The sequence below is a fragment of the Ferdinandcohnia sp. Marseille-Q9671 genome (assembly GCF_976954385.1).
This window is the reverse complement of record NZ_CDRJTA010000004.1, coordinates 115343-173013: the sequence shown is the minus strand read 5'-3', so window position 1 is coordinate 173013 and position 57671 is coordinate 115343. Positions and strand designations below refer to the sequence as shown.

At 36.4% G+C, this 57671-nt stretch carries 58 protein-coding genes and 1 riboswitch (1 of these 59 cut by a window edge); of the genes, 23 read left to right on the top strand and 35 right to left on the bottom strand.

The window, feature by feature from the left end; genetic code table 11:
- Window positions 1–78 precede the first annotated feature (78 nt).
- Window positions 79–432, bottom strand: a complete 354-nt coding sequence (locus ACWNMY_RS16150) for a YlbF family regulator (RefSeq protein WP_449539289.1) — start codon at window positions 430–432, stop codon at window positions 79–81.
- A gap of 265 nt (window positions 433–697) precedes the next feature.
- The gene (locus tag ACWNMY_RS16145) at window positions 698–1834 is read right to left on the bottom strand and encodes a DUF445 domain-containing protein (RefSeq protein ID WP_449539288.1); all 1137 of its coding nucleotides are present in this window, start codon (window positions 1832–1834) and stop codon (window positions 698–700) included.
- Between the two features lie 241 nt (window positions 1835–2075).
- Between ACWNMY_RS16145 and ACWNMY_RS16140 the strand changes: the two genes are divergently transcribed.
- The 8 genes from ACWNMY_RS16140 to ACWNMY_RS16105 all read left to right on the top strand — a co-directional run bounded on the left by ACWNMY_RS16140 (window position 2076) and on the right by ACWNMY_RS16105 (window position 10412).
- Window positions 2076–3434 (top strand): YheC/YheD family endospore coat-associated protein, encoded by a 1359-nt coding sequence (locus ACWNMY_RS16140; protein WP_449539287.1) that lies wholly within the window; start codon window positions 2076–2078, stop codon window positions 3432–3434.
- Between the two features lie 37 nt (window positions 3435–3471).
- Window positions 3472–4542 (top strand): YheC/YheD family endospore coat-associated protein, encoded by a 1071-nt coding sequence (locus tag ACWNMY_RS16135; RefSeq protein WP_449539286.1) that lies wholly within the window; start codon window positions 3472–3474, stop codon window positions 4540–4542.
- Between the two features lie 128 nt (window positions 4543–4670).
- Window positions 4671–6029, top strand: coding sequence for a YheC/YheD family endospore coat-associated protein (locus tag ACWNMY_RS16130; protein ID WP_449539285.1), 1359 nt, complete (start codon window positions 4671–4673; stop codon window positions 6027–6029).
- Entirely contained in the window at window positions 6026–7210 is a 1185-nt protein-coding gene (locus ACWNMY_RS16125; protein WP_449539284.1) for a YheC/YheD family endospore coat-associated protein, read from the top strand. The genes ACWNMY_RS16130 and ACWNMY_RS16125 overlap by 4 nt, the downstream gene beginning before the upstream one ends.
- Before the next feature lie 305 nt (window positions 7211–7515).
- Window positions 7516–7725 carry a YheE family protein gene (locus ACWNMY_RS16120; RefSeq protein ID WP_449539283.1) on the top strand — a complete coding sequence of 70 codons (210 nt, stop codon included), beginning with the start codon at window positions 7516–7518 and terminating at the stop codon, window positions 7723–7725.
- Between the two features lie 271 nt (window positions 7726–7996).
- Window positions 7997–8182, top strand: coding sequence for a hypothetical protein (locus ACWNMY_RS16115; protein ID WP_449539282.1), 186 nt, complete (start codon window positions 7997–7999; stop codon window positions 8180–8182).
- Window positions 8183–8295: 113 nt separating this feature from the next.
- Window positions 8296–9204, top strand: a complete 909-nt coding sequence (locus ACWNMY_RS16110; RefSeq protein ID WP_449539281.1) for a PucR family transcriptional regulator — start codon at window positions 8296–8298, stop codon at window positions 9202–9204.
- A gap of 110 nt (window positions 9205–9314) precedes the next feature.
- Window positions 9315–10412, top strand: coding sequence for an ABC transporter ATP-binding protein (locus ACWNMY_RS16105; protein ID WP_449539280.1), 1098 nt, complete (start codon window positions 9315–9317; stop codon window positions 10410–10412).
- Between the two features lie 36 nt (window positions 10413–10448).
- Here the strand turns inward: ACWNMY_RS16105 and ACWNMY_RS16100 are convergent, their stop codons facing one another.
- Window positions 10449–10691, bottom strand: coding sequence for a hypothetical protein (locus ACWNMY_RS16100; RefSeq protein WP_449539279.1), 243 nt, complete (start codon window positions 10689–10691; stop codon window positions 10449–10451).
- A 282-nt stretch (window positions 10692–10973) separates the two neighbouring features.
- On the opposite strand from ACWNMY_RS16100, the gene ACWNMY_RS16095 reads away from it, so the two are divergent.
- The 3 genes from ACWNMY_RS16095 to ACWNMY_RS16085 all read left to right on the top strand — a co-directional run bounded on the left by ACWNMY_RS16095 (window position 10974) and on the right by ACWNMY_RS16085 (window position 12682).
- Window positions 10974–11183, top strand: a complete 210-nt coding sequence (locus ACWNMY_RS16095) for a small, acid-soluble spore protein, alpha/beta type (RefSeq protein ID WP_449539278.1) — start codon at window positions 10974–10976, stop codon at window positions 11181–11183.
- A gap of 866 nt (window positions 11184–12049) precedes the next feature.
- On the top strand, window positions 12050–12259 hold the full coding sequence (locus ACWNMY_RS16090) for a YozQ family protein (RefSeq protein ID WP_449539277.1): 210 nt from the start codon (window positions 12050–12052) through the stop codon (window positions 12257–12259).
- 33 nt (window positions 12260–12292) lie between these two features.
- The gene (locus ACWNMY_RS16085) at window positions 12293–12682 is read left to right on the top strand and encodes a hypothetical protein (protein WP_449539276.1); all 390 of its coding nucleotides are present in this window, start codon (window positions 12293–12295) and stop codon (window positions 12680–12682) included.
- A 39-nt stretch (window positions 12683–12721) separates the two neighbouring features.
- Here ACWNMY_RS16085 and ACWNMY_RS16080 read toward each other — a convergent pair whose 3' ends face one another.
- Window positions 12722–13990 carry a hemolysin family protein gene (locus tag ACWNMY_RS16080; protein ID WP_449539275.1) on the bottom strand — a complete coding sequence of 423 codons (1269 nt, stop codon included), beginning with the start codon at window positions 13988–13990 and terminating at the stop codon, window positions 12722–12724.
- Window positions 13991–14199: 209 nt separating this feature from the next.
- On the opposite strand from ACWNMY_RS16080, the gene ACWNMY_RS16075 reads away from it, so the two are divergent.
- Entirely contained in the window at window positions 14200–14586 is a 387-nt protein-coding gene (locus ACWNMY_RS16075; RefSeq protein ID WP_449539274.1) for a globin domain-containing protein, read from the top strand.
- A 281-nt stretch (window positions 14587–14867) separates the two neighbouring features.
- Here ACWNMY_RS16075 and ACWNMY_RS16070 read toward each other — a convergent pair whose 3' ends face one another.
- From ACWNMY_RS16070 to ACWNMY_RS15985, 18 genes are all read right to left on the bottom strand, one after another.
- Window positions 14868–15887 carry a thiazole biosynthesis adenylyltransferase ThiF gene (locus ACWNMY_RS16070; RefSeq protein ID WP_449539273.1) on the bottom strand — a complete coding sequence of 340 codons (1020 nt, stop codon included), beginning with the start codon at window positions 15885–15887 and terminating at the stop codon, window positions 14868–14870.
- A 146-nt stretch (window positions 15888–16033) separates the two neighbouring features.
- Window positions 16034–16810, bottom strand: a complete 777-nt coding sequence (locus ACWNMY_RS16065) for an energy-coupling factor transporter transmembrane component T family protein (protein WP_449539272.1) — start codon at window positions 16808–16810, stop codon at window positions 16034–16036.
- Window positions 16811–16825: 15 nt separating this feature from the next.
- Entirely contained in the window at window positions 16826–18298 is a 1473-nt protein-coding gene (locus tag ACWNMY_RS16060; protein ID WP_449539271.1) for an ABC transporter ATP-binding protein, read from the bottom strand.
- A 13-nt stretch (window positions 18299–18311) separates the two neighbouring features.
- The gene (locus ACWNMY_RS16055) at window positions 18312–18896 is read right to left on the bottom strand and encodes an ECF transporter S component (protein WP_449539270.1); all 585 of its coding nucleotides are present in this window, start codon (window positions 18894–18896) and stop codon (window positions 18312–18314) included.
- Window positions 18893–19603, bottom strand: a complete 711-nt coding sequence (tenA, locus tag ACWNMY_RS16050) for a thiaminase II (RefSeq protein ID WP_449539269.1) — start codon at window positions 19601–19603, stop codon at window positions 18893–18895. The genes ACWNMY_RS16055 and tenA overlap by 4 nt, the downstream gene beginning before the upstream one ends.
- A 94-nt stretch (window positions 19604–19697) precedes the next feature.
- Window positions 19698–19877: riboswitch (TPP riboswitch) on the bottom strand.
- A gap of 90 nt (window positions 19878–19967) precedes the next feature.
- Entirely contained in the window at window positions 19968–20282 is a 315-nt protein-coding gene (locus tag ACWNMY_RS16045; RefSeq protein ID WP_449539268.1) for a YbjQ family protein, read from the bottom strand.
- On the bottom strand, window positions 20263–20469 hold the full coding sequence (locus ACWNMY_RS16040; protein ID WP_449539267.1) for a hypothetical protein: 207 nt from the start codon (window positions 20467–20469) through the stop codon (window positions 20263–20265). The genes ACWNMY_RS16045 and ACWNMY_RS16040 overlap by 20 nt, the downstream gene beginning before the upstream one ends.
- Complete coding sequence (locus ACWNMY_RS16035) at window positions 20469–20672, bottom strand: sigmaY antisigma factor component (protein WP_449539266.1); 204 nt, start codon at window positions 20670–20672, stop codon at window positions 20469–20471. The genes ACWNMY_RS16040 and ACWNMY_RS16035 overlap by 1 nt, the downstream gene beginning before the upstream one ends.
- Window positions 20669–21019 carry a YxlC family protein gene (locus tag ACWNMY_RS16030; protein ID WP_449539265.1) on the bottom strand — a complete coding sequence of 117 codons (351 nt, stop codon included), beginning with the start codon at window positions 21017–21019 and terminating at the stop codon, window positions 20669–20671. Before ACWNMY_RS16030 ends, ACWNMY_RS16035 begins: the two co-directional genes overlap by 4 nt.
- Window positions 20973–21536 carry an RNA polymerase sigma factor SigY gene (gene sigY, locus ACWNMY_RS16025; protein WP_449539264.1) on the bottom strand — a complete coding sequence of 188 codons (564 nt, stop codon included), beginning with the start codon at window positions 21534–21536 and terminating at the stop codon, window positions 20973–20975. The genes ACWNMY_RS16030 and sigY overlap by 47 nt, the downstream gene beginning before the upstream one ends.
- Before the next feature lie 170 nt (window positions 21537–21706).
- The gene (locus ACWNMY_RS16020) at window positions 21707–23242 is read right to left on the bottom strand and encodes an SPFH domain-containing protein (RefSeq protein WP_449539263.1); all 1536 of its coding nucleotides are present in this window, start codon (window positions 23240–23242) and stop codon (window positions 21707–21709) included.
- 16 nt (window positions 23243–23258) lie between these two features.
- A complete protein-coding gene (locus ACWNMY_RS16015; RefSeq protein ID WP_449539262.1) occupies window positions 23259–23786 on the bottom strand; it encodes an NfeD family protein in 528 nt (175 codons plus the stop codon).
- A 124-nt stretch (window positions 23787–23910) separates the two neighbouring features.
- Window positions 23911–24411 carry a hypothetical protein gene (locus ACWNMY_RS16010; RefSeq protein WP_449539261.1) on the bottom strand — a complete coding sequence of 167 codons (501 nt, stop codon included), beginning with the start codon at window positions 24409–24411 and terminating at the stop codon, window positions 23911–23913.
- A 183-nt stretch (window positions 24412–24594) separates the two neighbouring features.
- Window positions 24595–26625, bottom strand: a complete 2031-nt coding sequence (locus tag ACWNMY_RS16005; RefSeq protein ID WP_449539260.1) for a transglycosylase domain-containing protein — start codon at window positions 26623–26625, stop codon at window positions 24595–24597.
- A gap of 398 nt (window positions 26626–27023) precedes the next feature.
- Window positions 27024–27707: a TenA family transcriptional regulator gene (locus ACWNMY_RS16000; RefSeq protein ID WP_449539259.1), complete on the bottom strand. Its 684-nt coding sequence runs from the start codon at window positions 27705–27707 to the stop codon at window positions 27024–27026.
- Between the two features lie 11 nt (window positions 27708–27718).
- Window positions 27719–28735, bottom strand: a complete 1017-nt coding sequence (locus tag ACWNMY_RS15995) for a GNAT family N-acetyltransferase (RefSeq protein ID WP_449539258.1) — start codon at window positions 28733–28735, stop codon at window positions 27719–27721.
- Window positions 28732–29805 (bottom strand): DUF3419 family protein, encoded by a 1074-nt coding sequence (locus ACWNMY_RS15990; protein WP_449539257.1) that lies wholly within the window; start codon window positions 29803–29805, stop codon window positions 28732–28734. The genes ACWNMY_RS15995 and ACWNMY_RS15990 overlap by 4 nt, the downstream gene beginning before the upstream one ends.
- Entirely contained in the window at window positions 29798–30550 is a 753-nt protein-coding gene (locus ACWNMY_RS15985; protein ID WP_449539256.1) for a hypothetical protein, read from the bottom strand. The genes ACWNMY_RS15990 and ACWNMY_RS15985 overlap by 8 nt, the downstream gene beginning before the upstream one ends.
- A 272-nt stretch (window positions 30551–30822) precedes the next feature.
- Here ACWNMY_RS15985 and ACWNMY_RS15980 point away from each other — a divergent pair, with 272 nt between their 5' ends.
- From ACWNMY_RS15980 to ACWNMY_RS15960, 5 genes are all read left to right on the top strand, one after another.
- Window positions 30823–31443: a DUF47 domain-containing protein gene (locus tag ACWNMY_RS15980; RefSeq protein WP_449539255.1), complete on the top strand. Its 621-nt coding sequence runs from the start codon at window positions 30823–30825 to the stop codon at window positions 31441–31443.
- A 17-nt stretch (window positions 31444–31460) separates the two neighbouring features.
- Window positions 31461–32459 carry an anion permease gene (locus tag ACWNMY_RS15975; protein ID WP_449539254.1) on the top strand — a complete coding sequence of 333 codons (999 nt, stop codon included), beginning with the start codon at window positions 31461–31463 and terminating at the stop codon, window positions 32457–32459.
- Window positions 32460–32570: 111 nt separating this feature from the next.
- Entirely contained in the window at window positions 32571–33014 is a 444-nt protein-coding gene (locus ACWNMY_RS15970; RefSeq protein ID WP_449539253.1) for a MarR family winged helix-turn-helix transcriptional regulator, read from the top strand.
- Window positions 33015–33340: 326 nt separating this feature from the next.
- Complete coding sequence (locus tag ACWNMY_RS15965) at window positions 33341–34420, top strand: hypothetical protein (protein WP_449539252.1); 1080 nt, start codon at window positions 33341–33343, stop codon at window positions 34418–34420.
- Window positions 34421–34545: 125 nt separating this feature from the next.
- Entirely contained in the window at window positions 34546–34914 is a 369-nt protein-coding gene (locus ACWNMY_RS15960) for an ion channel (RefSeq protein ID WP_449539251.1), read from the top strand.
- Window positions 34915–34949: 35 nt separating this feature from the next.
- On the opposite strand, the gene wrbA is transcribed toward ACWNMY_RS15960, so the two are convergent.
- The 3 genes from wrbA to ACWNMY_RS15945 all read right to left on the bottom strand — a co-directional run bounded on the left by wrbA (window position 34950) and on the right by ACWNMY_RS15945 (window position 39279).
- On the bottom strand, window positions 34950–35561 hold the full coding sequence (gene wrbA, locus ACWNMY_RS15955) for an NAD(P)H:quinone oxidoreductase (RefSeq protein WP_449539250.1): 612 nt from the start codon (window positions 35559–35561) through the stop codon (window positions 34950–34952).
- A gap of 71 nt (window positions 35562–35632) precedes the next feature.
- A complete protein-coding gene (locus ACWNMY_RS15950; RefSeq protein WP_449539249.1) occupies window positions 35633–36379 on the bottom strand; it encodes a GTP cyclohydrolase II in 747 nt (248 codons plus the stop codon).
- Window positions 36380–36492: 113 nt separating this feature from the next.
- The gene (locus tag ACWNMY_RS15945) at window positions 36493–39279 is read right to left on the bottom strand and encodes a YhgE/Pip family protein (RefSeq protein ID WP_449539248.1); all 2787 of its coding nucleotides are present in this window, start codon (window positions 39277–39279) and stop codon (window positions 36493–36495) included.
- 253 nt (window positions 39280–39532) lie between these two features.
- Between ACWNMY_RS15945 and ACWNMY_RS15940 the strand changes: the two genes are divergently transcribed.
- The 3 genes from ACWNMY_RS15940 (at window position 39533) to ACWNMY_RS15930 (ending at window position 41880) form a co-directional block, all read left to right on the top strand.
- A complete protein-coding gene (locus tag ACWNMY_RS15940; RefSeq protein ID WP_449539247.1) occupies window positions 39533–39952 on the top strand; it encodes a MarR family winged helix-turn-helix transcriptional regulator in 420 nt (139 codons plus the stop codon).
- 18 nt (window positions 39953–39970) lie between these two features.
- Entirely contained in the window at window positions 39971–41197 is a 1227-nt protein-coding gene (locus ACWNMY_RS15935; RefSeq protein WP_449539246.1) for an MFS transporter, read from the top strand.
- A gap of 119 nt (window positions 41198–41316) precedes the next feature.
- Entirely contained in the window at window positions 41317–41880 is a 564-nt protein-coding gene (locus ACWNMY_RS15930; RefSeq protein WP_449539245.1) for an FAD-dependent oxidoreductase, read from the top strand.
- A 43-nt stretch (window positions 41881–41923) separates the two neighbouring features.
- Here ACWNMY_RS15930 and crcB (ACWNMY_RS15925) read toward each other — a convergent pair whose 3' ends face one another.
- Window positions 41924–42286 carry a fluoride efflux transporter CrcB gene (crcB, locus tag ACWNMY_RS15925; RefSeq protein ID WP_449539244.1) on the bottom strand — a complete coding sequence of 121 codons (363 nt, stop codon included), beginning with the start codon at window positions 42284–42286 and terminating at the stop codon, window positions 41924–41926.
- Entirely contained in the window at window positions 42283–42666 is a 384-nt protein-coding gene (crcB, locus tag ACWNMY_RS15920; protein ID WP_449539243.1) for a fluoride efflux transporter CrcB, read from the bottom strand. Before crcB (ACWNMY_RS15920) ends, crcB (ACWNMY_RS15925) begins: the two co-directional genes overlap by 4 nt.
- Before the next feature lie 262 nt (window positions 42667–42928).
- Here crcB (ACWNMY_RS15920) and ACWNMY_RS15915 point away from each other — a divergent pair, with 262 nt between their 5' ends.
- From ACWNMY_RS15915 to ACWNMY_RS15905, 3 genes are all read left to right on the top strand, one after another.
- Complete coding sequence (locus ACWNMY_RS15915) at window positions 42929–43738, top strand: EcsC family protein (RefSeq protein ID WP_449539242.1); 810 nt, start codon at window positions 42929–42931, stop codon at window positions 43736–43738.
- A gap of 101 nt (window positions 43739–43839) precedes the next feature.
- Window positions 43840–44430, top strand: a complete 591-nt coding sequence (locus ACWNMY_RS15910) for a hypothetical protein (RefSeq protein WP_449539241.1) — start codon at window positions 43840–43842, stop codon at window positions 44428–44430.
- A 114-nt stretch (window positions 44431–44544) separates the two neighbouring features.
- On the top strand, window positions 44545–45012 hold the full coding sequence (locus tag ACWNMY_RS15905) for a hypothetical protein (protein WP_449539240.1): 468 nt from the start codon (window positions 44545–44547) through the stop codon (window positions 45010–45012).
- Between the two features lie 134 nt (window positions 45013–45146).
- Here the strand turns inward: ACWNMY_RS15905 and ACWNMY_RS15900 are convergent, their stop codons facing one another.
- From ACWNMY_RS15900 to ACWNMY_RS15865, 8 genes are all read right to left on the bottom strand, one after another.
- Entirely contained in the window at window positions 45147–45677 is a 531-nt protein-coding gene (locus tag ACWNMY_RS15900) for a CBO0543 family protein (protein ID WP_449539239.1), read from the bottom strand.
- A 125-nt stretch (window positions 45678–45802) separates the two neighbouring features.
- On the bottom strand, window positions 45803–46651 hold the full coding sequence (locus tag ACWNMY_RS15895) for a CheR family methyltransferase (RefSeq protein ID WP_449539238.1): 849 nt from the start codon (window positions 46649–46651) through the stop codon (window positions 45803–45805).
- A 1-nt stretch (window position 46652) separates the two neighbouring features.
- Entirely contained in the window at window positions 46653–49889 is a 3237-nt protein-coding gene (locus tag ACWNMY_RS15890; protein ID WP_449539237.1) for a response regulator, read from the bottom strand.
- A 27-nt stretch (window positions 49890–49916) separates the two neighbouring features.
- Window positions 49917–52010 (bottom strand): EAL domain-containing protein, encoded by a 2094-nt coding sequence (locus ACWNMY_RS15885; protein ID WP_449539236.1) that lies wholly within the window; start codon window positions 52008–52010, stop codon window positions 49917–49919.
- Window positions 52011–52161: 151 nt separating this feature from the next.
- Window positions 52162–52527, bottom strand: a complete 366-nt coding sequence (locus ACWNMY_RS15880) for a response regulator (RefSeq protein WP_449539235.1) — start codon at window positions 52525–52527, stop codon at window positions 52162–52164.
- Window positions 52528–52572: 45 nt separating this feature from the next.
- Window positions 52573–54888: an EAL domain-containing protein gene (locus tag ACWNMY_RS15875; RefSeq protein WP_449539234.1), complete on the bottom strand. Its 2316-nt coding sequence runs from the start codon at window positions 54886–54888 to the stop codon at window positions 52573–52575.
- 27 nt (window positions 54889–54915) lie between these two features.
- Window positions 54916–56604, bottom strand: a complete 1689-nt coding sequence (locus tag ACWNMY_RS15870; protein ID WP_449539233.1) for a diguanylate cyclase domain-containing protein — start codon at window positions 56602–56604, stop codon at window positions 54916–54918.
- Between the two features lie 235 nt (window positions 56605–56839).
- Window positions 56840–57671 carry the 3' portion of a SulP family inorganic anion transporter gene (locus ACWNMY_RS15865; protein ID WP_449539232.1) on the bottom strand. The gene runs 647 nt beyond the window's last position, so the window shows 832 of its 1479 coding nt (coding positions 648–1479); the start codon falls outside the window, past its right edge; the stop codon is at window positions 56840–56842.

Genomic DNA, 57671 nt, shown 5'->3' with positions numbered 1-57671 from the left:
CTCCTTTAATTTCATGCTATTGGAGCAAAATGAGCAAAAAAAAGAAACCCACATTTACTGCGGGCCTCCGCCTGGTTATTATTGCTCCATGCTTCCATAAAGCTCTTCTAAAGGCTTTAGCATGATTTGATTTAGTTCACCGATTACAACACTCATGCGTTGCTCAGCTTCCATAAGCTTTGCAATTGTTTCGTGCTGTTGAACTAGGGCTACTTGCTGTTGAGCTTGCTGCACTTCTTGTTCTGAAATATCTTCACCCATCATTTGCTTTTGTTGAAGGGAAAGTTGGATGTTTCGAAAAGATTCAAATAATCTTTTTGCACCCTCATCTGCATTCACTTGGTCATAAAGGCTCTTAAGCTCCTTAAATTCGTCACTCTCACGAATTGCCTTTTCAACACCGTAGGCAACATCATATAAATTCACTCCCATTTTACTACCTCCTTTTCCAATGATTTACTGCGAGCAAAATGGTACTTTTCCACTATAACAAACATTTTCATATAATTCATCCCTATTAGAAAAGCGCAAGGTGCCTGCCAATCGGCGACAAGCATAAGAAAAGCGCTGACAGAAGGTCATTTTACCTTCCGAAGCGATTAGCTTATGACCAGAGAGCCGATGGCGCCTAGAGCTAGACATTGAAAAAACGCGGGTATTTTTTTAACATATTCAAAAATTAGATTTTTGCTTACATTTATTGAAGTAATTGCGCCAAGCCCCCTTGGAATATCCCAATGATTCCTCCAAGCAAGGCACCTAAGTAGGTAATCATTTTGAACTCACGTTTTGAAATACCTAATACCATCTCTTCCAAACGTTCTACAGAAAAAGTGCCAACCTGGTCTTTTACAATTTCCTCTATACGTAGACTTTTCATTAGTTGATCTATGCGATTTGCAACAAAGTCACCAGCCATTTGTATCCCTTTTGGTACTAAGTCATGTAGGATTTGCTCTTTATAAGGCAATAAATAAACCTTTGCAGGAGTCTCGAGATATTTTCTAACAGGGACTATATGGACCGACTGTTCCTTTAGAATAGATAAGATCTTTTCTGAGCCCATTTGCTCTATTACTTTATTGACTTCCCAAGCTTTTACTTTGCTCCATTCCCTTTCTATTAAGGAAGAAATTAATTCCTTCGTTCCAGGGTTACCTAAAAACTTCACAATTTCTGGCTGTATTTTATCCACTAAACTCGTATTTCCTAAAAACATTTGTACCATATTTCCAAGTACTCCTCTGGTCGCCAAAAAGTCATCAATCATCCTTTGTAATCGACGTTTACCTTCTTCACTTTCAAAATACTCAATGCCTTTTTCCGAGATATATGATGCAACATCCGGAAACTTTGATTCTAATTTCGCGAGTAACTCCTCAGGGATCACAGCCCCTATTTCCTTAGTGCCATACTCATTTAGTAGCTGAGTATATTTCTTTTCTATTAACCCTTTGAGCTTTTCCTCAGCGAGTTCATCAAGCTTATGAATTCCTATATATGCTGCTAATTGAATTGGATTCTTTTCGGTAGTTACTACTTTTTCAACTTCTTCTTTTGCCCATCCTTCTATTGCACGTACAAAGCTTTCATCACGAAGCTTTTTCTTAATACTTTCTGGAGTTAAAAGATGGTTTACAACCGTTTTTCCCATCTGAGTTGCAAGCTCATCCCTCCTTTTGGGGATTAATCCTGGAGTAAATGGAAGTCGTTTTCCCCTGATATATATTGCTTTATAAGGTCTAAAAAGCATTTTAATAGCCAATGAATTTGTTATTCCACCAATAATTGCTCCGATTATCATCATAAACAAAATCATTACTAATCCGTTCATACAATCACCCTTTCACATTTCCCATCCTAAGAACAATCATTTACTACAACTAATGAGGGCAATACCCTTGCCCAATAAAGTTATATTCCCATTTATTTCACTCACAGTTTTTTATGTTGTTTCATACGATACGATATCAGACATTCGCCTATTTTCTTTACAAGAAGTTGTGTCCTGTTTCATTTTACCGTCTTATTAATTATAGTGTTTGAACGCCAAGTCAGCAAATGGGGTTATAAATATGACAGAAAAAGTTCTTATAGAGGTCATACCGGTTTCTGATGAACAGGTGTCCTCTTTTCATATAAAAATGAGTGATGTAATCGTTAAGAACCTCGCCCTAGAAAGTTCGAAAGAGATTACACTCATTTGTAGCAGGAATAGTGTCAACGTCGAAATCGTATCTATTAATGAGAGTGAACCTGTTCTTTTAATAAGTGATACCTTATTAAACGAGTTACATTTACCAAGTCAAAGCTTTTCAATTAATCTATTCAAGCAGGCTAAAAACACACTTGAGTTGGGCCCGGTGGTTGGATTATTGACTGAAATAACAGAAAAAGACAACCAAGTATCATTCGGTTCCATTCAGGATTTTTGCAATGAACTTTCCTTATTTGCAAATCAAATCGGGGTTCTGTTTTACGTATTTTCTTTACCTATTTTTCAGAAACAAAATGGATACGTAAATCTAGATGGAACCTGGGTAAAGTCAATTGTCCCCTATCCTCATGTTGTACACAATCGCATTCACTCTCGAAAACGAGAACAATCACCGGTATTCATAAGGTTTACACATGAATTACAACAGAAAAATGTTCCCTATTTTAATGATCATTTCTTAAATAAATGGGAAGTACATGAGATTCTTCATGAAAATGAGCATCTCCATTCGTACCTCCCAGATACCATGCTTTTAACAAGCAAAGAGATTCTCTTCGAAATGCTAGAAAAATATGAATGTGTATTTGTAAAACCAGTTCATGGTAGCCAAGGGAGAAATATTTTCCGAATTCATAAAACGAATCAAGGCACCTATTATCTGGACTATACAACATTTTCTGGCGAAATCGAGACGGTACACCAAAGCTTCTCGTCTTTGTTTCAGTCCTTATACTCACGTCTCAAACAACAAACCTTCATTGTACAGCAATGTATGTCATTACTTTTACTAAATGAGAAACCACTAGACTTCCGAATTCTTTGTCAAAAGCAGGATAGTGAAAAATGGAGACTTACCTCTGCAGTAGCTAGGGTGTCTTCAAAAGATCAATTTGTGTCAAACCTTGCTAGAGGTGGAGAAATTCAGAGGGTACATGATGTACTTGTAGAAAATTTTGACGTGAAACAGATACCACATATAAAAAGATTACTAAAAGATCTTGCACTAGAAGTTGCGTCAATCATAGATTGCACAGCTGATGGAATATTTGCAGAGTTGGGGATTGACCTTGCACTAGATTCATCTGGGATTCCCACGATTATTGAGGTCAATACAAAACCTTCTAAAAATCTAGAACAAGATAAATTGTCTTCTAAAATTCGTCCAAGTGCAAAAGCCATTTTACAACATTGTGTGTTCCTTTCGAATCGTTCGTAATTTGATAAAAATCTTAAACATGAAGGGAGAGAGTTTATTGATATCTTTAGGATTTGTTACTATCTATCCAAATCAAGAAAAAGGGTATGCAACTGAAATTGCCAAACGCGCACCTGATTTTGGAATCCAGTTTTATAGATTTACACCAACCTCAATTGAACCAGGTTCGGAAAAAATTCGGGGTGAACAATACAATACCGAAACAAACAACTGGGATCCTGCTATATTTGATATTCCAACGTACTTATATGACCGTTGTTTCTATACAAATGATGACATTTCACAAAGAAGTCAGCCCATCATGAACTGGCTCAAAAGTCGACCAGGAAACGTCTTCCTTGGTCATGGCCTTCCGAACAAATGGGATATCTACAATGTACTTAGTCAAGATAAAATCTTGTCTCCATATATCCCTACTTCTGAACAAGCTCTTTCTTCTAGTGCTGTACTTCGGGTCCTTATGAAACAACACAAAATTATCCTTAAACCTGAAACAGGTTCTATGGGGAAAGGTATTATTGGACTATTTTTGCACAGAAATTATGCGGAGGCTATTTATAAGGAGTCAAATGAATTATCTAGGAAGCAGTTTACTACTAGAGGAGATGTAAAGAAATGGCTTGATACATTCATTGGCACTCGAGCATATTTAACACAGAGCTACTTACCCTTATATGATGAGAACAAGCGTCCCTTTGACATAAGAATCTTACTTCAGAAAAGTAGTCAAGGTAAGTGGATTGAGCAGGGTCGTGGAATACGTGTAGGGTTGCCAGATCACATTGTGTCAAACCTAGGTGGTGGAGGTGAAACCCATTCCTTTGTCAGTTGGACCAAAAATATGTCTACCCATCAAAAGCAATTACTTGAAGATAATATTCATACAATTATTACAAGGCTCCCCTTTGTGTTAGAGAATCAGTTTACTACTTTATTTGAATTAGGAGTAGATTTAGGTCTTACTAAGGAAGGGGCAATCTGGTTATTAGACACAAACTCGAAACCTGGTAGAAAAGTAATCTTAGAAACAGACCAAACGAAAGAGAACACCCTTTATCGTGCACCTTTACATTATTGTCTTCATTTACATTCAGAAGTTTCTAGTTAATTATGATAATTGATACGCTTTGACCGTGGATAGGAGACCTTCCTTTTAAGTCATAAGACTGTGGTTTATCTTCTCACTTCCGATTCGTCGATAATTTTAGAAATGCATCAAAAGGAGCTGAAAATTTCATGCGAATGCCGCTTCCACTTTCTATAACGACTAATGAGAATGGAAAAGTATATTTACCGAAATCAATCCAACTACAAACACCAATTAGGTATATTTTTTTCGGTACCGCTTCCTGCGAATGTAAGGTAATTCAAGTCGATAAGCAGGAAATCACATTATCTGAGGATATCTATAAATCCCTACAAGTACCATATACTAGCACTACGCAGATTTTTGTCCATGAAGATACCCTCTACATTGGTCCCTTGGTTGGTATTTTCACTGCTGGATTTACTGAATCAATGATTCGACCTATCGGTGAGCGAACTCTCTTTTTCGCAAAGCTACTTGCTCAAGAAAAAGTTGTTGGGGCTTATGTATTTATTTTTGGGGCTAAGCATATTGAGTGGGAAAAAGGAACAATTCATGGACTCTTCCATAATCATAACGGTTGGGAGACAATTGAAATTCCATTCCCAAATGTGGTGTATGACCGATTACCAAATCGGAGAACTGAGAAACATAAGTCATTACGTGAGATAAAGCAAAGACTGCACCATGAATATTTAATTCCTTGGTTTAACCCTGGATTTTTTAACAAATGGGATATTCACCAGCAATTAGAAAGTGATGTCCAAGTAGCCACCTATTTACCTGAAACACATAAGAACCCTACATTTTCCTTAATTGAACGAATGCTCTCTAAATATCAGCATGTTTATATTAAACCTGCAAATGGAAGCCTTGGGTTAGGCATTTATCAAATACTCCTAGATCGTGAAAATGGGGATTATTACTGCCGATATCGTGATGAGGAAGGGAAAAACAGACTACAACGCTTTTCATCAATTGAGGCTTTCATTAATACCCACTTTAGGAATAAACGATTAGAACATTATATCGTACAACAAGGGATACATTTGCTTCGAAAGGATCATAAAACCATCGATTTTAGAGTTCATACAAATAAAGACGAAAAAGGAAAATGGCAGGTAAGTGTAATGGCAGGAAAAATTGCAGGGCGTGGGAGTGTGACGACACATCTAAATAACGGAGGTGTTGTACGCACTCTTAACGAGATATTTCCCAACGATGATGAGTGTAGTAAAATAACTAATTCTTTAAAAGAAGCTGCACTTACCATTAGTCATACAATTGATGCTAGACAAAAAGGTCATATTGGTGAACTTGGTTTTGATTTTGGTGTCGACAAAGATGGATGTGTTTGGTTATTTGAAGCAAATTCTAAGCCTGGTAGATCCATCTTTTCACATCCAAAGTTACGTAAATATGATAAACTTTCAAGCAGACTACCTTTACAATACGCAGTGTACTTAACGGAAACAACTATAAAAACTCCTGAGGAAGTTTTCAGATGATTACGCTGTATTATCACATAAAAAAACAAGAGTGGTTTCAATGTGAAGAACCTAATGGACTTACCTTTGGAAAAACGAAGGATACCGTTTCTTACGTAGGGAGCAAGCCTAAACAATCGCTCCCTTTTCTTGTTAAAAGATTAGGGGATACTGCCGGTCCACTAGTTGGTATTCTTATCGGGTCTAGCGATGAAAACTCATATATTGGAAATCTACCTGTACTTCGCAATCTACTTTTATCCATACAGAAACATGGAGCATTGGGGGTTTTGCTCACACCTGATTCACTTAAAGAAAATCAAATGGAAGCACTCACTTTTTATAAACCTTTACAAAAATGGATTAAACTACGTACTCCTCTTCCCAATGCTATCTATAATCGCATTCCTTACCGAACCATGGAGAAATCACAGAAATTCAAAGAGATTGTGTCTTACTTCAAAGCAAATAAGATTCCTTTCTTCAATCCGTCCTTTTTTTCGAAATGGGATACTTTTCAAATTTTGCAATCAAATGATTACGTAAGGAACTTTCTTCCGGAGACCATTTTATTAAAACAAAAACAGGATCTTGAACAAATGCTAAAAAAACATCGTGAACTCTATATTAAATCCTCCGTTGGGCATAAAGGGATTGGACTATATCGTATCAAATATAACCAAAAAGGGGTTGTCGTGGAGACCATTCATGGAAAACAGAGCTATGCTTCTCTCTCCTCCTTTTGGAATGTGAATAATAAAGTCTTTTCAAACGAGGAGTTTCTACTTCAAAGGTCCGTAGAAGCTGACACATTTAAGGAAAAGCGTTATGATCTGCGTATTTTATGCCACTATGGAGACAAAGGTCATTTTATAAGCGGTATAGGAGTCCGGCTTGCTGGAACAAATGGGTTTACCACTCATGTTCCCAATGGCGGTACCATTCTTCCCTATCATGCATTACGTTCCCGTTTCAATGAAGATACTTTACAACAACTCTGCTTTGAAATTGGAAAAGAGCTTATGAGACAAACCGGAGAATTTATTGGTGAATTCTCAATCGATTTAGGTCGTTCTGTAGATGGAGCCATCTTTATCTATGAAATTAATTCAAAGCCTATGATCTTCGATGAAACACATATAAAAAAGAAAGGGCTTGAAAATTTAACCAAACTCCTTATAATGAAAGGAACAAAAGCATAAGCGCCTTGATAAATGAACGTCCACTAAAAGCTGCCACGTCCTGAGGCAAACGTGGACATCTGCACATCATGTGCAAGTCCGACAAGCATAAGACGAGACGGTGAGAAGGTTGCTCTTTGACCTTCTTGACGGATTGGCTTATGACCTCGAGGGGCTAGGCGCTGGAGCTAGATGTAGATAAACTCATTTATAACTTATCAAAAGGTTGAATTTTATAATTTCCTAAACAAGGAACAAAAGCATAAGCGTCCTCTTAAAAGGCGATGAAGCGAAACCGTACAAATACTACTTAAGGAGAGCAAACAATGATCTCACATTTCCAATGGAAATCGTTATACAATAGCAATAAAATTCCTGGCTGGAGCTTTTCCTTTTACTATAATGGTGCAAAATACAATGGTGTTTACAATAAAGATGGGAGCATTGATTGGCATGGAGATCACCCTGAATTAAAGGTACTTAATGACATCACAAAACAAATTCATGAGCTAATGCTATTTCATGTTTATGAGTAGATAAGAAAAGCGCAAGGCGCTCTCCTATCGGCGACAAGCATAAGGCAAGCGCTGACAGAAGGAGCATTTTGCCTTCAGAAGCGATTGACTTATGACCTCGAGCTGATGGCGCCTAAAGCTAGACATTGAAAACTTCTTGCAGAACTTTATACTTACTTATATTTTAAACAACTACCTGATTATTTTCCCCCCTCTTTCACAAACTAAGTTTCAAAGGAACTTTCGAGAAATCCTCAATTTCTCGAAAAGTGACACTGAAGGAGGTTTTTAGATGAGTAAAAAGAATAAAGAGCGCGATGACCTGCAATACGAGGGTAAAGATGAGGTTTTTATGGATGTGGACCGTTTCATCAATGAAGGTATGTCTGGCGGCAGTGTACATCGTTTTCACGGTCAAACAAATATTGAAGAAGCTCGCGATTTTGTAGAAGAAGATCCACCTGAAGAAATCGAATAGGCCAGGCAATCCATTCTCCTTCTGTTATAATAGAAGGAGAATTTTTGTTTTTTGTAGGAAGTAAACACAATTGAATTGTCGTTATCCCATAGTTGTAGAAAGGATCTAATACAATGATTGAGAAATTAAAGGCACATTTTAATCATGCATTCAAAACTGCTGACACCCCTTTTAATACGGACCAGTATGCTTGGTTTTCAACTGACTCAAAAACCTATTTCGGAATAGAAAAAGACAAACTTTCTTCTAAAGAACTCTCTCTATTAGCTTCATTGTTCACCCCGTATGGAGCACATGTGAATGATATGTCTGATATACAAGCTTTTTGGTATAATTTCTTATTTTTACAGCAAGGTCAGGTTATACCTACCAAGTTCTCATTTACACAATGTCGTTTTATCCAATTTCACACTGATCAACCGATAACAGACAAACTTGAATTTCAAGAGGCCCTTCAGGCACTTTTACCTACAGATACTATCTTTCTATGGGAAAATGATACAAGTGGAGTTCTCATTGAAACAAGGAATGATGAATTAATTGAAGACATTATCTACGAAGAAATCACTGTAACACTGACAAGTGATTTTTACACAGATCTTCGTCTTTTTATAGGACAAACGTATCCACTTTCGGATGATTTGTCTGCCTTATTTAAAACGGAGAAGGAATCGTTCCAAAAGGCTATTCATTTTTTACACAAGCAAAAGGTTTATAAAATTCATGATATATTGCCATTTTTATTACTTGAGAATATGGATAATTCGTTTCGAGATCAACTCAAGAACGTCATCACACAGGAACTCCAAAACGATCAGGAATTCCTTGAAACAATTAAGGTTTTCCTCGAAAGCGACTTAAATGTATCAAATGCTGCGAAACGACTTTATATGCATCGCAACAGCTTGCAATATAGAATTGAAAAGTTCATTGAAAAAACTGGCATTGACGTTAAACACTTTCAGGGTGCAGTCACTACCTATTTAGCCATTTTGACTATTGAGCATTTTTCAGATTCGTAGACATGCACGAAAACCCTTTCATGGTTTTGTGCACTTTTTACATTTACGATTTTGTCCTCTATAAAGTAAACTAAGTTTATCGAAAACGTTTACACTAGGAGGAAGAAAAAATGGCTGAATTAGTACTAGATCATATCTATAAAGTGTATGACAATAAAGTAACTGCTGTAGAAGATTTTAACCTTCATATTCAAGATAAGGAATTTATCGTATTCGTAGGACCATCTGGTTGTGGTAAATCTACTACTCTACGAATGATTGCTGGATTAGAGGAAATTTCTCAAGGGGACTTCTTCATTGATGAAAAGCGTGTGAATGATGTTGCACCTAAAGATCGTGACATCGCAATGGTATTCCAAAACTACGCTTTATATCCACATATGAGCGTGTATGATAATATGGCTTTCGGACTAAAGCTTCGTAAATTCCCGAAAGATGAAATTGATCGTCGGGTAAAAGAAGCTGCAAAAATTCTTGGATTAGAAGAATACTTAGCTAGAAAACCTAAAGCTTTATCTGGTGGTCAGCGTCAACGTGTTGCGCTAGGACGTGCTATCGTTCGTGATGCAAAAGTATTCTTAATGGACGAACCATTATCTAACCTTGATGCAAAGCTTCGTGTACAAATGCGTGCTGAAATTTCTAAACTTCACCAACGCCTACAAACAACTACTATTTATGTAACGCATGACCAAACAGAAGCTATGACAATGGCATCTCGCCTAGTTGTTATGAAAGACGGTATCATCCAGCAAGTAGGTGCACCTAAAGACGTGTACGACAATCCAGAAAACGTGTTTGTTGCCGGCTTCATCGGATCACCTGCAATGAACTTCTTCTCTGGTACATTAAAAGATGGTTCATTTACAATGGGTGATGTAAGTGTAGCTGTACCAGAAGGAAAAATGAAAGTTCTTCGTGAACAAGGCTATGTAAACAAAGAGATCATTCTTGGTGTACGTCCAGAGGATATCCATGATGAGCCTGTTTTCATTGAGTCCTCTCAAGGTTCTAAAATTAAAGCACTTATTGAAGTATCTGAATTAACTGGTGCTGAAACAATGCTTTATTCACAAGTTGCTGGAACAGAGTTTGTTGCTCGTGTTGACGCTCGTACTATAGCTAAACCAGGTGAGACAATCGAGCTAGCATTTGACATGAACAAGTGTCATTTCTTTGATGCTGAAAATGAAAGAAGAATTCGCTAATCTTATAAGTAAAAAGTCGCCAATCGGCGACTTTTTTTATTCCTTTATAAGCTTTATTTCTTGGTTATGGCAATTAACACAATAGAACAAATGAGCACATTCATGATTACTTAGAGTTGATTGAATACCATCAATCTTTTTCATATCATCAATTTGCATGTATGCACTATAATCATCGAAATAATCAATAATGCGTCCTGAATCTTCGAGTTCATTGCCACATTGTGCACAAGAAAAAGATGCATTTTTAAAGCCATTACATAACGGACAAATGTGCATATGGATTTTCTCCCTTTATATTTTATATAGATAGTTTCTGATGAAAGAGTGGTGTTATGCTTCTTATTTTGGAGGAATTAATTGGTAAGAACATTTTCGAATATAATCTTTTAAACGTCACATAATACTTAGTACAAACACAGCAAGTCACAAAGCGCCAACAACAAAAACAAGCAAAACATTATATAGACGGGTTAGCCTAGTGGCTAAGGAAACCCTTATATCTGGTGCAATTCCGGAGTAACCCACCAAAAAAATCTTAGTTTAAGGAGATGAAGGAACATGGCAAACAACAACAGCAACAACAGTAACCAATTATTAGTACCAGGTGCAGAACAAGCTATCGAACAAATGAAGTTTGAAATTGCTCAAGAATTTGGTGTAAATTTAGGTGCTGACACTACATCTCGCGCAAACGGATCAGTTGGTGGAGAAATTACAAAGCGTTTAGTCTCTTTCGCTCAACAATCTATGAGTGGTCGTCAAGGTTAATAAAAATTAAATATTATGGCTAAAGAGGCACCCTTATAGGGTGTCTCTTTGTTTTCAATTTGATGCGTAAACCATGTTGGTCCGAGCCGGCAGTCTATACTAATTATCATTTTACGAATGATATTTAATGAAAATGACGAAGTTTCCGCATGCATTTGTGCCTTGGCTAAAGGTAAACCATTCGCAACATCCAGGTTAAGGAAACTAAAGGTTAAATACGGGCGTTATTTGTAAAATTTACCCTCTTGCGAATGCTATTTAAGAAAAATGACGAGAATTGCATTCGTAAATCCAGGTTTCGCATGCTTTTTTGCCTCGGGCTACGGGTAAACCATTCGCAACATCCAGGTTAAGGAAACTAAAGGTTAAATACGGGCGTTATTTGTAAAATTTACCCTCTTGCGAATGCTATTTAAGAAAAATGACGAGAATTGCATTCGTAAATCAAGTTTTCGCATGCTTTTTTTCCTCGGGCTAAGGGTAAATCATTCGCAACATCCAGGTTAAGGAAACTAAAGGTTAAATACGGGCGTTATTTGTAAAATTTACCCTCTTGCGAATGCTATTTAAGAAAAATGACGAGAATTGCATTCGTAAATCAAGTTTTCGCATGCTTTTTTGCGTTTGGCTACAGGTAAGCCATTCGTATGTAAAACACGGATCCAATACTGATATACATCTAGAAATTTTACCTACTAACGAAGGTGTTCCCGTATAAAGACGAGAATACCTTGCACAAATCAATTGACAGATTCCCCTTTCAAATCAATGTTCTATAACCAATGTTCCAACTTTTGACTTGATTTATTACTTCTGATTGTTGGGATACTAAGTATGAAAAAACTATCTATGGGGGGGCATTCACATTGAAGGATAAATTACAGAATAGTACCGATGAGTTAGCAGCAAGACAATATGACCCTAGTGACTATCAGAAAAACGATCAGCTTTCTTCTGGATTAGCTACTACTCACGAGCAAGTGAGTGATGCTTACATGGAAGGTGAAATCAAAGCGGTTATCGATGATGTAAAGGGTAAGAACATTGAAATTCCAAGGAAAGGCTACGAAGAATAGCCTTAAACAGAATTTCCTTTTAGGAGAGATCCAATGAGTGAAGTAAATCAAATTATCCGGGATATAACAACAAAGGCAAAAGCTACACTATCCACTACATCCCAACTCGTAAAAGATAAACTCAATACTGTTTTAAACAAACCAACTGTTACAATAGATGATCTTGCGCAATATATATCAACCCATCCAGACACTGTATTTGATACAAAAGAATTTCTAGGGTTTCAGTACCATTTTTATCATCTTAAAGTTGCGGACAACGCCTTTTATCTTGAAACAAAGGGTGACCACGGTGACTATATTCTCGACCTATCCGTATCATCACCAGAAGGAACACTTTTTGAATATCACTCATTTGAAAAAAAATATGATGTTGATGAAAAGGTACCGGTTCCTCAAAACTTAGCCCAAATGATCCAGTAAACGAAAAAGGATAGCCCACTGGAAGCTATCCTTTTTTCGTTACTTTTCTATTTCAAGTATCGGTTGATTTACTTCAACATTCACTTTCCTAATACGCCTGTTTTCTACTTCTGTGACCGTTAGCGTAAGATGCAGATAATCAAAGGTGTCACCGACAACAGGAATTTTCTCAAAGGATTCAAAAATCCACCCGCCCAAGGAATGGTGTGAACTTTCAGGTTCATCGATTCCAATCATTTCTGCGAACTCATCGAGTGGTATATCAGCATTTATTTCATAATTATTTTCATCTATTTGAGTTATATATTTTATTTTTTCATCATGTTCATCCCATATCTCTCCAACTATCTCCTCTAAAATATCTTCTAAAGTAAGCAAGCCAGAAGTACCACCAAATTCATCTACAACAATTGCCATATGAGTCTTGCTCTTTTGAAGTTCTGGCAAAAGAGTAGAAATTCTCATGGATTCTACAACGAAGAATGGTTTTCGAATAATGGAGCGAACATTTATATTTTTTTGTTGAACAAGAAGGCTTAAAAATTCGCGTTCAGATAAAATCCCAATAATATTATCAATATTATCTTCGTACACTGGCACTCGTGAAAAACGTTCCTCTAAGAACATATCTCGTATCTTTTCAACAGGATCATTTACTTCTACAGAAATCATGTCTATACGGGGTGTTAAGATTTCTCCGACCAATATATCATTAAAATCTAAGGAACGGTGTACTAATTCTTTTTCCTTATTATCAATAACCCCTTCTTCTTCACTTAAATCAACCATTACCTTAATTTCTTCTTCAGTAAAGGATGGGGAATCATTATCACTTTTAATGATCTTTGCTGCTAGTGACTTTAATAATCCGAATAGATATGTAATTGGAGTAAGTATTTTCATTAATATAAATAATATCCCAGAGACCCGTAATGTGAAGGATTCCGCATTCTCTTTTGCAAAGGATTTAGGAAGAACTTCCCCAAAAATTAAAATAAGTAACGTCATCACAAATGTACTTATTACAAGACCAGTATTCCCACCGACTAGGTCTGATGCGACCTTTGATGCAATTGATGCAGCAGCAATATTAACAATATTATTACCCACTAGTATAGTTGAAAGTGCGTTATCAAAATGCTCTGTAATATAAAAAGCTTTTTTACTTCCTCTGCGCTTTTCATCAACATAATTCTTTAAACGAATTCGGTTAACACTCGAATATGCTGTTTCAGTTGCAGAGAAAAATGCTGATAACATAATTAACAAAACTAACACTATGATGGTACTCAGTGGCAAATCATCCACGAAAATTTCACTCTCCTATAATGTAATTGACTTTGTTTCTTTATTGTGGAAACAATAAGACTAAAGTTTACCTTTTAAATAAATTGGTACTATGATTTTATAATAGCAAACAATTATATAAATGGGAACGATTATCTCTATGTGTGATTCAAATCACACTTTTATATTTTTAGTATGATATAGTACTTATAAAAAAGGGCGGTGATACTTTGGAACAATATAGACTGAATACCTTATTTGAGGAAATAGGTGGTACGGAAACAATTCAACAATTGGTTGATACTTTCTACCCTAAAGTATATAGTGACCCTGATTTAGCTCCTTTATTTGAAGGAGATATAGAGGAAATCAAACGGAAGCAAAGGATGTTTCTCACTCAGTTCTTAGGTGGTCCCACCTTATATAGTAATGAATTTGGTCCCCCAGCTATGAGACATCGTCACATGCCATTTGAAATAACTCCAACACGTGCAAAAGCATGGCTACGCTGTATGAAAGAGGCATTTGATGAAATTGGTCTCACTGATGATATAGCAGAATCCTTTTATAATCGACTTCAGCAAGTCGCAGGAATTATGGTAAATACCGCTGAATAGAACCAAAAAGCAAGTGATCTTCCTTTAAACGATAACATCTCAATTAAAAAAATCCACGAATCCGTGGATTTTTTTATGATTCAATCAACATTGCACCGATAAAGAAAAGTAAAACAAGGGCAGCTGTGATGTTGAATGTTATTGATAATTCTTCCACATTGATTCCTCCTTTTTTACTTTTAGAGTATCATCTAACGTGGAAGAATAAGGTTCATCTATTAGACAGTTTTATGTCAGAAGGATGAATTTTTTGTGAAAAGCTTTGATTCTTCTTTCATAACTTAGCCCAAATATCGATGGTATAAGCTTTTTGCTTCTAAGAGATCCTTTGTACCGTGAATTAGCACACGTCCATCCTTAAACACAACCATTCTGTTTTGTTCCTTACTAAAGGAAAGTAGATAAGGATTTTTTTCTACTTTAGCTCCTTGTGCAAGCAGGAGTTCTTCAAGTCGGTCTAGATCCCGCTCAATTCTTTCACTTGGTCGAATTTGAACAGAATCCCTACCACATAATACAGCTGATTTTGTTTGATTTTCATAAGATAAGTAAGGATAGGTTGGTTCATCGCCACATGACAGACAGCCTGTCTTTTTCACTTTATCAACTTTAATAGCTGTATGCTGATTTTTCCACAAATCAAACGAAACAAGTGTATTCCGTAGTGAGTCATAATCTTCAACGAGTAATTTTAATGCCTCAGTTATCTGATAGGCCACCACCATTTGTACGGCTGGACTAATAATTCCGACAGTATCACAAGTAAGTCCACCAATAGGAACAGTTTCTAACAGACAATGTAGACAAGGTGTTTTCCCTGGTAATATGGCATAACTAATACCGTAGCTTCCAACACACGCCCCATAAATCCATGGGATACTAAATTTTTGTGATACATCATTCAAAAGCATTCTAGTCTCAAAATTGTCGGTTGCATCAATAATGAGATCTACATCTGTAACCATGTTTTCAATATCTTGAACCGAAACATCCATAATGACCGCTTGAATATCAACCTCAGAATTAAGTTCCTCTAAACGATTTTTCGCAGCAATCGCCTTTGGCAAACGATTCATTGCATCTGCTTCACTATATAATTGCTGCCTTTGTAAATTCGTCCATTCGACATAGTCACGATCTACAATTGTTATTTTTCCTATTCCTGCACGAACAAGTCCCTCGGCACTTCCTGTACCTAACGCCCCCGCACCTACAATAAGAACATGCTTATTTCGTATTTTCTGTTGCCCCTTAGCTCCAATTGGGGTAAAGAGTTCTTGACGAGAATAGCGTTCACTCAATTAATAATCATTCCTTCCATATGCGACATTTGGTCAAACTTCCAATAAATGATCCCTTCTGTCATATAATCCTAAAAATATAGTATCACACCATGGTACCATCATTGAAGTACCGTTATTTCGAGTTAAGAGCTTTGAACAATTTTCTAAACATATGGAAAAAATAAGGAAGTAAGATACCCTATACCAAGTAATAGTACAAAATATAGGATAAAATGAATATCGTGTTTAGAAAATGTAAATTCGTAGTAAAATGTTCGTTTGCTATGATTTGAAAAGCGCTTCGCCTCCATCGCAATTGCAATCCGATGAGCTCGTCTGATACTCTGGGAAAGCAAGGGAATTGAATAAGCTTTCAACTTTAAAAAAAGAGATCTACTACCATTTTGATGTTCAACCCCTCGAACTCTCAACGCATTTTGTATGGTTTGGAATTCCTCAATCATAATAGGAATTAACCGTAATCCCGCCATAAAGCTATACGCATATTTTGGAGGCAACTTTATTTGTTGCATAAGAGAATAAAAGAGAAAAACTGGGCGAGTAGTTAAAGCAAACGTCAAGCCTAGCCCCGCAAAGATTATCGCTCGAAATCCAACTAATAAACCTCTATAGAAACTTTCCTCTGTAATTCGAATAAGTCCCCACTCATACCAGATTATGTCACCACTGCCAAAGAGGATCATTGAGGTCGATGTTGAAAGAAATATAAATACAAATGGTAGAGAGAGCAAGGTTATCCTTATAAAAGGATGACCAGTGAAACAAAAAAATAATAGAAATACTACAATAGATACATTGATAGTAAAAGTAAGATCATCTGTGAATAATATAGCTATACATAGGCTAAGTAAAACTAGTAGTTTTACGCTGGGATTAATCCGATAAAGCCACGTTTCCTTACTTGGAAGTTCAAATTGCATGACAGTTTTCCTCCATTAGTTCGTTACAAGGTAACTCATCTCTCCACCTATTTTTCTTCTAGTCGCCTCATCATGGGTTAACTTCCCATTTTCAATGGTCCAAACTCTAGTTGCAAAATACTGCTCAATTTTTTGATCATGGCTTACCATAATAATTGACGCATTATTTTGTCTATACTTTTCTATTAAGGTAAGAAGCGCAAATGTATTCTTAGAATCAAGCCCAAATGTAGGCTCATCCAGTAAAATGATATGTTGGCCCCTTATTAATGAGGCAGCAACACTTAATCTTCTTTTTTGCCCCATCGACAGCTGATAAGGGTGCTTTTCTCTATGCTTTGTAAGATGAAAATTTTCTAGTAGCTCCTCTACCTTTTCAGTTACTTCTCTATGGTTTATCTTATCTATTCGAAGCGTGTACGCTATTTCTTCATAGACCGAGTTAGATACAAATTGAAGTTCTGGATTTTGGAAAACAAAAGTCATTATTTTATTGAGCATTTTTCCATTTTTGATAGATTTCCCTTGTAATTCATAGTGACCGGTTGTTTTAATAAACTGCATAAGGGAATGTAATAACGTACTTTTTCCAGCACCATTTTCACCTTTTACAACAATCCATTCTCCTGGTTCTATGGTAGCATCATCAACATAAATTTTCTCTTGTTTCTCCCTATATCCCTTAAAGTGTTTAATGCTTAATTCTGGAAGATTGCTTTCCTTTTTTGGTTCATACTCTTTCCACCACTCATTATTAGTAACAAACTCTTCCCAAACACCCGGATACCATATCCCTTGCTCTCGCATTGTATTCTTATAATCGGATAAAACTTCTTCCTTATATCCATTAACAATTATTTCTCCTGCCTCATTAAATAGAATGATCTGGTCAATTAACTCGAGAACATGTTCAAGCTTATGCTCCACGATAATCAACGTTTTATTATATCCTACCTCTTTCATTACTTCCCAAATTGCCTTTGTCCCCTCTGGATCCAACATTGCAGTTGGCTCATCCAAAAAAAGAACATCAGGGTCTAATGCTAGTACCGAGGCAATGGCTAACCGCTGTTTCATACCACCAGATAACGCTTGGATTTTTGTGTGAACATTCTCAAAGTCTAGACCAACTTGATGTAACAGCTTCTGTATACGCTCATCCATCTGTTCCCGAGGAATTTGGAGATTCTCAAGAACAAAAGCAAGTTCCTCATCTACATAAGGCATACAGAACTGAGAATCTGGATCCTGAAAAACATAGCCCCAGGTAGGGGGAACTTGTAATCCATCCGCTTTCATCGGTACTTCTTGAGAGTTTGGAATAATCCCACTCAACACTTGAAGGAGTGTAGACTTTCCACATCCCGAAGGTCCAAGAAGTAAAACCTTCTCCCCCTCCCTGATAAAACAGGATAGGTCCTTAAACAATAATGACTCATCTCCTGGAAATTTTAATCGAAGGTTCTCGACATAAGTAATAGGTTTCATTCTCTACACCCTTTTATTGTTGATCAAGTGCATCATACTCGCTACTAGCTACTGGGCGCACAAGGTTTGTCACTCCCGTCATTTCTAAGACCTTTACAAGGTAGTATGCGAAGATACCTGCAAACAAAATAGAACCTAAAAATCTAGCTACCAGGAATAATGTTAGATTCCATGCAGCTAAATCCCCAATTTCACCATAAGCAAAATCCATAATGATTGACCCTAAACAGGAGGATAAAGCTGCTAGTACTACCACAGCAATATTAAATCTCTTGTAACGAAAAGCCATAAATACCATTTCAGCAAACAATCCCTGAACAACACCATAGATAAGAACTGTTAGGCCCCAAGGTGACCCTAAAATAAACTCTCCTGAAGCAGCAGCAATCTCAGCCAAAAGTGCAACTCCTGGTTTACGAATGACTAAATACGCAACTGTCGCTGCAATAAACCACATCCCATACAAAAATTGATCAGCATGTAGCCCTAGTGGTTTTACAAGGTAGTACAAGGAACCCCATAGGATATAAATAACTCCAAAAGCGATCGCAATTACAATGGTTACCAGAATATCGGATAGTTTTAGCCCTTGTCTCATAAGTGTTTCTCCAACCCTTGAACACTTGAAATATGTAATTTCGTTTCTACTGGCCAACATTCTAAACGGTAAGCCATTTCCCAGAAAGAATATTCGTATTGACTACTAATCAGAAAATGTTCTTTCATTCTTTCACGGTCTTCCTCCGTTACTTTTTCAGCTATCTCATTTAATCTATGAATTTGTTCTTCTACAAGGTCTTTAAACCAATCGCCCCCATATGCAGCAATCCATTCTTGATAGATAGGTTCGTCTGGTTTGCACTCTTGTAGTCTCTCGCCAATTTCATAATATAGCCAATAACAAGGTAAAATGGCTGCGATAACATCTCCTAAATGCCCATTGTATGCTGCTCTGTACATATGTGACGTGTAAGCATACGCTGTAGGTGCAGGCTTAAAGTTTCGCTTCTCTTCCTCAGTGATACCTAGTCTCTCTGAAAAGCTTCTATGAAGAGCAAGTTCTGCCTCATAGGTTCCTTGTGCATGAATCGCAAGTCGATTCGTCGTATGTAAATCCCCTGCTTTTGCTGCACCTATTGCTTGAACTTTTGCAAAATGAGTTAGATAATAAGCATCCTGCATGACATAATAGCGAAACGATTCAATTGATAATGAGCCATCTCCAATTCCCTTTACAAACGGATGTTCAAAGCTTGCCTCCCAAATTGGATTTGCCTCTTTGCGAATTCTTTCTGAAAATAACATTACCTTACCTCCCGTTTTTTTTTGACAAAGAAAAACCACCTTCTCGCCCGCAGCGTAAAGAAGGTGGTTTTGGGAAATTATCATACTAAAAAAAGAGACCCATTATCCACTTCCCTACGCTGGTGTCAACCAGATCAGGTTCTAAGAGTCTCAAGGTCATGACTAATCAATCCTCGATCTCAGCCTTTGGATAAATGTCATTTTAACTATGTTCATTAAGATAAGAACAGTTGCAGACATTTACCTTTTTTTAAAGGCACCCCTAGCGGAAAAAACATACTTATTGAATTTTCTTAATTGTAATCATAACATGATAGTTTACATTTTCAAGCTTTTTATTTAAATCTACATTTTAAAAAGGTGGTTATTCTACATACACAGCCGTACCATACGCAATAATTTCTGACGCATTTTGCATGACCGCTGAGGTTTGTAGTCGCATCCCAATAACTGCATTTGCACCTTTTGCCTTAGCATCCTCAACCATACGGCCAATAGCCTTTTGACGAGCTTCCTCTAGCATTTCAGTGTAATCTGAAATCTCTCCCCCAACAATCGTTTTCAGTCCTGCCATAATGTCTCTACCTATATGCTTGGACTGAACCGTACCTCCTCTTACAAATCCTTTTAGTTCTTTCACTTCTTTTCCAGGTACAAAATCAGTAGTCACGATAATCATTTTGGTCATCCTCCTCTTTTTCTCGTTTTCTGTCCCAAACTAATAATGCAAATAATAGAACAATGGCAACCATGTAAAAAGAATAAAACGTAATAGCCCGCTTAATATCAATGAACAAATACACTAGTCCAATAATTTGTCCTACTACAGCTATGGTCAATACAATATATTTCGCTATGCTCCTCATTAATTCCTACCTGCTTTACGTCGATAAATTTTTCTTGCGAAAATCAGATAAAAAACAATTGGCATTGGTGTTTGAATTAAGCCCCAAATCCCCCAAAACCAGTAGTTATGCCCGCGCCTTCTTGCATCTAAAAACAACCAAAAGCTCTGAATAAGTAAAATTAAAACAATGACAATCCAGAATTTGATATCATACTCTTTCATGTTCGTACCACCTGGTTTCGGTAGCGAATGTAACTATAGATAGGCAGGCTTATTGTTGCGATTCCCTGGATAATCACAAATACAACAGGAATCTGGAAAAACGATGTAATAAGAACCGTTATCATAAATAGTGCGATTAAAATAAAGATTGTCAAATCCCGTCTAAACTTTTTCCTCTGTCTTTGCTGTTCAACCACAACCATTTGTTCAAAATCTCGCAAATCAGGAGTGAAAACCGAATAATTGTTATCAATTTTAGTGAAAGCCTCATTTATTTCTTTAATGGTATCTGTATCTTCTTCATGTAGTTGTTTGTCTTTTAGTAGAATGAGCTTGTTTTTCTTCATTTGGTCTCAACTCCTTTCTTACTGTTTGTATCCCATTATAAATTCTAGATTTAACAGTACCAAGAGCAATTTGTAACATATCTGCTATTTCTTCATACGAGTATCCGTAATAATGCTTCAATACGATTGGAATTCGAATTTCATCCGAAAGCCTTCCAAGCGCTGCAAGAACATCATTCCAGTCCTCCGATTGGTTTTCAAACTGCCACTTCATTTTACGTAATGCCTGCTCCTGGTCCTGGTAATTTTTTTCCCGTTTCTTTTTACGAAGTTGGTCAATATATAGATTGGTAGCTATCGTAATGAGCCAAGAGGAGAATTTCGCTTTGCCATTATACATTTTGATTTTTTCCATACTTTTCATCATCGCCTCTTGTGCAAGATCTTCTGCTATATCAGGCTTCATCGTAACCTTTATTAAATATTTTACTAAAAAAGGATAATGCTCCTTAAAAAGCATGGCAAATGCTAGCGAGTCACCACGCTTAGCACTGCGAATCAGTTCCTTTTCATCCATGGAATGAATTCTCCCCCAAGAAAATTTGGTTATCTCTTTGGTGTTTCGATAATAATACGATTGAGCTAGGTAAAAAGTTCAATTTATTTTTATTTTATGTGTCAGTTATGTATATTTTACCCGATTAATTGAAAAAGAAGCCCCTAGAGGCTCCTATTTCAACTTTGTAATTATTCGTTACTTTTAGAATCGGATTTTTTAGATTGCACTAATTCTTCAGTTAGTTGATCAATACTATTTTTGACATTGCCTTTTCCAGATAGATTTTCAATGATTTCTTTTACATCTATACCAGATGAAGCTTTTAATGATTCCTGTAAAGTGGACATTAGGTTTGTAGCATAACCAGTCACTTTATTGGCACCGCTGTTTTCTCCATTGCTACCAGTGTCGACAACCGTAATTTTATCAATATTTGATAATGGTGCAGCCACTTCTTTCGCATATTGAGGAAGCATTTTAATAACCATATCGAGGATCGCAGCTCTTCCATACTGCTCGAAGGCTTCTGCAATTTTTTGTTTTGCCTCTGCTTCAGCAAGACCTTTCAAGCGGATAATGTCAGCTTCAGATTCCCCTTGTGCACGTTGCGCTTCGGCTTTTGCAAGACCATCGATACGGATTTTTTCTGCTTCCGCTTTCGCCATTGCTTCAATTCGGTATTTATTCGCATCGGCTTCAGCCAATTGCTTCGCTTTCTCCGCTTCTGCTGCTTGAACAACTGAATAGCGATCAGCATCTGCTTTCTTTTTAACCTCTGAATCATATTGCTTTTCACGACGAAGTATCTCTTTCTCCTCAAGCTCAATTTGCTTCTGTCTTTCAATAATCTGAATTTGCATTTGCTGTTCTGTAACCTCTTGTTTCGCTCTTGCTTCTTCAAGATGGTAGGCTTGGTCAGCACGCGCTTTCGCAATGTCTTGCTCTCTGCGATATTCTGCCATTTTTAATTGATTAATTTTTGCTGCTTCTGCCACTTCTGTTGCGCGCTCTAACTCAGATTTTTGCGCTTCTTTGTCTGCCTCAGCACGTTTAATACGTGTTTCCTTATCTGCCTCTGCAGTTGCAATATCAGCATCACGTTTTACCTGTGCAATTCTAGGTTTCCCTAATGAATCAAGATATCCATTTTTATCACGAACATCCTTGATGGTAAATGACACAATGATAAGACCCATTTTCGCTAAATCCTGAGAAGCAACGCGTTGTACCTCTTGTGAAAACTTTTCACGATTTTTATAGATTTCTTCGACAGTCATCGAACCAAGGATGGAACGAAGATGACCTTCTAATACTTCTCTTGCTTCGTTTTCACGATCTTCTTTACGTTTTCCTAAAAATTGTTCAGCTGCTGTAGCGATTTCCGAGATAGAACCACCAATTTTGATAATAGCTGTACCATCTGCCATAACTGGTACACCTTGCTCTGTGTAAACTTCAGGAGTTGATACGTCTAGTTTACTAGATAAGAGACTAAGCGGTTCAGCCTGTTGGAAAACAGGTAGTACGAATGTACCTCCACCTCTTACGATTTTAATACGATTCCCCGCTTCATCAACATGAACATTTTTTCCTCCTAAATAGCTACCAGTTACAATTAGTGCTTCATCAGGACCTGCAGTTCGATACTTTGTAACAAATACCCCAATAAGTGCTAATAATAAAAATGCTACAACTCCAATTACAATCCAAATTCCTGTAGTCATACCTTGTATCCCCCTTTTAATTAATCATATTTTGGTACGGTAAGACGTAAACAACGCCTTCTTTTATATCTATTACAAGAACCTTTTCATCATATGGAATTGGTTCATTGTGAAAACTTTTTGCAGATTTTGCTATTGTTCCGCTGATTCCTTCAATTACTACCTCTCCAAAACCATCGACTGGGATTGAAGTAATTACTTTTCCAATTCTTCCTTTTAAGTCCTCCTCTTTATAAGCAGTTGATTCTTCTGCAGAAGATAAAGGGATCAGAACAAAAACATTAAGTAATGTTACTAAAAAAAGTGCTAATACAAGTGAAATGATAAATATTACGAAACTATGAAAGGAAAGCAATTTTTCAAAAATATAACCTGATGCACTTACAAATGTGAGGAAAGAAAAAATGAGTGTGGGACTCAAAAAGCTGTCAGGGAACATTCCCTCTAAAAAGTCACCAAACAGGATAAATAGAAGAGTGCAGATTCCACTTATGACTAAGCCAAAAAGATAGATAGTTTGAATGTCGTACCCGAATAATTCCAAAGCCTCACCTCCAAAGAGAAATTCAAATTTCCTTTATATTCTCATTTACGTCTTATGTATAAAAAAGGTTTCATTTTTCTGTAAAAATATTCAATAAATTTGTAGAAGGATGACACGGGAGTAGTTAAACGAGTTCTTTAGAAAGCCAGACCTTTAGTAGCAATCCAAGTACTATGTAACCAACAACATACTTCCAGACGATGACTAGTCTATCATTCTTCTTCTGTACAACACCAAGCCCAATAATCCACCAGAAAAGATTTGAATCTGTGATCCGTCTTTTTAGAGTTGTTCCTTGTACTTCCTCTTGCTGTTTCTTCCTATTATCGTGACGTGCCCAGAGAATGACAATCACTATATCCGCTATTGCCCCGATAGATATGGCCACAAGAACAAATGTAGGAGATGGCTCCCACTTATTTGGATCCTTAGATGCTTTGTTTCGTTCTATCCTCTCTCGGTCAGCTTTAAGGGCTTCATCAAAGCTTTGAGTTACTTCTGTTTTTTTAACATCACTAATCAACTTATTGTCAGGCACATCGAAGTTTGAATAATAGAGGCCAATACCTATAGCTAAAAGGATAAACAAGGCATACCCTACTCCAAATAAAATACCTTTTTTCATTCGCAGCAACCTTTCAATTTTTGACATACTATCCTATATACAAAATCTCCCTAAATCTACATTACTTTACATTCATATAAGAATAAATACCTATTTTATTATAGGAATACATAAGTATTTCTTATCATGACCAACTCATATAGAAAGATAAAAAAGAGCAAGCTTCCAAAAGGAGGCTTGCTCTTAGTCATCATCTTTCTCTTTTTTCTTCTTCTCTTTCTCTCTCTTCTTTTCTTCTTTTTCCCTCTCTTTTTCTCTCTTTCTATTTTCTTTCCCTTTGTCCTTCTCGTCTCCCTTTTCATTATTTTCTTTCCATACATTTTCCTTCTGTTTTACAGGAGGTTGAAAGGTTGGGAGATTAAAAGAACTTGGTGGCACATTTTGAAGTGACTGCTCCATCATTTCTTTAAGGATAATGGCAGCCGTCGAGCTTGTAGTCGTTAAGTAATGATTTGCATCTGTTTTGTCATACCCGAGCCATACAGTTCCTACAAGCTCTGGTGTATATCCGACCATCCAAATATCCTTTGTTCCATTTATACCATCAATTGCTACTTGAGTAGAACCAGTTTTTCCTGCCACTTCTCTGCCTTCTATTCTCGCTTTTCTTCCAGTTCCTTCTTCAATAACGCCCTTTAGCATAAACGTAATTCTTTTTGCGACCTCTGGGCTGATTATTTGTTGGGGTTCTTCCTCCCATTGGGCAATAATCTCGCCTTTCGAATCAATGATTTTTGAGATGGCATGTGCCTGTGTCTTTTTTCCTTCATTCGGAAAAGTCGTATACGCTTCAGCCATATGAATCGGTGCGACACCTGTATGAAGACCACCCAAAGCAATACTCAAATTATGGTCATCCTCTGTAATTGGCAGTCCAAATTCCTTTACGGATTCAATCCCAGTTTGTAGACCAATTTTATTTAACAGCCACACTGCAGGAACATTATCAGAATTCCTCAATGCATCGTACATTGTAACACTTCCTCTGAAGCTTCCCGAAACATTTGATGGTTCATAACCATTAAAACTCATTGGTTTATCTGGTAATACATCATAAATGCTATAGCCATTTTCAAGTGCTGGTGTATAGACGGCAAGAGGTTTAATGATTGATCCGGGTTGTCTTTTTAATTGGGTTGCACGGTTAAAACCACGGAACACATGCTCACCACGTCCTCCTACTAAGGCGCTGATTCCACCAGTTTTAGGATCTACTAAAATAGCTCCACCTTGAACTAATTGGTCATCAGGACTAGCTGGAAATAAACTATCGTTCTTAAATACCTGTTCTGTCGTTTCCTGCATATGTGGGTCAAGCTCTGTATAGATTTCCAATCCACCTGACATAACCTCATTTTGCGTTAAACCATATTTTTCAATTGCTTCCTCTATTATATAATCCACATAATGTGGATATTTTCCTTTATACGGATCAACCTTACGTCCCTCGAATATCATTTCTTGAGTTTTGGCTTCTTCAACCTGCTTAGCTGAGAGAAACCCGTGTCCTTCCATCATCGCTAACACAAGATCTCTACGTTCAAAGGATAAATCCTTATTTTTCAATGGATTCATTGTAGATGGTGATTTAATTAAACCAGCTAGGATTGCTCCTTCACTAATTGTTAGTTCCTGAACTTCTTTGCCAAAATAGGTTCTTGCAGCATTTTTGATCCCCCATGCGCCTTCTCCAAAATAAATCTGGTTTAGATACATTTCAATAATTTTTTCTTTTGAATATGTTCTTTCAATTTTTTGTGCTAGAAAAAATTCCTCTATTTTCCGTTGTAAGGTTTGTTCATGAGTTAAAAATACGTTTTTCGTTAACTGCTGGGTAATCGTACTTCCTCCCTCTACGATTTCACCAGCCTTTAGATTTCTGAAGAGTGCTCGAAAGATTCCAATATAATCCACACCTGGATGCTTGTAGAACCTGTGGTCCTCGATTGCAATGACTGAATTGATGACATGCGGTGGGATATCTTCATAACTGACACCCTCAAGCTTAGAGCCAGGTACCTTACTAGCTATCTCTCCGTTTTTATCATATATAATTGTGGGCTCCGGTAATGGATTATTTAAGGAACTAACATCTCGGGAGTTGATATACATGTTAAGTCCAATTGCGACTGATAAAATAAAAAGCAGCACAACAAAGAGGATGATTTTTACTCTCCCCACCTCGGACAAAATCTTGATGAAGTTTTTTCCCATTTAATATGCCCTCCAAATAAGAAATGCGCAAGGCGCCACTAATCGGTGACAAACACTAGTCGAAATGCTGACAGAAGGAGCATTTTTTCTTCCGAAGCGATTTGATTATGTTATCAAGCCGGTGACACCTAAAGCTAGACACCAAATACTTTTTTGTAAAAATAGCGTTACATATATTGATTCGAATGGGAAAAAATTTTATGGGGTTACTTTAACTTTTTTTATTCAAAACTTTATTGAGCAATCCAGATTGCTCGGTTCTATCAGAAGTTAATTGCACTTCGTTAGTTGGAATTGCACCTTCCACAGGAACAATTGCACGATACGAACTTTTTTCGACAAATTCCGAGTAGACATCAGGGCTCATGTATCCTTTCACATAATCATCTTCGGCAATGTTATATACCTTTTGCAACTTCAAAGATGTCGGTGTACATTTTTGCGTGGTAGTACATACCAAGCTCTAAACCTTTATGGATGATTTCTCTTTGTTGACCCTCGTAACCTAAAGCTACCACCTCATAAATTTCATTGGCATGCTGTACATCAAGAACCTCATGGTCGGTGAAGTGAACGAGGGATTGGTTCTCGCTTCCAAATGTGTTTTTCGCAAAATTACCTACCAATGGGGAAACACGTGCAACAATTTCTTCAATTACACCGAGTGCAGCAAGCCCCTCTAAATAATGATAATGAAGACATAAATCAGTCAAGGCACGATTATATGCGATAACCGGAATGCTTGGCTTACTTTCTTTTATTTCCTGCTCAGTAATACCAATTCCTACAAGAAATTGTTTATATGTCTCACTATGAACATATTTCTCGTTCATTTTTCCATGCTCTTCAAAAAGATTTTCAACGAGTGGCATTCTCATTCTATAGTCGGACATATTGGTTAAAATGGCTGATAAGAACCTTGGAAAATAAAGAACCACATGATAAATTTGCAGAGCAATTTCTTTTCTTTGCTCCGGTGAAAACTCTCCATTTTTCATTGCTACAAACAAAGCATGCTCTTCAATCTTCCTCTCATTAAACATCGTGTCAGTAATTTTTTTTAACTCTACGAATCTATCCATTCTTATTCCTCCTATATAAGTGTTAATTCATGACAATCCATTGAAAGATTTTGCGGAACATCTCCATATGCATAGGTAGTTGACGTTATCATTATTGAAAATGGGTTTCCACGCCATTTTTTAGCTTCCTCCACAGACATTCCAAAAAATAGATATGAAAATTTGTTTTTATACTGTTTTTGAATATAGGCAACTAGTTCCTTTACATATTTATTTGATTGCTCCGCACAATAAAAGGCTATATACCCATGCTTGAATTCCTCACCCTTTTTAGGAAAAGGAGGACATCCTGCAACCCTGCAAAATATATCCACTAGTTTAAGAGTTAAGGGTAAGTTTTTGGAAAGTCGCAGTTTCCTAGCATATGACTGATCAACTAGCTTACAAACCGCGAGTGCATTGTTGCCATTATCCCTAACCATTAAAAATACTCCATTTTCTTTTACAAACAAATCCTTTTCACATGGTGCAAACTGTTTGGCCTTAGCAAATTTTCGATAAATCTGCCACGCTTCCTCCCCACCAATATCACTAATACTATGGGTACCTTTCCTTTGTTTTATAAACATTGGAACGCCGACATGAACACTTCTACCGATTTCACTTCCTTTTGGTATAACTCGATTCCCATTTGTGATTGATCCTTTATGTGAATTGCTATCTAGAACTGTAGAAAACATCCATTTAACAGTCCCTTCACTCTTGTATAATGTGATTACGTTTTCAACCAACCGGTAAAATGCAAAACTTCCTTGGTAGTCCGGATGTACACGTAAATCATTTAGATAGAACACTTTTTCACATGCTCCCCCAATTACCCGCTTGTGTTGGCTTATTGCTACACTTCCAATTAAGTCTTCTCCTTTAAACAATCCAAAGTGTCTCGTATACCCAAATTCCTCTGACAATCTAAAAAAAGCAGGAGACCGGTCCACGTAAAAGAGATCACTACCTGTATCCGTGTGCTGTGCAAGCAATAGTAATTCCTGGTGATTGGATTCATTAAGTTCCTTGAAATGAAAGGTCATACAAATTGTCCTACCGTAATTTTTTGATATAGCATAGAGCGCTCTATTGCTTCACATTTCTTTGAGAGCTCCTCATTAATATGAAATTGCTTCATAAAAGATGTTGGTAATTGAGTCGAACTGAGCATATTCCGGAATAGTACAATTGCACCTTCCGATTTCGCATGCAATATACCAGAACAGATTGCTTCTCTCCCTTGTGTATCCGCCCAATCAAACACGTTTGATAAATAAAATGCATCTATAGAGCTTTCTTTTTCTAGTAAACCCTGTAAACTCTCTGGATGAATCGTAAGTTTATCTATATTTCTTTTCGCTGTATCATAGCCTTCATCTGATAAATAAAACGGTACGCCTCCAACATGCTTATAAAGATAAGTTGATAACAAAAGCTGGCTTAGAAAATAATTATTTTGAATTGGTCTTGATTTTATCTCTTTTTCAAATTGACGTAAAAAGAAATTACCGAAATCGTTTTCACTTGCATTCGCAAACATGTAGCTTGGAAAAAACTGAAGATGGCTTGTTTTGCTCAATAGAAGCCTGGCGGCTGTTTGCCATTCTGGAGTTGTAAGATATTTTTTATAAAATTTGATTTGTTCATCCAGATTTTTTGCTAACAATAATTCGTTCCAAATTGATTCGTCATATATATTCTTGCATATATTCTCACCGATGAATCTGTAAAAACGTTCATTTACACCACATTGATTAATCCCAAACTCTATTTGATTCCGGTGATTCTCCCAGTAGTTCTTCACACTCTCAGGTAAATCATCAGCAACACACTCATACATTTCTAATCGGAAATGACAAGGACTTTCTCCAACAAAAGCTAGATAGTCCTTCAATGAAAAATAACGAATCGCAGCCTTTTTTAACTCAATCAGAGCGCATTGAGCAGGGTTCACATCAACACATAAAACATGTTGTACCGAATCATCAAGTATAGAAAAGGCCGTACAACCTCCGGAACCAATTACGAGAGTTTTCTTAGGCTTTACCTTTCTAGAAACCTCTCTTTCTACTAAACTATCCTCTCTTATTTGAGAAAAAAAGATATCAGACATTTTTCAGAACTCCTCCTTCAAATAAAGAAACGATCTCCTCTTTCCCTTCCTTCCAATTACCCATCCGTTTCCTACCTTTATCCAATTGAAGCTTATAGATTGTACGTTCCTCTTGGTCAACTGGAACCTGTGAATACAGAACAACATTCATCCCTTGAGTGGTATCAATATTCCGTGATCGTAGCCATCTATCCACTATCGTATCCTTCGACTTGTGTTTATAAAGAGAACTACTTGATCGTGTAGTTAGTTTTTCAACATCAAGCTTATGAATATGCCAAAGCCTCTTAGAGTACATCAATACTTTCTCCTTTATTTCTTCTGGAACAATACACTCATAAAACTTTGGGTAGGCATAATCCTCAAATAATGCTTTGAAAAGAAAAAGTACCTCAGGATTTTCTATTTCTGCGAGAAGATTGATAGTTCTATGTTGGTTTCCCTCCATTACTCGTTCGAGGTAAGTTGTAAATAATTCCAAGAAACAGCCAGATCTCGAAACCAAGGGCCCAAAATAGACAAACACTTCACTATCTTGCTCAAAACTTTGAATTAACTGAAACCCATAAAGTCTTTGATTTTTCCTCAAACACACGACCTGGTCATATATATCAAACCTAGATTCTAGATAGTCTTCCTCTACGCCACAAATACGCTTTGAAAGAGATATCATTTCATGTTTTGTTTTTACATCTAATTGATGTGTTTCCACGATAGAAACCATTTTACTTAATGAACGGACCATGACTTTTCACCAACCGGTTCAATTTTAAAATATTAATTAGTGTAAAATTACACTTTATAACCTTAGTGTAATTTTACACTATTTTCATTAAATTACAAGTATAATTTCACCATTTTTCCAGCAAACTAAATTGACTATATATCCTAAGAGAAGATCTAGATTTCCAGCAAATGTTACATTTATGTAAATTCCGTAATAATTTCTTGTAAATTCGACAAAATTAGACGAAAATAGATTTTGTGATTTTTAACCTAAAATTGGAGGAACAAAGGATGTTCAGTACTAAGAAAAAGGATGTATTTTTTGATGCTTTGTTATCAATCTCAACAAATCTGAAGGATGCATCTGATTATTTCGTGCAATTTAAAATAAAAGATGTAAGTAATCTTAAAGAATTTTCAATACAAATGAAGGACTATGAAAAAAAAGGTGACGATATCATTCATGGATTAATAACACAGCTAAATAAATCGTTTATCACACCGATCGAGCGTGAAGATATTCTTCAACTTGCCATGAAGATGGACGACGTATTGGACGGAATGGAACAATGTGCTGCAAGATTTGAAATGTACTCTTTAACCGCTACTGACGAGTACATGCACTCATATGCAGATTATATTCACAAAAGTACCATTGAAATTTTTCATGCGATCGAACTTCTCTCTGCGAAAAAATTACTCGATATGCGTACGCATGCAATTAAGATTAATGACTATGAATCACAATGTGACGAATTATTGAGGGTATCGATCAAACAGCTCTTTCAAAATGAAAAAGACCCAATTAAGATTATCCAATTAAAGGAGATTTATGAAATTCTTGAAGGCATTTCAGATTTCTGTGAGGATGTAGCGGATACACTCGAAACGATTATTATGAGAAATGCATAAGGGAGAATTTTATCATCATGGATACTATTTTACTATTAACAATCTTAGTTGTTGTCTTTGCACTTGCATTTGACTTTATAAATGGATTCCACGACACTGCAAATGCGATTGCAACCAGTGTCTCAACAAAGGCACTTTCACCCAAAGTAGCCATTGTACTTGCAGCATCGATGAATTTTATCGGTGCCATTACCTTTACAGGTGTTGCCAAAACAATTACAAAGGATATCGTCGATCCATTTGCAATTGAAAATGGAACAGTTGTGATACTAGCAGCTCTCATTTCGGCAATCACATGGAATTTAATTACCTGGTATTACGGGATTCCGAGCAGTTCTTCACATGCATTGATCGGTTCAATTGCTGGGGCTGCAATCTCGGCAGCAGGGTTCGGAATCTTAAACTACACAGGATTTATAAAAATATTACAAGCACTTTTAATTTCTCCTTTTATTGCATTAGCGGTTGGTTTTCTAATGATGAGCCTTTTCAAGGTTTTATTTCGTAACACAACCCTCTATAAAACAAATAAGGGATTTCGTACATTTCAAATTTTCACAGCTGCACTTCAGTCATTTACCCATGGTACGAACGATGCCCAAAAAGCAATGGGTATTATTACAATGGCATTAATTGCTGGGGAGTTTACTACCTCAACTGATATTCCACTATGGGTACGATTTGCTGCTGCAACAGCAATGGGTATTGGTACATCTATCGGTGGCTGGAAAATTATCAAAACTGTCGGTGGGAAAATTATGAAGATCCGACCTGTAAACGGAGCCGCTGCAGACCTGTCATCTGCGTTAATTATCTTTGGAGCTACTTACATTCATTTACCAGTAAGTACAACGCATGTTATCTCGTCTGCGATTATGGGTGTTGGTTCTGCACAACGGGTAAAAGGGGTAAAATGGGGTGTTGCACGAAAAATAGTGCTTACATGGATTATCACTCTTCCCATTTCAGCTTTATTAGCAGCAATTATTTATCAAATCATTGCATTATTCTTCTAAAAGGCGGCTATATACCGCCTTTTTTTATTGCGTCAATGAATCCTTCAGTTTATAATATATTTAAGGTAACTTAAATGTTTAATTTATATAAATATTAAAGGGTGATTAACTGTGGATATAAAGAATTATATGAAGGAGACTTTTCAGCTTCTAGATGAGGTAAATTCCCTTTTACTTAAGGAATTTGAATCAATTTTTCATTTCGACATAACAACAAAGCAATCCCTCGTTCTACACCATGTTGAACAGGCAAGTACAATAACGGTGAATGAATTAGCACAGGTCATGGAAATCTCGGCTAGTGCAGTGAGCCAACTACTAAACAAATTAGAAAGTGAAAAATATATAAAGCGAGAAATTAACCCTAGTAATAGACGTGAAATTCTAATAACTCTCGGATCCAAAGGAAAAGAATTATATGAAGAATACGAAAAAATCGATCAAAAAATTATTGATAAGTATTATTCCAAGTTGACAGAAGCGGAAATGATACAATTTCAATCAATCGTAAGAAAGCTTCACACCATTATTACTACATCAAGTTCTGATCAGTAAATAGGAGTGAGAATATATGTTTTTTGGCCTAGTTCTCATTACAACGCTCGTCTGCATCCCAGGAATAGTGTTTATGCTTCATTCTGAGAACAGGATTCTTTCTTCTAGTGAAGACGAAGATATCCCTCTTCACATTAGAGTTCTAATCCATATTTTTACGGTTTTGTTTTTTTTGCTCTTGTCGGTAACATTTGGGTGGGTATTTGTACTGGCCTTGCCTTTCTACATGGTGGTCTATTTGCTGCAATTATTGTTCATATTTTGTTCCACTTGGTATGGTACCCACTCCAAATCCAAACAAGAGCGTAATTAAGGAGGGATTTTCTTTGGAAAATGTACAGAAGAAGAAAAAGTCCATATATATTTTTATATTCCTAGCACTTTTAATTCTTGGTTCAAACTATACAGTTATGATTATTAAGCCTTTTGGACCTGTAACCGATACGTTAATTCTGGCAACGTTATTTGATTTAACAATTGTATTACCTCTCTTTTTCTATCTATTCGTAGTGCGTAACCGTTTTTCATTGATAACACTACTTCCTGTCATCATTGCTGGTTTCTGGTTTGCTTACTTCATAGTTCCCAATCATGATTTAGCCATTTTTCATTATGCCAAATATGGTATTTTCCTAATTGAAGGAATTTTTATTGCCATTGAATTGTTTCTTGCTGTCTTTTTAATTCGGAAAATACCTACACTGTATCGACAGTACCAACACCAAAAGGAAATAGACTTATATTTCCCTTCTGCTTTAAGGAACGCGCTGATGGAAACATTCGGTAAGAAAAAAGTAATAGATATTCTTGTTTTTGATTTTTCGATTTTCTATTATGCATTCTTCGTATGGAAGAAGAAATGGGAAAGAGAAAACGATGAGAATACTTTTACAATTCACAAAAACTCAGGCTACTTTGGACTTTTCATTATGCTCGTACATGCTATGGTCATTGAAGTAATTGGTGTACACTTTCTAATTGCCCATTTCTGGAGTCCAGTTGCTGCATGGATTTTCACCATATTTGATGTTTACGCCTTATTATGGATTATTGCAGACTACCACGCTATACGCCTTTCTCCTATCGTACTCAGCAATAATAAGCTATTCGCACAGGTTGGTATAAGGCGTGAAATACAGGTGGATCTTGAAAATATTAAGTCTATAACCCCGACACAAACAGACAAAAAAGTAAGAAATATGGAAAAAGAGAGTTTTGCCATCACACTGCCAGACTTCTTTGAAGAAGATCCGCAATTTGAAATTGAGTTAAAGCAACCAACAATAGCTACTTTACCATTCGGAAAGAAAAAGAAAATCACAAAACTCTATGTAACTGTGGATAATAAGGATGCATTCTACCAAAGCATGATGCACTATGTAAAAGTTACAAATGAAGGCGTTTAATGCAACATTAAAAATCGGCATATGTTTGCCGTTTTTTTTGTTTAGAGGCTTCGTGTCGAAGGCTAGTCTATTCTTTTGACTTCTTAATATACATATAGAAAGGCCAGTTCGGGGATGTGAGTTTTATGAAGTCGTATATTCATCGAAAGAAGACACTCTATCGAGGATTAATATTTATCGTAGTCTACCTCAACACATTGTTAACCTTTGCAATTGTATATATTTTTTTAGATTTGCTTAATCTTGGCTCCTTACACGATCATTATGCTTCAGATTATCATCAAGGGCAATCACTCGATATTGTCACACGATCATTGTATTTTAGTGCCATAACTCTTTTATCAGTTGGTTATGGAGACGTTACTCCATTTGGTCTTGCAAGGGCCATTGCCATAATAGAAGCCTTAATTGGATATTTATTACCAGTCGTGATTGTGATTCAATTTCTTCCGCCATTTCGGAATAATGAAGGTGATAATTATCCGTATAGTTAACGAGCTAACCCATGTAAAGGTTAGCTCATTTTTTGTTATTGATTGGCTTTTTTAACCCATTCTGCAACCGTGACTGTACGTTTTGCTTGATGCTTCACAGCAGCTTCAACATCCTCTATCATTTTTCCATCTTGATTTACTGTTACACTTGTTCCATATGGATTTCCACCAGCACTATAAATAGATTGGTCCGTGTACCCAGGTGGAACGATGATTGCTCCCCAGTGATACATAGTATTGTAAAGACTTAATAAGGTTGATTCATGACCTCCATGTGCATTACTTGTTGAAGCCATGGCACTCACAGCTTTATTTGTAAGTTTCCCGTTAAACCATAAACCACCAGTAGTATCTAAGAATTGTTTCATTTGTGCTGGCATGTTTCCAAATCTTGTTGGAACACTGAATATTACTGCATCCGCCTGCTCAAGATCATCTAATGTCACTTCTGGAACATCTTTTGTTGCATCGAAATGTGCTTTCCATGCTGGGTTGGATTCGATCGCTGCCTGGGGTGCTAATTCTGGAACCTTGAGTACTTTTACTTCCGCGCCAGCTTCTTTCGCACCATCTGCAGCCCAATTTGCCAACTGATAATTTGTACCTGTTGAACTGTAGTAAATAACTGCTAATTTAACACCTGACATAAAAAATCACTCCTTATGTAAAATAGAACAACAAAAATATTATTCCTCTATTAGCATTGTAGTATCCAAGATTAAAGTGGTTGCTCATCCTCAGCCATTTCAACTAAGTGACCTGATCTCTCTACTTTTGTCTTTAGGTACTTTTTGTTAAATTCGGAAACATCTCCCCAGATCGGCATTCGTTCAGAAACATTCAGTCCCGAATTCTGCAGTGCGCTAAGCTTTCTAGGATTATTTGTTATTAATGAGACAGGCTTTGATCGTAATGATTTTAACACTCGTATAGCATCGTCGTAATTTCTTGCGTCATCGACAAACCCTAATTGAATATTTGCTTCAACAGTATCTAACCCATTTTCTTGAAGAATGTATGCCATTGCCTTACTAAACAAACCAATTCCGCGTCCCTCATGATTGGCTAGGTAAAACAATGCACCTGCCCCGTGATCAGAAATAATTTTCATTGATTGTTTTAGTTGATAACCACAATCACAGCGTTTACTACCAAAGATGTCGCCTGTATGGCAAATGCTGTGCATCCGTATTAATGCCTCGTCAGCATTTTCAAAATCACCATATACTAAGACGCTGGATTGCTGCATTTCAGCCAGGTTAGTAGAAGAAAGTTTATCAATGATTCGATTGAGATCCAACGTCACTTCATCACAAAGAAGCCAGCAATACCATTGAAAAATAACCGTTTCCCCATCCAAGTTTACTGGTAACTTAATAGGGCCAACTAAATATATTGCTTTATTATCTCTTTCGATAAATTGAATTTTTTCCTCTAAAATTGAAAGAATATCTTTTGATATCACACAAATCCCCCTAGTTAGTTGGTTTTTACTAGTATTCGACTTTTAAGTAGGTTTATCCAATTCGAGCATAAAAAAACCTGATTACTCCTTTGGAATAATCAGGTTCTCCATTTTTATACAGATAAACGATTATCTTCTGATTGCTTTTTACCGTTTAACAAGAAAACGCTTACAGTTAAAGCTGCAAACAAAGCCAGGTAAATAAAGAGAATCCCAATGTTTGCCCACATAAAACTACCATCATTAAGAGAAATGATTGACTTAAATCCAGCATTTGAATAGGTTAGTGGCAAGTATTGACTGAGATTTCGTAAGTTTTCTGGAAGCATCTCAATTGGTAGGTTAGCTCCTGTTATTGATAGCTGTAAAACAATAAAGGCTAACGCTACAAATCTGCCAAGGTTTCCTCCGATTGCTACAAGGAAGAATATAATCGTCATGAACGTTAAGCTTACAAAAACAGTGAACAGAATAAATAAAAATGCATTGCCTACTTGTATTTGAAGGTATATCAATGTAAATAATGAGACTAATAACGCTTGCGCAATTGCAAAAATAGACAATTGCATGAATTTAGCTGCAAACCATTTGAAATTTGACTCTTGAATATCAGCTGGCCTTTTAAAGTCTACAAAGAAAGACATAATTAACATCCCAACAAATAAAGCCAAAGAAATAATATATGGTGCTGTTGAATCACGGTAGTATTGATAGCTATTTACTTTTTCTCCAACTGTTTTAACTGGAGAAGAGAACATTGCAATATTGTCTTCAGCTGCATTGATGCCACCTGTTTTTTCAGCACCACCACCTAGACCTGAAGCAAGCTCCTCACTACCATTCTTAATTTTACCTACACCATCATTAATTTGAGTGGCTCCGTCAGTTAAATCACTCCAGCCAGTTTTGACAGTTTGTGTACCGTCACTCACTTGCTTCATCCCAGTATGGATTTCACCTGCTCCTGCAGATAGCTGTTGCCAGCCCTTATTAACGTCTGCATTACCTGCGGCGATTTGTGATGTACCGGCATGTAGCGTGGTTACACCACCTGTTAGGGTTTGCCAGCCTGTGTTTACGGTTTGGTTCCCGTCTGCGATTTTTGCTGAACCAGCATTTAACTCTGAAGCTCCTGCTGATAGATCTTTCCATCCTTTATTCACATCAGCAGTCCCCGCACTAATCTGAGTTGTACCAGCTTTAAGATCGGTTACTCCTACAGTAAGTGCTTTCCAGCCCTCATTAACGGTCTGGTTACCTGCTGCAATTGTTTTTGCACCATTATTCATTACCGGAAGCTGAGCAAGCATTTCCTTCCAAGAAACGTCAAGTTGTGTCGTCCCAACAGCTAGACGTGCAAACCCCGGAAGTAATTCGTTGTTAATACTGGTTGATAGTTGGGTTTGACCGACAACAAGAGCGTCAATACCGTTTTTTAGAGTTTGTGGATTACCTTCTTCATAAATACCTTTTTCAAGTGCATCTACTCCAGGCTTTAGTGCGGTATCTATATTCGTAATTACTTCATTAATTCCTGCATTAATGTCCTTACTTCCTTGAACTAATTTTGCAAAAAGTGGATCTGCAGCAAGGAGAGGATGCTTGGCATAAGCCTCTAACCCTTCCGCTAATGTTTTAGAGCCTTCTGATAGCTCGCTTACACCACCTCTTAGTTTGCCGACGCCAGCATTTAACCCCTGAACTCCAGGAAGTAACTTACCATCTACGCTTAGTTGGATCCCTTGTAAACCACCTAAAACCTGCTCAGCCCCCCCTTTCAATTTAGGACCACCTTTTTCTAGCGCTAAAGCACCTTGATGAAGCTCAGTTATACCAGCAGAACCTCCAGTTATCTTATCTAACAGAGTCTGAACACCATTAGAGAGGTCCTTTGATCCTGCAGCTAGTGCTTCAATATTTTCAGAGCTTTCATTTAGTTTTCCTAAGATTTTCGCTGCTCCTTTATCTGCAGCAGCCGCGCCATCTGCTAGCCTTGTTATATCCGGCTGTTTAGTCGTTAGATTAGTCAGAAGTTCTTTCGTTCCTGCCTCAAGATCCTTGGATCCCTTAGCAAGTGCAGCAATATCACCTGACTTACCTTTTAGGTTACTAAGGATTTCAGCTGCCCCATCATTAGCTTCTTTCGCACCTGCAGCTAGTTTTGCAATATCACCTTTTTTAGTAGTGAGATTGCTAAGTAGTTCACCAGTCCCGGCTTCAAGCTCTTCAGAACCAGCAGCTAGCTTTTCAATATCTGGAGCTTTTTCCTCCAGGGACTCTACCATTGTGTTTGTTCCATCATGTAGCTCAGTTGATCCAGAATAAATTTGTTCAGAACCCTCTGCTGCAGAACTAAAGCCTTCTGCAATCTCTCCTAACTGGGTAAAAAGATTTTTCGCATAGGTTTCCGTGATGGTATTTCCTAATTGCTCACGAATTTTGTCTGTTGCACTGCTTGTAACCTGTGAGGCCATAAAATTGAGACCCTCGTTTTGGATATAACGCAGCTCCGGTATTTGAGGATTTTCATCTAGAACAGTTGTAATCTTTTCCGAAAAGTCCTCAGGAATTTCAATAACCATGTAATAATCCTGATTATCCAACCCCTTTTGGGCCACCTCAAGGCTAACAAATTTGAAGCCAAGTGTCATAGATTCCTTCATACTAGCAACTAGATCTTCTCCGACATTAATTGGTTCATACCCTGAGATCGCACCTTTGTCCAAATTTACAACAGCTACAGGCAAGTTCGACAGATTGTCATATGGTGACCATTTTGCAGACAGAAGTATAGCTGCGTACACGATTGGAATTAGTAACACGGCAATGACTGATAGCAAAACCCCCTTTTTTTGTGCAAGTTTGGCAAGGTCTGCCTTCAGTAAAGTAAAAACACCCATTTTTTAACCCCCTTTTTATAAAGTTTAGTCGAAATGAATGAATACTCATTCATTAAATATTCCTCCATTTCTGACTTTTCATTATATTCTATTAATATATAAAAAATTCCTCCTATTAAAGTCGATTGTCGAAAGAAATATATTTTGTCGAATTCTTTCCAGCCTCATAATCTTCTTGCTTTTTTCCCTTGGTAAATGATATAGTTACCTAGGTAACTATTCGAAAATAAGTAAGTTGTAATGAGGTGTATTTATGCAATCTAGCCACAATCTTTTCCATGCCGTGCATCAATTGTCACGTCAACTTATTAAACATGTGAATGAAACTTTAGAACCCTTTGGACTTTATAGTGCACAATGGTCTGTTTTATTTGTACTAAAGACAAAAGGAACTTTAACTCAATCAGAGCTTTGTGAGTACTTAACAGTCGAGGCACCACCAATGACTCGAAATATTCAAAAGCTTGTTAAACTTGGATATGTCAATCAGGTTCAAGGAGCTGACAAACGAGCGAAACATATTGAGTTGACAGAAAAAGCATTAGAAGAGTATCCAAAATGGGAGCAAGCAATGGTTGAAATGAACAGAAAATTACTAATAAGCTTCCCTCAGGAATCACAAGAACAGCTTAATGAGCTTTTAAAGCATTGGTTCCATCAGATTAAAGAATAATGCATCAGGAGGAATAATATGGGGAAACAAAAACTATGGACGAAGGACTTTATTAGTCTGTCGTTTAGTAATTTCTTTGTCTTTTTAACTTTTTATTATTTATTGGTTTCATTGCCAGTATACACATTATCAGATTTGGGTGGGAATGAATTAGAAGCTGGACTCATGGTTACAGTGTTTTTATTCTCCGCAATCATCATTCGACCCTTTGCTGGACAATGGCTTAACACCATTGGCAGAAAGAAAGTTCTTACCATTTCATTACTTATTTTTATGATTTCATCGTTATTATATTTTTTCACTCCTTCCATATACTCTCTTTTACTCTTACGATTACTTCATGGTATTGGATTTGGTATGGCAACAACAGCTGCAGGCGGAATTGTCGCGGACATTATCCCCGATTCACGTAAAGGTGAAGGTATGGGATATTTTATCATGTCAACCAACTTAGCCATGGTTATCGGTCCTTTCTTAGGGTTAACCCTCATGAACAAAGCTGGTATGGATAGTGTGTTTTTAATTGGAGTACTTTGTTCTGTTCTTGCCTTACTAACAGGATATTTTATTAAAGTACCTTCTATAACACTAGGAGAATCAGTTCAAGAAGAGTCTAGTAATGGGAAATTATCGTTTCAAGACTTATTTGAGGTTCCAGCTATTCGTATTTCGATTGTAGGGGGACTACTCGGTCTAGTTTATTCCTCCATACTATCCTTTGTGTCAGTATATGCCCAAGAAATTGGATTAGCAGAGGTTTCAAGCTTCTTTTTCGTTGTCTATGCAGTGGTACTACTTGCGTCCAGACCCTTCACAGGTAGATGGTTTGATCTATACGGTGCAAATAAAATCATTTACCCGTCCATCATTCTTTTCGCAATTGGTATGATGATTTTAGGAATCTCATCAAATTCATTTATGTTTTTAGCGGCTGCAGCCTTAATAGGACTTGGCTGGGGAACTCTGTTTCCGAGTTTTCAAACCCTCGCCATTCAAGCAGCTGCACCTAAACGTAGAGGGACTGCAACAGCTACTTTCCTTTCCATATTTGACACTGGAGTTGGGATTGGGTCATCAATAGTAGGTATTATTAGTGCGCAAATAGGACTTGATTCCTTCTATTTCTTTAGTTCCTTCTATGTGCTGTTCGGTATCATTCTTTACTACTATATTCATGATAGAAAAGTAAGACTCACATTGCTCAAAGAGAAGCAATCTACTAATGGGATAAATCAGTCTTTATAGTTTGGATAAAAAGGGGTCACCCTTTTTATCCTTTTTTCAATTAAGCAAAAAATTAGATACGCATGTTGGTAATGGTTATAATTAAAATTGAATACGAATCTACATAAGGAGTGATTATAATGTTTGATGTTGTAATTATTGGAGCTGGACCTGCTGGAGCTAGTGCAGCATTATTTACTGCAAAAGCTGGGAAGAAAACATTACTCTTAGATAGCGATAAAGGTATGACAAAACGTGCATGGGTTGAAAACCATTATGGAGTTATGGAAATTGAAGGTCCAGATTTAGTGGAAACTGGGCAAAAACAAGCAGCAAAATTTGGTGCGGAAATTGTTCAACAAGCGGTCACTTCAGTTGAGAAAACTGACAATGGTTTTAAAGTTCAGACTGAAAATGGCGAGTACGAAGGTAGATATGTACTATTTGCAACAGGCGCTTTAACTGATGTAGCTGCAGCTTCAGGTGTGGCAACGAAAGAAGGAACAGAGCCACGTATAAAAACCGTACTTGATGTAGATGCAACTGGTAAAACAAATGTGGATGGTATTTGGGCTGCAGGTACTTGTGCGGGCGTAAGTGTTCACACAATCATTACAGCTGGTGATGGAGCTAAGGTTGCCATTAATATCATTAGCGAAATAAATGGTGAACGTTACGTTGACCATGATGTTCTAAAAAAATAATCGCTTTAAAGTTAGCCAGGTGTTGAATAAAAATCACCTGGCTCTATTGCGTAACCATTAGGAAGCCAATAAATGCTGATATGGTACATATAAGAGTAGAAGCAAATATGTAAAGGAATGCTTGCCTCCATTTTTCAGAAAGAAATAATTGAATGGTTTCATATCCAAAAGTTGAAAACGTCGTGAAAGCGCCACAGAATCCTATCCCTATTAGCAACCAAACCCATTCAGGAATATGATTCATCTGTTTCACTCCCACTAAAATTCCTAATAAAAAGGATCCTAAGATGTTAATGAATAAGGTTGGATATGGAAAGTCACCTTTCATTCTCTTACCAATCCAAATACCTGCTATGTATCTACTTGCAGCTCCAACTGCACCCCCAACTCCAACTAGGATTATCAAGATTCCTCACCCATTTTTCGTAAATTAGCCAATCGATAACCAAAATAAGAAAGCATAAGTCCAGCTAAAAGGCTTGCTACAACATATAAAAAGGCAAGTCCAATATATCCTCCATCCAGTAGATGAACCACTTCAACTGAAAAAGTAGAAAATGTCGTGAACGATCCGATAAATCCTGTACCGAATAGCAAAGATATTTTCGGATTAATTTTTTTATGGTTGGCAATAAAGGTTACTAACCATCCCAGAAAAAAGCATCCTATTACATTTATGGTTAAGGTTCCAATTGGAAAGCCATTTGGTGCAGGCACCCACTCTCCTAGTAGATAACGGCAGCACGCCCCAAAAAAACCACCAATCATTACATAAAACACTTTCATTCAATCACTGTCCTTATTATGATTATTTATTATACCATTTTAAAGGATGGCGTTGATGAAACTATTAATCATCATTTTTTCGTGAACACTCCAGACACGCAGAGTGTACCAATCATGAATTCACTTTGAAGTCATGTTAGCGTAAAGGAATTTCTACTGAAACTTTTTATCTCAATGTACGTAGAACACAATAAGGATGAAACATATTCAACAGACGTCCCTGGGTGTTCTAATAATGGGATGAATGAAACGAGGAATGGAAATGGAATCAAAAGAAATACTTGAAAATGAATTAAAAATCATTGAAGCATGGGAAAAGGACCAGCAAGGATTATGGTTTTGGGAGCGAATCGGTCGACTCCCCTTTAAAATATTGGATAAGCTGACTCCAAAATTTATCCATGAAAAAATTGCAGTTTTGTTAGATGAAATTGGGAGCTACATACAAACTGGAGGGAAATATCTCATTCAAGAAAAAGCAATATTTGACCTACTTGAGAAGAAATCCAATAGACCCATTTCAAGTATCTCAGACATTGCAAACATCCCTCTTCAGTCAATGTCAGATGCAAGTAAAGAGCATGCCGAAAGATGGTCAAAGGTTGCTACTCTTCAGGGAGCAACCACTGGTATTGGTGGAATATTTACACTCGCAATTGATATACCCGCAATTCTCGGAATGTCATTAAAGACACTTCAGGAAATTGCCATTATTCATGGCTATGATCCAAAGGATAAAAGCGAGCGAATTTTTATCATTAAATGCTTACAATTCTCATCTGCAGATATAGTTGGCAAACAAGCCATTTTGAAGGAACTTACGACTTTTTACCAAGAACGGGAACCGTCAAAAGAAATGATGTCACAGCTACAAGGTTGGCGAGAGGTAGTCTACACGTACCGTGATCAATTTGGCTGGAAGAAGCTTTTTCAGATGATCCCTATTGCCGGAATAATTTTTGGAGCCATATCAAATCGTTCCATGATTCAAGACCTAACTGAAGCAGGTAATATGTTATATCGAAAAAGAAGAATTCTCGAACGTTTGCAACATGAATCTACGGCTGACTAGATATGAACGTAGATCCAAGGCACAACCTTCGATTCAGGTTCACACTTTTTTAAAAAATTGAATAGTATACAGTGAGACTACCGAAAGGAGTTTATTTGCTTATGAAATGGAAAAACTATGGCTTATATGTCTCACTGGCATCTATTTTATACATGGTGTTTAAAGACTTAGGTATTCAAATAGACTTATCAACATGGGAAACCTACGTAACTGCAGTATTAGGTATACTTGCAACGTTAGGTATCATCTCAAACCCAGAAAAAGGAAAAGGCTTTTTTGACAAAACTCCGGATACACCTACAGAAGCAATTTCACAGGTGACAGAAAACCTACAAAATCAAAACCAACCATTAGGGCAACAAGGAAATCCACCACAAAATCCAAATATGCAAAATCAATTCTATAACCAACAAAATCAATGGTTTCCTCCTCAACAAACAATACCAAATAACGCACAGGAACCAGGGATGAATCAGAACAATTATGTCAATCAATATCAAAATGAATATCAAGGGGCTCCAGTCCAGGGAACTACAGACACTATGCAAGCAGAGACAGTGCAGGTTCAGCCGGAGACAAGTCAAACTTATAGCCAACCTTTGGATTCATACTCACCAGAACCCCAAAACAATTCATCATTTGATAGAGCATCCATACATGGAATGCCTGCGCCACCGGATGAACGGATGTAGTGAAAACTAAGCACCAAAACATTTGGTGCTTTTTTCATTGAAATCTATGAATAATCTAATGGGAAATATAAGAAAATATGTATATCGAAACTGAAGTGTGGTGGATTAACGGATGTGAAAGCTATTGAACGTTTATTTTGGAGTATTGCTTTACCAGGGTTTGGACAATTATTAAACAAACAATATGTAAAAGGATTGACCTTTATTTTTTTAGAGTTTCTGGTTAATACCCTTGGAAATTTCAACGAAGTCATCAGACTAAGCTTTTTAGGTGAAACACAGTTGGCACTTCAATTGACGAATTATGGGTGGCTAATGTTTTACCCTTGTTTGTACTTTTTTGCAATGTGGGATGCATTTAAAGAAGCTGGTGGAGGGCAAGCTCCCTATTCCTTCTTACCATTTGCTTTTTGTGCATACTTTGTGACAGTAGGCCTCATGTATGCACCGAAAGCAATGTTCTTTGGAATTACATTTGGGCCAGTCTTTTTCCCGATGATTTGCGTTATTCCAGGATTAATCGTAGGTTTTCTAATAAGAAAGATTATCTTACAATTTAGTAAAGAAAACAGTTATACATAATATCTAACATATTTATCTAACGAACGAGAGAAAAAGGGGAAGTTCATACTTTCCCTTTTTTATTGTCGCAACTTCTTCGCAAAAAAATCGCTATGTTTTTAAAACATAACGTTCTTCCATGTCCTAATATAAACTTATCGAAATACCGACAATGGAACTTGAAACATATTCCAAAGTAATACAATAAAAGCAGCGGATACAATCCAAGCGTGAAAAGGTCTTACGTAATGTAATCGTAGAATTAAGAACATAGCAAGATTAAATAATACGGACCACCATAAATTCCAACCATTATCATATTTTATTAATCCAAAATACACATCAAGAATTTCATTAACTGTATAAATGACTACCCAGAACAATATATAGCCTAATTGTTTACTCTTATCACTTTCCTCTGGATATCTTCCTAAAAAGATAAGAATGGTCGCTGGGTATTTTATTGCCATGATTGAAAATACGATATGTGTGTTTCTTAGGCCGATTTCTTCGTCAACACCCTTAGGGTCATACGTCCACATTGGATAAAGATCAGCCAATAGATATAAATATAGAAAATTTCCTACTAGTAAAAAGAGAAAGGTCGTATAGTATTTTCTATAGTTTCTCCAATCCCCCCAAATAAATAATGCAGCTAGCCAGACCAACCCATATATCCCATTCACAAAAGGCACCTCTACTATTTTTTGATAAAATGCATCCACTTTACCAAATTGATACCATAAGTATTTCCAAGTTTTTTCCAGTCTATAAAAAAACTGCCGGAATCTTCCAGCAGCCTGCACTATTATTATTTTATTTTCCTATATAATTTTTGTTTATCACTAATAACCTCATACATATCTTCTTTATCTGTATAGTGGATAGTTTCTTTGTCTCCAAGACCCAGTACACCAAGCTGTGTCAGGCTATTATAAAAAAGATCATGAACTTTTTTTTGGAGTGTTTTATCAAAGTAAATAAGAACATTTCTACAGAGTATGACATGAAATTCATTAAACGATTGATCTGTTACGAGATTATGCTGCGCAAACACTACATTCTTTGATAAGCTAGAATCGAATTTGACTCCATTATTCGTAACATGATAATAGTCTGAAAAGGAGGTAGTCCCTCCTGCCTGTAAATAATTACTCGTATACTTCTTCATATTTTCAAGTGAAAAGATTCCTGCCTTTGCTTTCTTTAATACCGTTGGATTAATATCTGTAGCATAGATTTTGGTCTTCTCATAAAGTCCCTCTTCATGTAGAAGAATTGCCATTGAGTATACCTCTTCTCCAGTCGAACAACCTGCATGCCATATTCGTAATGATGGATACGTACGTAAGATAGGGATTACCTTTTCCCGGAACTCCAGGAAAAATAAAGGATCTCGGAACATTTCTGTTACATTAATAGAAAAATCAGCTATTAGCCTTTGTAAGCAAGAAGAATCATGGAGAACTTTCTCCAGTAATCCTGTAATAGTTGCTACCTTCTCTGCCTCAACTCGATGTAGAATTCTTCTCCTTATAGAACTATAGGCGTAGTTTCTATAATCATATCCACACCAAGAATATAATCCTTGTAATAATAATTCTATTTCAACTTTTTCAATGTCAGGATTATGCTGCGGTTCTATTTTGTTATCTAGCATCCTAGTTCCTTCCTTGATACAACCACACTTTAATAAGTGAGATTAATTTATCAGGCTCTACTGGTTTTCCGATATAGTCTGAGGCCCCTACTTCAAGACATTTTTCCCGATCCCCCTTCATTGCTTTTGCAGTTAGAGCAATAATAGGTAATGTCTCAAATTGTGGAAGTTTTCTTATTTTTTGAATGCACTCATATCCATCCATCTCAGGCATCATGATATCCATTAGAACTAGGTCGAAATTTGATTCACTTTTCACTAACTCTAATGCCTCAAGACCATTTTCTGCAAAATGAACTTCCATTCCATAAAGTTCTAGGATACTTGATAGAGCATATACATTTCTCACATCGTCATCTACTAAAAGAATCTTTTTGTCTTTCAGGATGGTATCCGCTTCAACTACGTAATCTAGGTCTGTATAGACTGTTTCCTCGCTGTCACAGTTAAAATAAAGCTCGAGTTCATCCTTAAGGCGCTGAGGTGAATGTTGATCTTTGATAATAATTGTATGTGCAAATTTAGTTAAATGGGCTTCTTCCCTTAACGTAATGTCTCTGCCAGTATAAATAATAATCTTACCAATGATAGTACTTTCAATTTGTTCTATCTTTTCTAGTAACACAAATCCTGTTGTGTCTGTTAAACCTAGATCTAGTATGACACAATCATATTTATTGACCTTTAATTCTTCAAGAGCCTCCTTGCCGGTAGATACAGCCTTAATAATGACATCCATATCCCCAATAAGCTCCATCAAACTCGTGCGCTGATTTTTATCATCATCTACAATGAGTAATCGTTTTATATGGCTGTTTTCCTCTTGTGCGGGAAGACGGTAGTCAGTTGAACTTTTACCTGATGCCGATTTGTTTTCATTGGGAACTCTTTCAAGCGTAACTGCAGCTTCGTCTATAACTACAACATCTCGATCAGCTGTACCCTCGTAATCTCCAACAAGGAATGTAAATGTACTGCCTCTTGTTTCAGCACTTGTAACAATCACTTCTCCACCCAATAAAGCTGCATTCTCTCTACTAATGGTTAACCCCAAACCTGTCCCGCCATATTTCCTGCTAGTTGTTCCATCTGCTTGTTGAAAAGCTTGGAAAATACTATCGAGTTTTTCTTTCGGAATTCCGATTCCAGTATCAATGACTGAAAAAGATAGTTTCGATGTGCCTTTATTCGAAGGAATTGTACTAACTTCTAAAGTAACACTGCCTTCATGCGTAAATTTAAAAGCATTTGAAAGTAGATTGTGTAAGACTTGCTGAATTCTTGTTTCATCACTAGTAATGTATTTCGGAACATTATCTTTCACATTAATTGAGAAATCTAATCCTTTTCCATTTGCAATAGAACGGTAATTAGCTTCAACAAAAGAAACCAAGTCCGAAATTTCAACTTTATCTACATACACTTCCATTTTGCCGGATTCAATTTTCGCTAGGTCCAAGATATCATTAATTAATGATAGTAAGTCATTCCCTGAAGAATAGATTGTGTTAGAAAACTCAACTTGCTTTGGAGAGAGGTTACCCTCTTTATTATCTGCAAGTAGCTTAGATAAAATTAGCAAACTATTTAATGGTGTACGTAGCTCATGTGACATATTAGCTAGAAATTCAGATTTATATTTTGATGCTAGGGACAACTGATAGGCCTTTTCTTCTAACTCCGCTCTCGCCTTTTCAACTTCACGATTTGTTTGTTCAAAACGTTTGTTTTGTTCCTCAAGATTCTTCGCTTTCTCTTCTAACTCTACATTCGTTTGTTCAAGTTCTTCTTGTTGCGCTTGTAGTTTCTCTTCGGATTGACGAAGTGCATCTGTTTGTTCTTCTAGCTCTTCATTTGTTGCTCTAAGTTCTTCCTGTTGTGCTTGAAGTTCTTCGGACTGAGCTTGTATTTCTTCCATAAGTGTTTGAGACTCTTCTAATAAAACAGACAATCTCAATTTGCCCATTAAATTTTCAAGGATAATTCCTACATTATTCGTTACTTCCTCTAGGAAAATCTGCTGAGTCTCATTAAACTTAGTAAACGAAGCAAGTTCAAAAACTGCGATTACATCATCTTCGAAAACAATAGGTAATATATAAAGGGTTAAGGGAGTTGCTTTCCCTAGGCCAGATGAAATCTGAACATAATCAGACGGTACATCAGAAAGAATGATAGCTGATTTTTCAACGATTGCCTGTCCAAGTAAACCTTCGCCAGGTTGAATTCGATTCGAAACATGCTTTCTTTCTTTAAATGCATACGAAGCTAGTAAACTATAATTCACGCTGTCTTGATTTGAAACATCTTTCACATAAAAAACAGCATGACTAGCTTCGACTAGAGGTACTAATTTCGATAAAAATGTTCTTCCTAAAGTATCTAAGTCTGGAGAATTGCTTAAGCTCGTTGTAATATCAGCAATATTGGATTTAATCCATGTTAACTGTTGGTCTTTTTCAATTTGCTCTGCTAATGTTGTAGTCATTTTGTTAAATGCCTTTGCAACATCCGATATTTCATCTGCAGAACTGATCCCAACCTTTGTTTGTAGATCCTCTTCTCCATCTGCTATTTCATTCATGACACTAGACACTCGCTTTAAACGCTTGGATAACGAAAACATAGTCCAGAATAATAAAAGGATAATAATGATAATGACAGCTGCAAGTAAGCTAATGGTTAATAGGGTATCACTTTGAAAGTCATCAATTATTTCGATGAGTGAAGATTCAAAGTTCGTTTCAAATGAGAAAGTTAAATCCTTTGTTACACTATAGAACTCTTGATGAAGGTCCATAGATTTCTCATTGATTAATAATATAGCATCGTTTTTTCTTCCTTGGTCAATAAGTGTAAGGATCTCATCTTTGTACGAATTAAATTTTTTATTTACCTCTTTAAGCTTAGTAATTACTTCTATTTGCTCTTGAGAGTCTACTCGTTCCTCAAGAATCACAATGTTTTTAGATATTTCTTCAGTCTCTATTTGTAGCTTGTTTATCTCATTTTGAATAGTTGATTCATCCGTGTAGATAACTAGATTTCTAAGGATAATCCCTTCGTCTTTTACATCTCGATTAATTTGCTCCCCAATGAGAGATAACTCATAATTTTCTTGTAATGACGTTTTATTTTCCTCTAAACTAGCTACTTGCAGCCAACCCAACCCAATAAAAATTAGTAGTAGGATTGGCAACGGCATTAGGGTTATTAATAATTTTGTTCTTATTTTCATGAGGAAACTCCTTCAGATCCTTTGATTTTATTGCAGAGCAAGTGTCTCTCCTTCTTGGATACATGTATCATAAACAAGAGCGATTGCTTGAACACGATCTGTTACATTTAATTTATGAAGGATTTTCGTGATATGATTTTTCACTGTATGTTCGCTAATAAAGAGTTCTTCTGATATATCCTTATTGCTTAGTCCCAGTACGATTAACTTGAATACGTCCATTTCTCGAGATGATATAGCATAATCGTTTTTCAAACGGATCATTGCTGTATCTAGGATTTCTTTTCGTAAATCCTTTTCCTGTCTTTGCTCTAGTTTTGAGACTTCAGCATGTTTTTGTTGTATTAATTGATTAGGTTCATGTATTGCAGAATCATTTTCATCAATTGATGACAGTAAAAAGGTTTCAAGTTCACTCGCAGGTATAGGACGACTAAATATATACCCCTGAACCTCTTGGCATTTAATTGATTGAACAAAATCCAATTGTTCCTGAGTCTCGACGCCTTCAGCTATCACCGACATTCGAAGGTTAGCCCCTAGTTCAGCAATTGACTTAATAATTGCCTTACTATCTAACAAATCTTTTGATATGTCCTGGATAAATGATTTATCTATTTTTATGGTGTCGACTGGATAAAGTCTTAGATAATTTAATGAAGAATATCCTGTTCCAAAATCATCCAAACTTATATGAATCCCCATCTTTCTTAGTTTATACAAAGTTTGTGTAACTGCCTCTTCATTACCAAGAAAAATTGATTCAGTAATTTCAATTTCGAGCTGATTAGGGCTTACATTTGTTTCTGTAAGTGCTGACTCAATATATTGTAGTAAGTCCACTTGTAAAAATTGCTGTGGTGAAAAATTAATGGCAACTCTTACAGGTGGCAGTCCTAATGCCTTCCATTGGCTAATTTGGTTACAAGCAGTTTTTAAGACCCATTTTCCTATTTCTACAATCTGGCCAGTTTCTTCTGCTAGAGGAATAAATTCTGAGGGTGATATTGCTCCCCAGCTCGCGTGGTTCCAGCGTAAGAGGGCTTCGACACTTGATGTGTGCCCTGTTTCTACATTCACACGTGGTTGATACACAAGTGAGAGTTCTTCTTTTTGTATCGCATGACGTAAATCATTTTGCATAAGGAAAGAGCGATATGAGCGAATGTTCATACCTGAATGATAGACATTAAACTTGTTCTTTCCTTGTTCTTTTGCTCGGTATAATGCTGTATCAGCATTTTTTAGTAAGGTAGTAGAATCCTCCCCATCAAATGGAAAAACACTCAATCCGATACAAGTCGTAATGAACAAGTTATAATTATCGATAAGAATTGGTAATGCAAATATATCTAGTAAATTCTCGGCTATTTCTAACGCCTTTTCACGGTCTGTTTCCGGTAGTATGATCCCAAATTCATCCCCACCAAGACGAGATACAAGGTCTCCTTGTCTTACACTGGAAGAAATCTTTCTTCCTATTTTCTGCAATAATTTATCACCGATTGTATGCCCCAAAGAATCATTAATATATTTGAAACGATCAATGTTTATGTGCAAAATTCCAAGAGACTTGTTCCTTTGTTTTGCTTGATGAAGGTGATGGATTAGTTGATCATTATACATCCTGCGATTTGGTAATTCTGTTAATGCATCATGAAATGCCATATATTCAATTTCTTGATTTTTTTGAGCAAGTGATTCCGATTGTTCAATAAGCTTTCGTTTCATTCGATATAATTCTACAAATCCGTCTACTTTTGCTTTCAGTACCATTGGATTAAATGGTTTTGTTATATAATCTATTGCACCAACTGAATAGCCCATAAAGATATGTTCCGAATCCATGTTGTTTGCTGTGATAAATAATATAGGAATATCTTTTGTTTTCTTTCGAGCTTTAATAATCTTTGCCGTACCAAAACCATCCATACCAGGCATCTGCACATCTAGCAGGATGGCTGCAAAATCATATTTTAGTAAACTTTTAAGGGCTTCTTCGCCTGAATAAGCTTTAATGAGTTGATATTCATCAGATTCAATGATTGCTTCTAGTGCTAGTAGGTTCTCTGGTCGATCATCTACAATGAGAATATTAATTTTCCCCGCATTTTCTCCCATTTAATACACATCTCCAATAGACAAATTTTCGACACATTTCTTTATAATAGAATAGCATATTATTGTGTATGGAAGATGGTTTTTTTTAGGGAAACCTTCTACTAATTTATCCCATTTCAAAAATAGAGAAAAACGTGAAACTTGTGAAGCTCTATGAACGTATTAACTCTGCATTTGAAAGCGTACTTACTAAGTCACCGAAATACGGCTTAACAATAAAGTCCTTTGCACCATTTTCCATTGCTTCCTCAATTAAGGTTTGTTGACCTAATGCAGAACACATGATAACTGTTGCTAACGGATTATGATCCTTTATTGCTTTTAGTGCTTGTAGCCCATTCATTCGAGGCATGGTAATATCCAGCAAAACAATATCTGTTTGAAACTCTCTATATTTTGTGATAGCCTCTTCACCATCCTTGGCTTCAGTTACTACCTTGTACTTGCTATTATCTAGCATGCTCTTCAACCACGTTCTCATGAATATAGAATCATCCGCAATAAGTACTGTTTTCATGTGTTTTTTCTCCTTTTTCTGTAGGCATTTGGTAATTGAGTAGAATTAGCTATTTACTAGTCTGTTACTTTGCAAGAGCTTCTTTAGATAGATATATCTATCTTCTTTTACAAATTTACATCCTTGAAGATGTGGATTATCTCGTAATTGCAGGGTGAAATGATTTAACTTTTTGATTAAAAAATCACGTTTTTTCTCATCTACTTCGAATTGCAATCCATATTGAAATATTCCATTCACTTCTTCTTTCCATACAATATGTCCATCAACCTCTTCATTTTGACCCATTATCATCGTTTCAAATCGGAAACAGACATCTGGTCTAATCGGAAGATGCATATTGGATAAAAATTTTAGTCCACCAGGTCCGATATCCTCAATCAGCACTTCCGTATTCCCGAGCTCCACTTGCTTACCTTTAATAGAGGTTAATGTCATTTGTGATTCTAGTGGAAATAATAATGGAATCCGATAGTATTTTCTGCGATCCTTCATTGAAGTCTTTTGGCTATTAAATTTCGGTTTGATTGTTCCCTTTTTAAGCAAACCTTGAAAAGCTTCTTTTGGAACAGGTTTACTAAAGATATATCCCTGTATTTCTTGACACTCTTGCTGTTTTAAAAACTGAAGTTGCTCAATTGTTTCTACACCCTCAGCAACAACGTTCATTCCTAATCCTTTAGCCATAAAGATCAATGATTTAATAATGATCTCAACATTCGGTGATTTTGTAATTTGTGTTGTAAATGACTGATCTATTTTTATCGTGTCTATCGAATAGTTTTTAATATAGGAAAGGGAAGAATAGCCTGTCCCAAAATCATCGAGTGCTATCTTAATTCCTAGTGATTTTAAAAATTCAAAAGCATTTTCCACTGCCTTCTCGTGCTTAATAATGGTTGTTTCAGTTATTTCAAGTTCAAGTAATGTTGGATCTACATCATATTTTTGGATTGCACTAACAAACACAGTCTTCCAACTACTTTTTAAAAAACGCTGTGCCGAGATATTAATTGAAATGGGGACAGCTGGTAGCTTCTCATTCTCCCATTTATGCAAACTTTGACATACTTCCATCATCACCCAATCGCTAATCTCGTTGATATATCCTGTCTCCTCAGCAAGTGGAATAAATTCATTAGGTGAAACGAGACCCCATACAGGGTGCTCCCATCGAACTAATGCTTCTGCACTGAGTATTCTCCCGGTTTTGGTATTTACTCGTGGTTGAAAATAGATGACTAACTCCCTATTCTCAATTGATTTTCGTAAATCTCTTTCCAGGTCAAATTGTTTGTACGTATCAATATTTAAAGCAGAAGAATAAATTTGATACGTATTTTTCCCCATCGCTTTTGCTCGATAAAGTGCAGCAGAAGCATTCTTAATCAAATCAGGAATAGATACTCCATTTATTGGATAGGTAGCGATTCCAATCGAACAGGTTACGTATAATTCATAGTCATCGATTACGAACGGTTCTTGTAAACTGTCTATAATCATTTTTGCGATAGAAATTGGATAATCTGACTGCTCATATCCCCATAAGATAAGTCCAAATTCGTCACCTCCCATTTTCGAAAAAAGAGAATGCTTAGGAAGAACTGAACTTACACGTTTACAAAAACTTTGCAATAGACTGTCGCCGATTGCATGACCAAGGGTTTGGTTAATCGTTCGAAACCGATCTATATCGAGATACATAATGGAAAATCCAGTTTGTGTATCATCTGTTTTAATTAAACCTTCGATTTTATTTTCAAATGTTATTCGATTAGGCAAGCCAGTTAACTGATCATGATAGGCAAAATATTCAATTTGTTTTTCAAATTTCTTCTGGTTAGTAATATCAGCTATGATTCCGTCAATTCTTATTACTCTTCCATTTGAATCAAGTACAGGCATTGTTTGATCAAGAATCCATTTTACATCCCCCGCCCTAGTGATGATTCTGTATTGTTGATGATTTTTTTCACCCATTCTCACTTTATGTTGATAGCTTTGAAACTGGTCAAAATCATCAGGATGGATAAGTGAGTCCCATGTAAGTTTCTTTTGAAAATCAACCTTCGCAAAACCTGTAATGATCTCTACTCCTTTTGATATCAATAGGAATTGATTATTGCTAGTATCTAACGACCATATCCCCACATCCAAATTGTTCAATATCTGATCAAGGCTTTCCTCATTATCACTGAGTATTTCACTAATAAAATTCTGTGAATCTTCAAGTTCCTGATAATTGGAAAGCTTGTTTTTAACTAGACTATGATTAATCAGAAAATCTAAATCAATAGATGGTAGTAAATCTATATTTACTATTCCTCTTCTACTCTTTTTAAAAAACGATAATCCTCCCATTGCTATCCCCCTAGATTCGCAAATGTCTTAATAGGTAAATGTATTACCACCAACATCCTTTGATTTATATAGATTCTTATCTGCTTCTTTTAAAAGAAGATCAATATCCTCGACTTTGTTTGGATAGATTGAAATGCCAATACTAATTGTAGTTTGTAAAGTAAGACCTTTGATTTGCATAGGTTGGTTTACAGTCTCTAAAAGTCGATTTGAAATATCAACAATTTCTTTTTCTGATCTGATATCTGGCAATACGATTGTAAATTCATCTCCACCTACTCTTGATAGGGTATCGCCTTTTCGTAAGGAAGACTTTAACCGCCTTGCAAGCTCCTTAATGACTTCATCACCAATATCATGGCCATAGCTATCATTGATTTGCTTAAACTTATCAAAATCAAGTACCAACAATGCAGTATATCTTCCCGTACGATTTGAAGTATAGATAGCTTGTTCAAATCTTTCAGTGAACAGTCTTCGATTTGGTAATCCAGTCAATGGATCACGAAAAGCAAGTTTAGATAGCTCTTTTGCTTTTTTCTTACGATCTGTAATATCACCTGAAATAACAATGATTTTTTCGATTTTATCACCCGAATTGATAACTGGTATGTAGTCTGAATGAAGCCAAACTGCATGTCCTTCAGAGTGAATTCTTCTTATCTCCGTTTCAAAATACTGCTTTGTTTCATATATATTTTTGATATTCTCTTTTAGAGCTTCGACATCATCACTGTGAATATTGTAATAATAAGGCTTTCCAATTATATCTTTTGCTTGAAGCCCTAATACTTCTTCAATAGCTGGAGAGACATACGTGATTGTTCCTTCATTGTCTAAGATTTTGATAATATCCTTTGAATGCTCAGCAATTATTCGAAAACGCTGTTCACTTTTCTGAAGTTCTTCAATCGATTTCTTTAATGCTGTAATGTTCTTTAAAATACTATAAAATCCAATCAATTCATTCCTAACAATAATGGGGATATATTTGACGCTTATATCTATACGATGTCCATCCTTGTGTATGAAGTATGTTTCAATATTGGCAGTCTCGCTTCTCCTCGATTCGCTAAATTTTAGTTCAAGTATATTCGCGACCTCTTTACTAAGTAACGACATATACTTCTTCCCTAGTAGTTCTTTTACGGGATAACCTGTAAGCTCTTCGATTGCTTTGTTTACTTCTAAACAATTTCCTTGCAAATCAAGCATACAAACCGCATCTTCGTTTTGGTTAATTAACGAGTTTAAACGTTGTTGATTTAGTTCTAGCAATTGGTTTGCTTTTTCAAGTTCCGCAATCTTTATACGATTTTCAGTAATATCTCTTACAATGGCGACAATATATTTTTCATTTTCATCAAAAAAAGGATTTAGAATCGTTTCAGTTACAGAAAGTTGACCATTCGGAAGTGTATATTCCTCTTCAAATTTAATTACTCTCTTTAGCGAGATCGCCTTTTCGTAATAGGAAGTTAGATTTGAGATTCGTTCTTCTGGGAGCAAATCCTCGAATGTCTTACCAAATATACTTGTCCCTTGAGAAAGTGCGTTTACTCCTCTTTCGTTTGCATATAGATAAATAAATTCTGATTGTTTTGCCTCAATAATGTATATAAGATCATGTAGCGAATTAAAAGCATTTACAAAGAATGAAATAATTTCCGGTATATTCTTTTGTTGTAGCTTTGAAATGATTGTTGAGTTTGACATTATCCACCATCCCTAATTTCGTTCCACTTTTTATCTACGATGTGTTTATGTTCATTCATCTGTTTTTGTATATGTTTATTGTGCAAAAGATTTACCAGAAAAAGAATCACCATTTGTTCTCATTCTGTATGAGAACACGTTCCTATTTTCAGTACTAGTACTAGAATGCCTATTCCTAGTACTAGTTATTTAAACGACAAAAAACACGCTGACGATTATCAGCGTGTTTCATTACCTAGTGATTTACTGCTTTATTAAGACCACCTGGAGTCTTGTGTACAGCGAGTTTTTCAACTAATTTATTACTTTCTGAGTTTAAGTTTTTGATATTTACCTTCACACCATTTTGATGGTATTTGATCATGACTTTATCAATCGCACCCACTGCAGAATCATCCCAAAGATGAGCATTGGATAAATCTAAATCAACTTCTTTAACGTCTTCTTTGTAATCAAAGCTATTTACAAAATCTGTGACGGATGCAAAGAATAGTTGGCCTGATACGTGATACACTTTTTTATGAGTACCCTTCGCTGAAAGTCTTGTCACCTTTACCTTTGAAATCTTTGCAGCAAAGAAGATGGCACTTAGTATAATCCCAACTAATACACCTTTAGATAGGTCGTGGGTTTGTAATACAGTAATAACTGTTACGATCATTACAATTGTATCGGTTACTGGAACTTTATGAAGTGTGCGTAAGGCAGACCAATCAAATGTTCCAATCGATACCATAAACATTACCCCAACCAGTGCTGCCATAGGAATTTGAACTAAAAAGTCACTTAATAATAAAATCAGTACCATTAAAAACACACCAGCAACAAATGCCGACAGTCTTCCTCGGCCTCCAGATTTTACATTGATAACTGATTGGCCAATCATCGCACAACCAGCCATTCCTCCGAAGAAACCAGAGACGATATTTGCAATACCTTGTCCACGTGCCTCTTTATTTTTATCACTTTCCGTATCAGTCATATCGTCAACAATTGAGGCAGTAAGTAATGACTCAACTAGTCCAACAATTGCTATCGACAAAGAATACGGAAAAATGATTTGTAAT

Excerpts from the sequence above, each read along its gene's own strand:
- ACWNMY_RS16150 (WP_449539289.1), bottom strand. The coding sequence starts at position 432 with ATGGGAGTGAATTTATATGATGTTGCCTACGGTGTTGAAAAGGCAATT.
- ACWNMY_RS16145 (WP_449539288.1), bottom strand. The coding sequence starts at position 1,834 with ATGAACGGATTAGTAATGATTTTGTTTATGATGATAATCGGAGCAATT.
- ACWNMY_RS16140 (WP_449539287.1), top strand. The coding sequence starts at position 2,076 with ATGACAGAAAAAGTTCTTATAGAGGTCATACCGGTTTCTGATGAACAG.
- ACWNMY_RS16130 (WP_449539285.1), top strand. The coding sequence starts at position 4,671 with ATGCGAATGCCGCTTCCACTTTCTATAACGACTAATGAGAATGGAAAA.
- ACWNMY_RS16125 (WP_449539284.1), top strand. The coding sequence starts at position 6,026 with ATGATTACGCTGTATTATCACATAAAAAAACAAGAGTGGTTTCAATGT.
- ACWNMY_RS16120 (WP_449539283.1), top strand. The coding sequence starts at position 7,516 with ATGATCTCACATTTCCAATGGAAATCGTTATACAATAGCAATAAAATT.
- ACWNMY_RS16115 (WP_449539282.1), top strand. The coding sequence starts at position 7,997 with ATGAGTAAAAAGAATAAAGAGCGCGATGACCTGCAATACGAGGGTAAA.
- ACWNMY_RS16110 (WP_449539281.1), top strand. The coding sequence starts at position 8,296 with ATGATTGAGAAATTAAAGGCACATTTTAATCATGCATTCAAAACTGCT.
- ACWNMY_RS16105 (WP_449539280.1), top strand. The coding sequence starts at position 9,315 with ATGGCTGAATTAGTACTAGATCATATCTATAAAGTGTATGACAATAAA.
- ACWNMY_RS16100 (WP_449539279.1), bottom strand. The coding sequence starts at position 10,691 with ATGCACATTTGTCCGTTATGTAATGGCTTTAAAAATGCATCTTTTTCT.
- ACWNMY_RS16095 (WP_449539278.1), top strand. The coding sequence starts at position 10,974 with ATGGCAAACAACAACAGCAACAACAGTAACCAATTATTAGTACCAGGT.
- ACWNMY_RS16085 (WP_449539276.1), top strand. The coding sequence starts at position 12,293 with ATGAGTGAAGTAAATCAAATTATCCGGGATATAACAACAAAGGCAAAA.
- ACWNMY_RS16065 (WP_449539272.1), bottom strand. The coding sequence starts at position 16,810 with ATGCAATTTGAACTTCCAAGTAAGGAAACGTGGCTTTATCGGATTAAT.
- ACWNMY_RS16060 (WP_449539271.1), bottom strand. The coding sequence starts at position 18,298 with ATGAAACCTATTACTTATGTCGAGAACCTTCGATTAAAATTTCCAGGA.
- ACWNMY_RS16055 (WP_449539270.1), bottom strand. The coding sequence starts at position 18,896 with ATGAGACAAGGGCTAAAACTATCCGATATTCTGGTAACCATTGTAATT.
- tenA (WP_449539269.1), bottom strand. The coding sequence starts at position 19,603 with ATGTTATTTTCAGAAAGAATTCGCAAAGAGGCAAATCCAATTTGGGAG.
- ACWNMY_RS16045 (WP_449539268.1), bottom strand. The coding sequence starts at position 20,282 with ATGATTATCGTGACTACTGATTTTGTACCTGGAAAAGAAGTGAAAGAA.
- ACWNMY_RS16040 (WP_449539267.1), bottom strand. The coding sequence starts at position 20,469 with ATGAGGAGCATAGCGAAATATATTGTATTGACCATAGCTGTAGTAGGA.
- ACWNMY_RS16035 (WP_449539266.1), bottom strand. The coding sequence starts at position 20,672 with ATGAAAGAGTATGATATCAAATTCTGGATTGTCATTGTTTTAATTTTA.
- ACWNMY_RS16030 (WP_449539265.1), bottom strand. The coding sequence starts at position 21,019 with ATGAAGAAAAACAAGCTCATTCTACTAAAAGACAAACAACTACATGAA.
- sigY (WP_449539264.1), bottom strand. The coding sequence starts at position 21,536 with ATGGATGAAAAGGAACTGATTCGCAGTGCTAAGCGTGGTGACTCGCTA.
- ACWNMY_RS16020 (WP_449539263.1), bottom strand. The coding sequence starts at position 23,242 with ATGACTACAGGAATTTGGATTGTAATTGGAGTTGTAGCATTTTTATTA.
- ACWNMY_RS16010 (WP_449539261.1), bottom strand. The coding sequence starts at position 24,411 with ATGAAAAAAGGTATTTTATTTGGAGTAGGGTATGCCTTGTTTATCCTT.
- ACWNMY_RS16005 (WP_449539260.1), bottom strand. The coding sequence starts at position 26,625 with ATGGGAAAAAACTTCATCAAGATTTTGTCCGAGGTGGGGAGAGTAAAA.
- ACWNMY_RS16000 (WP_449539259.1), bottom strand. The coding sequence starts at position 27,707 with ATGGATAGATTCGTAGAGTTAAAAAAAATTACTGACACGATGTTTAAT.
- ACWNMY_RS15995 (WP_449539258.1), bottom strand. The coding sequence starts at position 28,735 with ATGACCTTTCATTTCAAGGAACTTAATGAATCCAATCACCAGGAATTA.
- ACWNMY_RS15990 (WP_449539257.1), bottom strand. The coding sequence starts at position 29,805 with ATGTCTGATATCTTTTTTTCTCAAATAAGAGAGGATAGTTTAGTAGAA.
- ACWNMY_RS15985 (WP_449539256.1), bottom strand. The coding sequence starts at position 30,550 with ATGGTCCGTTCATTAAGTAAAATGGTTTCTATCGTGGAAACACATCAA.
- ACWNMY_RS15980 (WP_449539255.1), top strand. The coding sequence starts at position 30,823 with ATGTTCAGTACTAAGAAAAAGGATGTATTTTTTGATGCTTTGTTATCA.
- ACWNMY_RS15975 (WP_449539254.1), top strand. The coding sequence starts at position 31,461 with ATGGATACTATTTTACTATTAACAATCTTAGTTGTTGTCTTTGCACTT.
- ACWNMY_RS15960 (WP_449539251.1), top strand. The coding sequence starts at position 34,546 with ATGAAGTCGTATATTCATCGAAAGAAGACACTCTATCGAGGATTAATA.
- wrbA (WP_449539250.1), bottom strand. The coding sequence starts at position 35,561 with ATGTCAGGTGTTAAATTAGCAGTTATTTACTACAGTTCAACAGGTACA.
- ACWNMY_RS15945 (WP_449539248.1), bottom strand. The coding sequence starts at position 39,279 with ATGGGTGTTTTTACTTTACTGAAGGCAGACCTTGCCAAACTTGCACAA.
- ACWNMY_RS15940 (WP_449539247.1), top strand. The coding sequence starts at position 39,533 with ATGCAATCTAGCCACAATCTTTTCCATGCCGTGCATCAATTGTCACGT.
- ACWNMY_RS15935 (WP_449539246.1), top strand. The coding sequence starts at position 39,971 with ATGGGGAAACAAAAACTATGGACGAAGGACTTTATTAGTCTGTCGTTT.
- ACWNMY_RS15930 (WP_449539245.1), top strand. The coding sequence starts at position 41,317 with ATGTTTGATGTTGTAATTATTGGAGCTGGACCTGCTGGAGCTAGTGCA.
- crcB (WP_449539243.1), bottom strand. The coding sequence starts at position 42,666 with ATGAAAGTGTTTTATGTAATGATTGGTGGTTTTTTTGGGGCGTGCTGC.
- ACWNMY_RS15915 (WP_449539242.1), top strand. The coding sequence starts at position 42,929 with ATGGAATCAAAAGAAATACTTGAAAATGAATTAAAAATCATTGAAGCA.
- ACWNMY_RS15910 (WP_449539241.1), top strand. The coding sequence starts at position 43,840 with ATGAAATGGAAAAACTATGGCTTATATGTCTCACTGGCATCTATTTTA.
- ACWNMY_RS15895 (WP_449539238.1), bottom strand. The coding sequence starts at position 46,651 with ATGCTAGATAACAAAATAGAACCGCAGCATAATCCTGACATTGAAAAA.
- ACWNMY_RS15890 (WP_449539237.1), bottom strand. The coding sequence starts at position 49,889 with ATGAAAATAAGAACAAAATTATTAATAACCCTAATGCCGTTGCCAATC.
- ACWNMY_RS15885 (WP_449539236.1), bottom strand. The coding sequence starts at position 52,010 with ATGGGAGAAAATGCGGGGAAAATTAATATTCTCATTGTAGATGATCGA.
- ACWNMY_RS15880 (WP_449539235.1), bottom strand. The coding sequence starts at position 52,527 with ATGAAAACAGTACTTATTGCGGATGATTCTATATTCATGAGAACGTGG.
- ACWNMY_RS15875 (WP_449539234.1), bottom strand. The coding sequence starts at position 54,888 with ATGGGAGGATTATCGTTTTTTAAAAAGAGTAGAAGAGGAATAGTAAAT.
- ACWNMY_RS15870 (WP_449539233.1), bottom strand. The coding sequence starts at position 56,604 with ATGTCAAACTCAACAATCATTTCAAAGCTACAACAAAAGAATATACCG.